Origin of the sequence: Paenibacillus pasadenensis DSM 19293, assembly GCF_000422485.1 — a bacterium.
GTDB classification, from domain to species: Bacteria; Bacillota; Bacilli; order Paenibacillales; family Paenibacillaceae; genus Paenibacillus_O; species Paenibacillus_O pasadenensis.
Map to the genome: position 1 here is coordinate 1 of NZ_KE383859.1, position 45,477 is coordinate 45,477.

Genomic DNA, 45,477 nt, shown 5'->3' on the forward strand with positions numbered 1-45,477 from the left:
AGAGCCATTAGCTCAGTTGGTAGAGCACCTGACTTTTAATCAGGGTGTCGAAGGTTCGAGTCCTTCATGGCTCACCAGTTTTGTTTCCCCTCGTTTTACCTAACGTGCGGTAGTGGTGGAATGGCAGACACGCTATCTTGAGGGGGTAGTGGGCGTACGCCCGTGGAGGTTCGAGTCCTCTCTACCGCACCATACTTCGTCAATCCAACCCTTACTTCGTAAGGGTTTTTTGTTTTCCCGCAATACGCGGAAAGAGGCCCCCGTCTCCTAAAGGAAACGAGGGCCTCTTCGGCTTGTCTGGGCGCGCAGCGCGGACCGGCTTCAGCTCGTGATCGTCGAATTGACGATGAGCGAAGGCACCGACGTGCTGGTGGAGGTCGTGCCGTCGTAGGAATGGAATTCCAGAATGACCGGAGTGCCGGGGACGATGTCGGCGGATGCGATCACGACCGTCGTCGGCGACGTCGTCGTGAGCGCTCCTTGCTGCAGCATGCCGTTGACATACACATTGACATAACCGCCGGCAGAGACGACGGGAAGGCTGCCCGTCGGCACAGGGTCTCCTGCATCGTCGAAGAAGCTTTCGGCCGGAATGGTCACCGTGCCGGCTCCGGCGTCGATCATCGGGGCGGTCACCGCCGTGTTGAAGCGGGTTACGGCATCGTCGACAGCCGTGACGGTCGTCGTATCCACGGTGCCGCTCACTGTGCTCGTCACGACGAGGTACGGCTTGATCAGGGAGGGAGGCATGAGAGGATCCTCTCCTTTCCGAGTTGATTCTATAAGATATGAATCCCGCCAGGGGAAAGTGATAGATTCGGGCCCGTTGCGAGCGGATCGGGAAGCTCTGCGGCGCGCTGCGGCCAGCGAGAGCCGGCAGCTCTCCAGCTGGATCGGCGTTCCGGGCGACGGCAGGTCGCGGACGAGCAGCGTGAGGCGGCCCGGCTCGACCGAATAGGCGCGCGGCGGCTGCGGCATGCCGTTGATGTACAGCTGCTGCCAGGTGACCGCGCTCGGAGCGGGGATGTCGCCGATGCCGCCCGCTCCTGGCCCGTATCGCCGGCTGACGCCGTCCGAGCGGGCCAGGAACCCGAAGCGCTCGGCTACGATCGTACGCCGTGCGACCGCCCGGGACCGGCTCGGCTTGCGCCTGACGGCTCGCGGCTCGCTCCGCCTTTTCCCGGCCTCTCGGCAGCGGCAGGCTCTGCGTCCGGGCTGATCCGTTCGAAGGAGCCGGCCTCTAGTTTTGCGCAGCGCCTCGCTTCCGCCTCTGCGGCGCTTCTTCAGCCTGCTGCACGGCGCCGATCGCGGGGCTCGCAGCAAGGGCTCGCTTTTTCGTCGTTTCGTCATATCTGCTCTCCGCCTTTGCCAAAAGTATATGAGGCGCGGAGCCGGATCGAAACGGCGCTGCCTCCGCTTTGGGCGTTTTCGAAGCGGACTCCATTGGAATGGGAGACCGGCATGTGAGGTATGTTGACCTTTTGGCCGGTCTGACGAAAGGCGATGTCAGGTGTAAGCGAAATCAAAATGGTTGGATAACGCATACATTTTTTGTAAGGGTTCACAAATTGCGATCATCCCAATCAAATATGTGATGGAAACTCACATTTCTTTGATTTCTATCATTTTTCGTTGAATGGGCCAGTAGAAGCGCTATCACGCCCATCCTACAATTAGAAGCGGGGGGAGGAACAATCAACATGGCTCAACTACAAACGGAATTGAACCCGGCGCAACGGCCGAAAAAGAAAACGGTCCTGACCCGCTTCTTCGGACAATGGGACCTGCAGCTGATGGTCATTCCCGCGCTGCTGCTCATTTTCGTCTTCAGCTACATCCCGATGTACGGCGTTATCACAGCCTTTCAGGACTACAACATCTTCAAGGGCATCACAGGCAGCCCATTCGTCGGTTGGAAGCATTTCGAGCGCTTCTTCAACGATCCGAACTTCACGCGCGTCATGCGCAACACGCTTGTCATCAGCGGGCTTAAGCTCGCCGTCGGCTTCCCGGCCCCGATCCTGCTCGCGCTGCTCCTCAACGAGGTGCGCAACCGCTTCTTCAAGCGAATCGTGCAGACGGTCAGCTACCTGCCGCATTTCCTTTCCTGGGTCATCGTATCCGGCCTCGCCATCTCCATCCTGTCCACGGAGAACGGCAGCCTCAATATGCTCCTGCAATCGCTCAACCTGATCGACGAGCCGCTCAGCTGGCTGAGCATGCCGGAATACTTCTGGACGATCCTCGTCACGACGGGCGTCTGGAAAGAAATCGGCTTCGGCTCCATCGTCTACCTGGCCGCCATCGCCGGTGTCGATCCAAGCCTGTACGAAGCCGCCTCGATGGACGGGGCCAGCCGCTTCAAGCAGATCTTCCTGGTCACGCTCCCGTCGATCATGCCGGTTGTCGTCATCTTCTTCATCCTGGCGGTCGGCAACCTGCTCAGCGCAGGCTTCGAGGATATTCTCCTGCTCGGCAAGGACCCGATTCTGCGCAATGTGTCCGATGTCTTGGATACGTACGTGTACCGGATGGGCATCGAGTCCCAGCGGTTCTCCTATGCGACTGCCGTCGGCCTGTTCAAGGCGATCATCAGCGTAGGGCTGCTGACGCTGGCCAATCTGTTCGCGAGACGTTCCGGCAACAGCCTCTGGTAATCGACACCAAGAATCAGGCCCTTTAAGGAGGAAGCTGCGTTGAAAATCAGGATGAGCAGCGGCGACCGCGTGTTGACCGCCTTCGTCTATCTCTTTCTGGCCTTGCTGGCCCTATCGACCTTCTATCCGTTCTGGAACGCGCTCGTCGTCTCCTTGAACAAAGGCATGGACACTGCGCTCGGCGGAGTCACCGTCTGGCCGCGGTCCTTCACCTTGGAAAACTACGAAATCGTCTTCCAGGACAAGCGCATCATCCACGCTTTCGGCGTCTCCGTGTTGCGTACGATCATCGGCACCGCCTCCGCGATTCTGTGCACGGCGATCTTCGCCTACGGCATGACCCGAAGCGAGCTGATGGGCCGCAAGTTCTACATGGTCGCTTGCCTGATCACCATGTACTTCAGCGGCGGACTGATCCCATCCTTCCTGCTGATTCGCGAGCTCGGCCTGTTCGACTCCTTCTGGGTGTTCATCATCCCGTCGCTCATCAGCGTTTGGAACATGATCGTCTTCCGCACCTTCTTCCTCGGTCTCCCGGCCGGTCTGGACGAGTCGGCGAAGATCGACGGCTGCGGCTATTGGGGCACTTTCTTCCGGATCGTGCTGCCGCTCTCGGGACCCGTCATCGCGACGCTGTCGCTGTTCACGGCGGTCGCCCATTGGAACGACTGGTTCATGCCAAGCATCTACATCAACAACGAGAACCTGATTCCGATCCAAACGAAGCTGCAGCAGATCCTCAACTCCAACATCATGACCGAGCAAATGCAGCAGCTCGATTCGGCGGCGCAGGCCCGCCTGTCGGCCATGAAGAGCATCACGAGCAAGTCGCTCTCGATGGCGACGATGATGGTGGCGACGCTGCCGATCATCATGGTCTATCCGTTCGTACAGCGCTACTTCGTCAAGGGCGTTCTGGTCGGCTCCGTCAAGGGCTGATTCGGAGACTTCAGCCCACTTCGGCCGCAAGCAAGTACTCTTGGTTTTTAGGCGCGGCAGTCCGCCGAGCGGGTGGCCGCGCGTTCAAACATAGCAATCCTTCTATCATTAGAGCTGAGAAAAGGGGATGAACGAGTTGGGCAAATGGAACAAAAACGCGTTCAAAGGCATGGCTCTGGCATTGGCGGCAGCGACTGCGCTGGCCGGCTGTTCGGGCGGAAATAACGGCAACAACGGTGCGGGCAACAGCGGCGCAGCCGAAAATGCAGGCACGCCGAGCGCCTCTCCGGCAGCCTCCGCCGCGCCTGAGGCCGGCGCGGCCTGGACGGTCGGGAGCGAGCCGCTCGAGTACAGCATGTACGGCCATTATGATTGGTACACGATGCCGACATGGGGCGCCGACGAGTCATCCAAGTGGATCAAGGACAACATGAAGGTCAACGTGACAGCGGTCCAGTCGGGCGGCAATGCGGCCCAGAAGCTCAACACGATGATCGCCTCCGGCACGCTCCCCGACGTCATCTGGATGGACCGCGGCGCGGATGTCGAGAAGCTGCGCGCGGCCGACATGCTCGTACCGTTCGACGACTACCTCGACAAATATCCGAACTTCAAAAAATGGGTCGGCGAAGAAGCGATCAACATGCTCCGCTCGAGCGACGGCAAAATCTATCAGTTCCCGAACTGGTACACGTCGCAGCCGATCGGCAACGCCGGCTACGTCGTCAACAAAAAATACTACGAGGCGCTCGGCTCGCCGAAGCTGGAGACGACGGACGACTTCTACAACTATCTGAAAGCCGTCAAGGAGAAATTCCCGAACGTGACGCCGTTCAACCCGGACCTGGCGGTCGACGGCCAAGGGCTTGACGTTCTGTACAGCGCCTTCAAAGAAGATGCGAACCTCGCCTCCATCTCCAACCGGGCGGCGATCAGCGGCGACAAGCTGACATCGATCTTCAAGGACGACGTCTTCCGCGAGTCGATGCTGTATGCCTCCAAGCTGTTCCGTGAGAAGCTGATGAGCGCGGATTCCATGACCCAGACGAAGGATCAGGTCAAGGAAAAGGCCTACACGGGAGGAGCGGCCGTCTTCGCCGGCGCAAGCCCGACGGAGTATGGGTCCGTTGGCGATGCCGAACTGAAGAAGAAGGACCCGAACGACGGCTACTTCATGGTCTGGCCGATCCACAAAGAAGGTCTCGACAAGAACAAGATCTTCCCGGGCACGTTCACGCGCCTCGGCTGGAACGTCAGCGTCATCACGAAATCCGCCAAGGATCCGGAAAAGATCTTCGCGTTCCTCGACTGGCTGACCGGTCCGGAAGGTACCCGTACGCTGATCTGGGGACCAGAGGGCAAATACTGGGACGGCTATGACGAAGCGGACGGCGCTCCTAAGTTCACGGAAGCTTACCTGAGCGACGTAGAAGGCCGCACCAAAACGATGGACGCTACCGTCAACCTGCAATGGGTCGGCAATTCCGTCTTCATCGACAAGTCCAAGATGAAATTCGAGTCGACGCTGCCGGCAGCCGAGCAGACTTGGGAGTCGAAGTACCAAAGCACGATTACGTGGCCGACGCAGAAGGACGCGACGGAGTTCATCAACCTCGCGCCTGCGGCCGACTCCGAGGAGGGCATCATCCAGACGAGCGTAGAAGAGATCTGGGATGAGGCTCGCGCCAAGGCGCTGTATGCGAAGAGCGACGAAGAAGTGCTGTCGATCCTCGATAAAGCCGACAAGGACGCCATGGCGATCGGTTATCAGCAGCTGCTTGACTTCAAGACGCAAAAATGGCAAGAAAACAAAACGAAAATGGCGGGCAACTAAGAAGCGACTGTATTCGGGATCCGCTCGCGCTATACTAGAGGAAAGTCCGCCGTCCCGGCCGGGACGGCGGTTTTTCTTTCATAGAACAGGACCGAAACGCGAAGGAGGGGGCTCCGTGAAGTATAAGGTTCTTCTCGTCGACGACGAGGAGCTGGACTTGAAGGGGATGCTCGCATTCATTCCGTGGGAGCAGCTCGGGCTGGAGGTCGTAGGCGCCGTGCACAACGGTTATGACGCTTATGCGATTCTGGAGCGGGAGCGGATCGACATCTTGGTGACCGATGTCCATATGCCGAGAATGAATGGGCTGGAGCTGGCGGAGAAGGCGCTTTCTTTATATGCCTCCCTGCGGGTCGTCTTCGTGAGCGGCTACCAGGATTTCCATTATGTGAAGCAGGCGCTGCAGCTCCGCGCCTGGGGGTATGTGCTCAAGCCGATGGACGACTCGGAGCTCGAAGCGGCGCTGCTGAGACTCGTGCAGCAGCTCGACGGGGAGAAGGAGGCGCTGCCAGCCGCTTCTGCGGCGGCGCACGACGTCAAGGAAGAGGCTCGTCCTTCCGGAGCGGCCGGCAAGGGAAGCTCCAAAAACGCCAAGCTCATCATCGAGATGACGGCGTTCATCGAGAAGCATCTGCATGAGAATCTGACGCTGAAGCTACTGGCGGACGAATTTTCCTTTTCGCCCAATTATCTCGGCGCGCTGTTCAAGGAAGAGACCGGAGTGAACTTCAGCGAGCATCTCATCGATCGGCGCATGCGCAAGGCCGGGGAGCTGCTGCGCGAGACGAGGCTGCGCATCTACGAGATTGCCGACAAGGTCGGCTATCGGTACATGCCGTATTTCAGCCGCCAGTTCAAGGAAACGTTCGGGGTCACGCCCAACGAATATCGAAGAATGGGATGAGCGGCGCTATGGATCGGAAAAAGAACTACATCCCGTTCGGCATCAAGCTCTTCGCATCCTATATGCTGCTGACGATCGTGCCGCTGGCGATTCTCGGCTATGTCGCCAACATGGTCCTGTCGGAATCGGTTCGCTCCCAGACGGAGAGCAGCCTGCGCGGCACGCTGCGGCAGATGGAGGACAACATTCAGTACAAGGTCGGAGATACGAAGCGGCTGAGCGACGCGCTGTATTACGACACGACGCTCGCCCGGTCGATCCGTCATGCGGAAGCCGGCTGGGTCAGCTATGAAGCGACCAAAAAAGTGCTGATGCCCAAGTTTTGGGCGACGCTCGACTCGACGAACCGCAAAATGCGGCTCAGCGTCTATTTGAAGAACGAATCGATCTCGGAGGTGTATTATACCGCCGATCCGGGGACGGATATCGTCGCGGTCAAGAACCGCTTTTTCGAGATGCTGCATCTGAGCCGCATCGAGAACGAATCCTGGTATCGCATGTTCCCGGAGGAGAAGTACGGCTCCACGCTCGTCTGGATGCAGGTCGGCGACGACGCCGAGCATGGCCGTATCTCGCTGCTTCGACGGCTCGTCGATACGAGCCAGGCGACCGGCTTGCGGGATGTCGGCATGATTCGCATCAGCGTCTTTCTGAGCGATCTGTTCGAAAGCGTGGATGCGAGCAAGCTGATCCGCGGCAGCGCCTTGCAGATCGAGACGAAGGACAAGCAGATTATGTTCGCCTCTGGGCCGCGAGAAGAAGCTCCAGCCAACTGGAAGGGCATGCCGGTGGATCGTCATCTGATCATTCAGGATCATCTGCCGGATCTGGGCTACAATCTCGTGGCGGCGATCCCGATCGACGTGCTGGAATCGGGCTCCCGAAAAATCACCTGGATTACGATGCTTGTCTGCGTGCTGAGCGCGATCGTCATCGCTGCGGTCGCGCTGACTGTGACGCGAGCGTTCATGAAGCGGATCAACAAGATCATCCATATTCTGCAAGCGTTCAGCCAAGGCAGCTACAGCAAGCGCATCCGCTACCGCGGCCAGGACGAGTTCGCGCAGATCGCGGACTCGCTCAATGCGCTCGGGGCGCGGACCGACAATTTGATCCAGGAGGTCTATCTGACCAACCTGCGCAAGAAGGAGGCGGAGCTCGAGTCGCTGCAGGCGCAGATCAATCCGCATTTTCTATATAATACGCTGTCCTCGATCAGCCGGCTGGCCAAGTTCGGCGAGGTGGAGAAGCAGCATCGGATGATCATGAACCTGGCGAAGTTCTACCGCATGTCGCTCAACGAAGGCAAGACGATCATCCCCGCGGGCAACGAGCTTGAGCAGATCCAGGCGTACCTGGCCATTCAGCAGGTCAAGTACGGCGACCGGGTAAGCGTGGCGTACGAGTGGGACGCGGAGGTGAACCGCTTCATGATGACGAAGCTGCTGCTGCAGCCGTTCGTCGAGAACGCGCTGGAGCATGCGTGGAAGGGCGACCGGATCGAGCTGGCGATCGGCGCCATGCTGCTCCGCGAGGATAGCGGCTTATGTCTCGAATTCTGGGTACGCGACGACGGGATCGGCATGCCTCGGGAGCGGGTGGAGGAGCTGTTCTCCGACCGCCAGCCCGTGCGGCGCGGCTACGGCATCCGCAACGTCCACGAGCGCATCCAGCTGTATTATGGAGCTCCTTACGGCGTGCGCATCGAGAGCGATCCGGCTTGCGGCGGCACTCTCGTCCGCATCCGCATCCCGGCGCGCCGAGGCATGGAAGGGGCGTCCGCCTCGGTGGACGAGCTGCTTGAGGGACAGGCGGGCGGCTGAGCGGACCCACTCGAACGGTTTTGGCATCCATCCTGGCATGCGCTATACTGGAATCATTCGGGTAGCAGGAGGTCAAGCAGGATGAATCAGGAAACGATGGAGCTATTCCGCACGATTACCGAGATGAGGGCCGTGCCGGGACAGGAGCTGGAGCTGCGCCGGTTCGTGGAGGCTGAGCTCAAGCGGCATACGGACGAGCTCGTCCACGACCGCCTCGGAAGCGTCTTCGGCGTCTTTCGCGGCGACGAGCAGGGGCCGCGCATCATGGTGGCCGGCCATATGGACGAGGTCGGCCTGATGGTGACGGCGATCACCGAGAGCGGCATGCTGAAGTTCGTGACGCTCGGCGGCTGGAACGCCCAGACGATGCTGGCGCAGCGCATGGAGGTCGTCACGGACGACGGGCCGGTCATCGGCGTCATCGGCTCGACGCCGCCGCATCTGCTCGACGATGCCGCGCGCAGCAAGGTCGTCGACATCAAGTCGATGTACCTCGATGTCGGTGCGGACAACCGCGAGGACGCGATGTCCATGGGCATCCGTCCCGGCCAGGCGATCGTGCCGGTATGTCCGTTCACGCCGATGGCCAATCCGAAGAAGATCATGGCCAAGGCCTGGGACAACCGCTATGGCGTCGGGCTGGCGCTGGAGCTGGCTCAGGAGCTCAAGGGCGCCGAGCATCCCAATGTAATCTATACGGGCGCCACCGTCCAGGAGGAGGTCGGCCTGCGCGGAGCGCGGACCGCGGCCAATCTCGTGCAGCCGGACCTGTTCCTGGCGCTTGACGCGAGCCCGGCGGCCGACTCCACCGGCGACCGCACGGCTATGGGGCAGCTCGGCAAAGGCGCGCTGCTGCGCGTCCAGGATCCGGGCATGATCACCCACCGCGGCTTGGTCGAGCTCATCCGGGATACGGCGGAGACGGAGGGCATCCGGTACCAGTACTACTTCTCGCAGGGCGGCACGGATGCCGGGCAGGTGCATCTGTCGGGCATCGGCGTTCCGTCCGCGGTCATAGGCTTGCCGGCCCGCTATATCCATACCGCCGCCGCCATCATGCATGTCGACGACTACGACGCGGCCAAGCAGCTGCTGTTCCGGCTGGTCCGCAAGCTCGACCGAAGCACGTTCGAGACGATTCTGTCCCGGTAAGGGAGAGGCGTCGGGCTAGCGCGAAAGACCCCTGAAGAGGGGTCTTTTTTCATGGAACGGGTCCGCTTTTTGTCCTAAAAGGAGAAGCCCGGCGAGGGACGGACTTCACCTTAATGGGATATGGTGGCAATTATAGAGGGATAATTACAACATCAAGTTAACGTATTGCTTTTATATTGCGTTAAAGCGTTGCATTAAAAAACAACAAAATTATACGAAAAATAATGGCTTTTTGCTTCAATTTGTACTGTGTCCAGCATTCGTTTCAAATCGAAATAAAAGCGTCAGATTTCCTGACATTTTGTTTGAATATCCCGAAAATCGAATACTTATCTCACATTCTCACTCCATTGATAATGGCCTCTAAACCTAACAGCGGTCTAACTGAAAGCGCTGCCCGATGAAAAAAGATTCTATGCATATTTATGCGATTAATAAAATTTTAATTATTTTCAGACATATCTATATTCTAACGTTAAAAAAGGTGCTACAATGAGACCGGAAAAACACAGTTTTGGCTAGAGCCAAGGAGGAATGTGGAGTGGCAGCTTCATCGTTTAAGTGGAAAGCCATGATTGCCAGCTTGTCCGTTATGGGGGTCATCGCCGCAGGCTGCGGCAACAATGACAACGGCACGAACACCGCCGGAAACACAAATACACCGGCGACGAACACCGCGAACGAGGGAGCGGCGTCCCCGGCTCCGACGGCTGAGCCTTCCGGCCCGGTCAAGGGCGGCACGCTGACAATCGGTACCTTCTCCGACATCGTCAACACGAACCCGATTTACATCGCAGACACGTCTTCCGGCGATGCGGCGTACTTCATGTTCTCCAACCTGCTCGACTATGATGCGGGCGGCAACGTTGTCGCCGAGCCTTGGTCCCTGCTCGAGGCGCTTCCGGAAATTTCGGCAGACGGCCTGACGTACACGCTGAAGCTGAAGGCGAACGCCAAGTGGAGCGACGGCCAGCCGGTGACGGCGGACGACATCGCGTTCACGTTCAACACGATCAAGGATCCGGCCGCGGCATCCCCAGGCATCAGCACGTTCGACAAAGTGGACAAGATTAAAGTGATCGATCCGCAAACGGCGAAAATCACGATGAAGACCGTTTACGCTCCATTCCTGAACTCGCTTGTCACTTCCGTCGTTCCTGCCCATGTTATGAAGGACGTGCCGCTGGCCGAGCTGCAGAAGAGCCCGTACGGTATCGATCCGGCCAAGACCGTGACGAACGGACCTTGGAAATGGACGGAATGGAACCAAAAGCAATACCTGTCGTTTGAAAAGGATGCCAACTACTGGGCGAAGGACGTCAACGACGTCAACATCGACAAGATCATCTACAAGATCTATGCCGATCAAAACACGAACGTACAGGCTATTATCAAAGGCGATGTCGACATGGTCGGCGCCGTGCCGGTCACCCAGGTCGAAGCCGTCAAGACGAAAGAGAACCTCAACGTCATTCTCGAGCCGGGTCCTCTGTATGAGTACATGAGCTTCAACTTCAACAAAATGAACTGGGGCGGCAAAGAGTCTCCGTTCACCGGCGAAAAGACGCGTCAAGCGATCGCTTACGCGATCAACCGTCAAGGCGTGCTCGACAACATCCTCAAAGGCACCGGCAAGGCGCTCAACGCTCCGTTCCTGCCAGGCACATGGGCGGATCCGGGCAGCGATGCCGTGACCTACGACTATAATGTAGAAAAAGCGAAGCAGCTGCTGGCCGAAGACGGCTGGAAAGACAGCAACAACGATGGCACGGTCGACAAGGACGGCTTCGAATTCAAGTTCGAGCTGCAGTACAACTCCGGCAACAGCCGCCGCGAAGCGGTATCCGCCGTCATCCAGCAAAACCTGGGCGATATCGGCATCGGCGTGACGACAAAAGGCATCGACTTCTCGTCCTGGATCGAGCAGAACATCACGCCGGGCAAATACCAAGCCGCACTTCAGGCCTGGTCGCTCAACAGCCCGGATCCGGACAGCGAATCAATCTTCTCGTCTAAGTACTTCCCGCCGAACGGCCAAAACTCCGGCTGGTACAAAAACGAGACGCTGGACAAGCTGTGGGTCGATGGCTACTCCACGACGGATCAAGAGAAGCGCAAAGAGATCTACAAGCAGGTCGCACAGCAGATCTCCACGAACCTGCCGTACGTCTTCCTGTACCAATACGGCACGCCAGCCGTATACAACACCCGCGTGAAGTATGAGGATGCTTGGAAGCCGGTACCGGCACTTGCATACGGAAGCTTCTTCGGCGTCAACAAATGGTGGCTGGAAGAAAAGAAATAAGACCCTGTTAGCCTGAGAATCAACCGATAGAGGGGGAAGGGCATTGTCCTTCCTCCTTTGTCCTTTCTCAGTCGCCGATCCAGCCTTCTCCAGCGATGGAAAACGGTTTTGCTCCGCGCATAACCGGTTCACACGCAGAATGTCCGGTTATGCCCGGCGCAAAGCCGGCAATCCGTATTCGAGCAAACAGCATACAAGGAGGATAACCTTATGGGCGAGTATTTGATCCGGCGGACGCTGCAATCCGTCGTCGTGCTCTTTCTCATCTCCGTTTTTACCTTCGGCCTGATCCACGCAGCGCCGGGCGGCCCGACCCAAATCTTCCTTTCCCCCGGTCTATCGGTCGAAGCGGGCCAGATCAAGGCTGAGCAGCTCGGTCTCAACGACCCGCTGCCGCAGCAGTATTTCCGCTGGCTCGGCAACATTCTGACCGGCGATCTCGGCGCGACGTTCAAGAACAACATCCCGGTCGGAGACATTCTGTGGCCGACCGTCAAAAATTCGGTCATCTTGATGAGCGTGACCTGGATCTTGACGCTGCTGATTGCCATCCCTTGGGGCGTTTATAATAGTACGAAAGAGTATGGTCTGTCCGACCAAACCGCTTCCTTCATTTCGTATGTCGGCTTCGCGATGCCGACATTCTGGTTCGGCATCATCCTTCAAAGTACGATTTCAATTAAGCTGGATTGGCTTCCTTTATCCGACATGTATACCATTGGCAAGCAAGGCGACATTCCTGACCTACTGATGCACATGGTGCTGCCGGTATCGGTGTTGACGCTGATCTCGCTTGCCGGATATCAAAAATACATGCGCTCCAGCATGCTGGAAGTGCTGCAGCAGGACTATATCCGGACGGCTCGCGCCAAAGGTGTCAAGGAAAACAAAGTCGTGTTCCGTCATGCATGGCGCAATGCCCTGATTCCGCTTATCACGCTCATCGGCCTCGACCTGCCGATGCTGGTGGGAGGCGCGGCTTTGACCGAAAAGGTATTCAACTGGCCCGGCATGGGCAGCTTGTTCGTCGATATGGCGATGGCTCGCGAGTACTCCGTCCTGATGGCGATCACGTTGCTTAGCGCCGTGTTCGTCGTCATCGGCAACTTGATCGCAGACATCCTGTACGCGGCCGTCGATCCGCGCGTGCAGCTTGGCAAAGGAGGAAAATAGGCATGAGCGCGCAATTGCAGCCTGCTTCCAATACGGAAGCTCCCGCAGACATCGTCCCGCAATCGGAAAAGCCGCTCGGGCCTTGGCGTTTGACGTGGAACAAGTTCAAGCGGAATCCGTTCGCGATGAGCGGACTCGTCGTCCTGTTCCTATTCATTGTAGCTGCTGTCGCAGCTCCATGGCTCTCGCCCTACGATCCGGCTCGTCAGGATCTGCTTAGCGCCAATCTTCGTCCGTTTACCGGCGACCATGTGCTCGGCACCGACGAGCTGGGGCGCGATATTTTCTCGCGGATCGTCTATAGCGGCCGCATCTCGCTGACGATCGGCTTCGCCGTCGCAGCCGTCGCCGTCATCATTGGTTCCATCATCGGCGCCATCTCCGGCTATTTCGGCGGCTGGGCCGACATCATCTTCATGCGTATTGTCGACGTGATGAACTCCGTTCCGACGCTGTTCCTGAACATCCTGATCGGCGCCATCTTCGGCACGAACTTCTTGCTGATGATCATGATTCTATCGCTTACGAGCTGGATGGGCGTGGCGCGGCTCGTCCGCGGCAACTTCCTGCAGCTGCGCGAGATGCAATACGTCGAGGCCGCCAAGTCGATCGGCGTCAGCAGCTGGGGCATCATCTTCCGCCATCTGCTGCGCAACGCGAGCTTCCCGATCATCGTCAACGCGACACTCATGGTCGGCGGTGCGATTTTGGCGGAGTCCGGTCTTTCTTATCTTGGACTCGGCATCCAGCCTCCCGATACGAGCTGGGGCATGATGCTCAGCAACGCGCAGGAATTCATGCTGATCGATCCGATGCAAGCCGTCTATCCAGGCGTATGCATCTTCCTGGTCGTCCTGTCCGTTAACTTCATCGGCGACGGCATTCGCGACGCGATGGACCCGCGTCAAAAAGCACAACTTTCTCCAAGGAGGCTGGACCAATGGCGCGCAAAATTCTCGAAGTCAACGAAATGAGTGCCGGCTTCCTCGTGAACAAGGAGATCGTGAAAGCGACCGACCGCATCTCCTTCAACGTGGAAGAAGGAAAGACGCTGTGCATCGTCGGCGAGAGCGGCAGCGGCAAAAGCGTCACTTCCCTCGCCATCATGCGCTTGATCGATTACGCAGGAGGAGCGATCCTCGAAGGCGACATCACGTTCAACGGAGCTTCGCTGCCGGCGAAGGATCAGGATGAGATGCGCCGCATTCGCGGCAACCAGATCGCGATGATCTTCCAGGATCCGATGAGCGCGCTCAATCCGGTGTTCACGGTCGGCGATCAGATCGCCGAGAGCCTGCGCCTCCATCAGAACAAATCCGACAAGGATGCGATGAAGGAAGCGGTGGAGCTGCTGCGCCAGGTCGGCATCCCGTCTCCGGAGGTCCGCGCCAAGCAGTACCCGCATGAGCTGTCCGGCGGCATGTGCCAGCGTGTCGTCATCGCGATCGCGCTCGCTTGCCGGCCGCAGCTGCTCATCGCCGATGAGCCGACGACCGCGCTCGACGTGACGGTGCAGGCGCAGATCCTGGATCTGCTCCAAAGCCTTCAAAAAGAAACCGGCATGGCGATCATCCTCATCACGCATGACATGGGCGTCGCGGCGGAAGTCGCCGACCGCATCGTCGTCATGTACGCCGGCGGCATCATGGAGGAGGGCTCGGTCGAGGAGATCTTCGCCAAGCCGAGCCATCCTTATACCGTGGGCCTGCTGAAGTCGATTCCCGGCTTCGAGGCGAATGACGGCAACGAGCTCTACACGATCAAAGGCACGATTCCGCGCATCAACCAGCTGCCGACCGGCTGCCGCTTCCATCCCCGCTGCGAGCATGCGATGGACATCTGCCGCAACCAAGAACCGGGCTTCTTCCAGCTCGGACAGGACCATAAGGCCGCTTGCTGGCTGTTCGAGGAGCATGCCGCCGAGTCGAAGGTTTCGCCGGCGAGAGCGGCGATCGAGCACGGGGAGGTAAGGGTATGAGCAAGCAGCTGTCGAACGAGACGCTCATCGAGATCAAGCACATCAAGAAATACTTCCCGATCAAAAAAGGGCTGCTCAGCCGCGTCGTCGGCCAAGTAAAGGCGGTCGACGATATTTCCCTGGAAATCAAGAAGGGAGAGACGTTCGGCCTCGTCGGCGAGTCCGGCTGCGGCAAATCGACGCTCGGCCGCGTCATCCTGCGCCTGCAGAGCGCGACAGACGGCGAAGTCATCTACAACGGCCAGAACATCCACGCCCTCGGCAGCTCGAAGCTGCGCGACCTTCGCCAGGATCTGCAGATCATCTTCCAGGATCCGTTCGGCTCCTTGAACCCGCGCTTCCTCGTCAGCGACATCATCGGCGAGCCGCTCAAGGTGCATACGAACATGACGGCCGCGCAGATCGACGCCCGCGTCGTCGAGCTGATGGAGCTGGTCGGTCTTGACGCCTCCCGCCGCAATCGCTATCCGCATGAGTTTTCGGGCGGCCAGCGCCAGCGCGTCGGCATCGCGCGCTCAATCGCGCTCAATCCGAAGTTCATCGTCGCGGACGAGGCGGTGAGCGCCCTGGACGTATCCGTCCAGTCCCAAGTGCTCAATCTGCTGGCCCGACTGCAAAAGGAGCTGGGCCTGACGTTCCTGTTCATCGCCCACGGCCTGAACGTCGTCCGCCACATTTCCGACCGGGTCGGCGTCATGTATTTGGGCAAGCTGGCGGAGGTCGGACCGACGGAGGAGCTGTACAACAAGCCGCTGCATCCGTATACGGCGGCGCTGCTTTCCTCGATTCCGCGTCCAAATCCGGCGCTCAAGCGCGAGCGCATCATCCTTAAGGGCGACGTGCCTTCTCCGGCCAATCCCCCGAGCGGCTGCCGCTTCCATCCACGCTGCCCGATGGCGCAGGATCGCTGCAAGGCGGAGGAGCCGCTGCTCGCCGAAGCGCTGCCGGGCCGTCAGGTCGCCTGCCACTTCCCGCTCGTCGAGGACGGAGCGCTGGAGCGGCTGGCCGCGAGAACTCTCGGCTGATCCATCGAATCGACAAGCTGTTCCTCCAAACCGGCCTGGCCGGCTTGGAGGAACGGCTTTTTTTGACGACAGCGGCTCGGAAAGAGTTCGGATGAGGACGAGTCCGGCCAATCCCTTCGAATAAGCGTCCCGCTCCGACATAAAATGGGACTAAGGAGCCTAAGGTCAGTCATCGGGGAGGGAACGCGAGTGGGAACCGATTCGGGCATCGATTCGATCTTTATGACGGCGGGAACGAGCTTGACGATTCTGATCGCGGTCATCGCGGTCATCATCGGAGCGGGGCTGATCCGCTCGTACGCCAGCTGGAGCCGCAACAGCGCGCAGCCGCTGCTCTCGGTCAAGGCGGCGGTCGTCAGCAAGCGCTCGCGCGTGCGAAGCCAGCAGCCGTACGAGGAAGGGCAGCCGCAGCAGACGAAGACCGATTATTACGCGACGTTCGAGGTGGAAAGCGGAGACCGGATGGAATTCGCGATCAGCGGACGCGATTACGGCCAGCTGGCCGAAGGCGATATCGGCAAGCTGTCGTTTCGCGGCAGCCGCTTCCAGGGCTTCGAACGCGACAACAACCGCGTCATTCAGTTCGGCTGAAGGCAAGCGGAGCTTGCGCGGCGATTCCGCCGAATATCGTCTTGACCCGGAGGCCGAGCACGGCGCCCGCACCGGATAGAGCCGGATTTCCTCTTGAGGAAATCCGGCATTTTGGCGTGGTTTTCTTTTTCAGGCGAATCCGGAGTTGACTCTCCTGCAAAAGGAGGGTGTACAGCAAGGCAAGGAAAGGAGGAGGGCGCATGCTTGGGGGGGAGCGAAATGGCGGAGGAGAGCGGCGTGACGGTCGACGTATTGAAGATCAGTCGACATGGGAGCTTGCTGGCGTATGGACAAGCTTCTGTCAGAACAGCAGCTGCAGGAATTCGTCCAGCTCGACCGGGCCAAGATAAGGGACGAGATCGACGCCGGCGAGCGCTTCGCGTACCGCTTCGGGCTCATAGCGGATGCCGGACAGCAGCTCCTCCAGCTCGGCGACCTCGGCGATGCCGAAAAAGTCGCCGTAGATCGAGGCTTGCTCGATGCGGCCCGAGGCTACGTTGACCCGGACGTCGTACGTGCCGGCGGACAGGCGCTTGACTTGCCGCATGTTGAACGCCGGCGAGCGGCCGTAATTCCAGTCCCAGCTGCGATACCGCTCGTCCGCGAGCTTGCGGACGCCTTCCCAGTCGGCTGCGGAGAGCTCGTACGTCTCCGGCGTACGGCCCTCGTACAGCGCCGAGAGCAGGCGGGAGCGGAATTGCTCGACCGACATCGGTTCCTGCAGGAACTCGGAGATGTTGGCGACGCGGCTGCGGACCGATTTGGTCGACTTGGACTTGAACTTCTCCGGATTGACCTTGAGCGCGGAGGCGACATGGGAAATGTCGGATTGGAACAGCAGCGTGCCGTGCGTATACATGCGGCCGCGCGTTGCGAACTGCGCGTTGCCGGATATTTTGCGCTCGCCGACCTGGATGTCGTTGCGTCCGCTCAGCTCGGCCTCGACGCCCATCGAGCGCAGCGCCTCGATGACTGGAGCGGTAAACTTGCGGTAGTTGCGGAACGACTCGCCGTCGTCCTTGGTGATGAAGCTGTAGTTGAGATTGCCGTGATCGTGGTAGACGGCGCCTCCGCCGGAAAGACGGCGCACGACATGGATGCCCTGCTCCTTGACGTACTCCTCGTTGATTTCCTCGAGCGTGTTCTGGTTTTTGCCGATGATGATGGACGGCTCGTTGATGTAGAACAGGAGGTAGTCGTTGTCGGCGGGAAGATGGCGCAGGATGTATTCCTCCAAGGCGAGGTTGAGGGACGGATCGTGCATGTCCCGATTCGAGACGAACAGCATGGCGGCTTCTCCTCCATTGGATAGGATGCTTGCGATGAGAACAATGTACCATATCGGGCAAGCGATTCCCAATTCGGGCAGCAGCAGAAAAAGCCCCGCTCCACGTCATGCGGAGCGGGGCAGGCCGGAGCCATCCGATCAATAAAGCGAGATCGTCAGCGTATCCTTTTCGTTGTACGTATGAAGCGTCGCTTCGCTGCCGGTAATTTCCACGCTGATCAGCGAACGGAGGCTGTTCTTCAGCGAGTTCTTGCCGGTGAACAGCTTGCGGTTCATGACCTCGCCCAGTTTATCCAGCGCTTTTTTATTGTTTTGTTCCGTTACATAAACGGGGATTTTTTTGTTTTGAAAGGAAATGAGCGTTCTCATCGCTTTTCACTCCAATTCTTTTCGAGTTGGTCCTGCTTTTATCGGTCTTTCCTCGTCGTTCTTGGTTGTTCTTATTGTAACCAAGCAAGATTAAGAGATTCTTAAAAAAGCGTTATGAAATGGTTACAAAGGCATTGACATGGACGTTTGCAAGCATAAATAGCATGCAATTCGTCTCTTTCATAAAGTAAGTATAATCAAACTTGACAACAGTTGCAACCTCTGATACAAATTTCTTCCCTACAAGGTTTTCTGGATCGAATCCGTCATTCCTGCTTGCGTACGCAAGAGATCAGGAATTTCTTTTGGGCAGCTGGATTCGGGACTGCTCCAGGCGCCCGTACGTCATCGAATCGCTGTAAATGCCATGCACGCCGATCGCCGCCAGATCGCGGATGATCGTCTCGTCGTTGACGGTATGCGCATAGACCGGCACGCGCATGGAAGCGAGCTTGGCGATGAACGGAGCGGACTTCAGGGCGCGGTCCTGCGCCATCGTGATGGCGTCCACCTTCGGTTCCGCGAGGACGAAGTCGAGCACCTGACGCTCGCTGTCCTGCGATTGGTACAACGTATATATATAGGAAGGAAAAGCATGGATGCTTTCCACCCAGCGAAGCATGTCCCGGCTGTAAAGCTGCGGAATGACGCGCTCCAGCACGCCCTCCTTGCCGCTTGCGGCGCGCATCATCGCCTCGAACTGCTGCCGCACTTCTTCCTCGCTCGTTCCTTTCGTATCGGTGACGATCCATAGATCGGGATGGTTTTGCAGCAGCTCGACGATCTGCTCGAAGCTCATCGCGTGGTATCGGCCGTAGATCGGCAAGGAGAGCAAGGGCTCCAGCGGAGCCGGGCGGTCCATCTGCTCGCGGGGGATGACCTGCTTGAACCGGTCGTACAAATAGTTGCCCCAATCGTGGCGGCTGAGCAAAAAGCCGTCTGTCGTCAGCTGCAGATCGACCTCGAAAACGCGATAGCCGCGTGCATAATTCTGCTCGAAGGCTTCGCGCGAATTTGTAAAGAACAGCTGATCCACCGACCCCATCGCATGAGCGACCAAGGACTGGCTCGTCCAGGCCGGCGGCGGCTCCCGCCAATCCAGCAGGGCGGGCCGGCTGCCGGACAGCAGGGGCAGAGCGGCTGCGGCGAGCGCGATTCCAATCGCAGCCCGCTTTAATCGTTCGAACATGATTTCTCTTTCCTCGCTCTCTCGGAATGCAATCCTATCTATTATATAATCCGAAGCCTTGATTTTCGATCTTTTTCCAGCATTCGGAAGGCGCTTGACGCAAGCCCTTGCGTTGGCTTACGGTTAAAGGCGGAACGTCACTCGGAGTCGGGAAGGAAAGAATGATGGGAACTCTAGTCAAATACGGGCTGACCGGCGTCATGAACACGCTGGTCGATTACGGCGTATTCGCTTTGCTGCATGCGCTGCTCGGCGTCAATTACCTGATCGCCCAGACGGCAAGCTTCGCATGCGGGACAATCAACAGTTATGTGGTGAACCGCAGCTGGACCTTTGGTCGCAGAGGCCGGGCCCCAAAAGCCGAAATGCTTAAATTCCTTGCCGTAAACGGCCTAATGTTCGGATTATCGACCTCCATTTTAGTGCTTTGCGAGGAATGGCTTGGCTGGAATGCGCTGATCGGCAAAGCGATTTCGATCATTGCCGCTACTGGAATCGGATTCATCCTGAATCGGCTGTGGGTATTTCGAGAATCGGGGCCAGCGGACGAGGCGACCAAAGTCGCGAGCCTTGTCGAATCGGAGCCGGGAAAGAGCTGATCCGGGAAAATCGACGGGGAAGCTGATTCGCAAGTCCTTGTCCTGCCGCCGGCCCGGCAAGGCCATGTCAGCTGATCCGTCACCGTCAAAGACCGAAAAAGCCGCTCTGCGAGCGAGATTTTCGGTCTTTTTCACGTTGACCGGATCATGAGTCCGAAGTCATTGGCGCTGGCGAAGCGAGCCTTTTCTAGGAATAGGAAAGGGAGCGCATACATGGCAGTGGAAGCGGAAACAAATCTGAATATTCATGCGGGGCTTCCAGCCGGAAGTAGGAGAGGAGGCGTGAAAACCGGGCATGAAAATGAACAGGAAAGACTAATCCGAAACATGCCTTTCTTCCCTCAACCAGTTGCTACTATCTGTGTCATAATCGTTACGAACAAGCTATCCCCTGTCGGATGCTTGTCCGTAAAGCGAAGCGGTTTCTGACGGCTGTTGTCTGATCCATGCGAAGTCTGATGATTCGGGGAGGAACCGATATGGCGCTTCAAAAGCAGGCGGAAGAGGGATCGCTGACTGCGAAGCGGGAGAGGCTGCGCGCTTTTTTCGATCGCCTGGCGCTGGACGAGACGCTGGGGGCGAACGGACCGAGAGCCTCCGTCCGGGCGGACCGTGCGCTCGCTTCGGCCGGCGCGGGCTCGCCTGCGGATGCGGCCGGGCTGCTGACCGGACTGTTGCGGGAACGCGGCATCGCCGATTGCGTCGAGCAGCTGGTGGAGCATGTGCTGCGCGGAGGCAGCGTCGAGGCGTTCCTTCAGAAAGCGGACGATAAGCGAAGATAGAGCAGACAAAGGAGAAGGATCCGATGGATGCTATTTTTTTTCCTTGAAAGTTCTCGTTTCGAATAATTAAAACTATTTAATAACTCGTTTAGAATTCTCATTTGGAGGGGACATCTTGGAACTCAACCACTACCTGTTCATTATCCGCAAGCGCCTCTGGATGATCGCGGCCATCGTCGTCATCAGCGGCTCGCTCGCGGCGACCTACTCTTACTGGTATGCGAAGCCGCAGTACGAAGCCTCGGCCAAGCTGCTCGTCGGCCAGGTAAAGGATGGCGGAGGGCTGATGTCCAGTCTGGATCTGAATCTCATCAACAGCAATATCCAGCTCATCAAAACCTACAAGGAAATCATCAAGACGCCGCGCATCATGCAAATCGTCGCCGAGGAATATCCTCAGCTGCATCAGACGGCCGGCGAGCTCGCCGGCAAGGTGACCGTCAGCTCGGTCAACGACACGCAGGTCATGTCGGTCACGGCCAGGGACGGCAGCTATGAGAGCGCGGCGCGGATCGTGAACGCCGTCTCCGTCGTGTTCTCCAACGAGATTCCGAAGCTGCTGCAGGTCGACAACGTCTCGATCCTCAATCAGGCGGATCCGCAGGCGGTGGCCGCCCCGGTCGCCCCGAACGCGAAGCTCAACATCGCGATGGCGCTGGCGCTCTCGCTGCTCGCGGCGCTGGGCCTGGCGTTTCTGCTGGAGTATCTGGACGATACGATCAAGACCGAGGAGGATGTCGCGGAGGTGCTCGGGCTTCCGGTGCTGACGGTCATTCCGAAATTCAAGGACAGCGAGGCGCTGCCGCCAGCCGGCACGCATCGGGACAAGAAACCGTTGCCGGCCGCGGGCCGGGTAGGGAGGAAAAGCAATGTCACGCTCGACGCGTAGCTGGAGCCTGATCGCCCAGAACAATCCGAAATCGCCGATCTCCGAGTCGTACCGCATGCTGCGGACGGGGGTCGAATATGCCGGCGTCGACGAGCCGGTCGACCTGCTCATGGTCACGTCCTGCCGAGCCGGAGAAGGAAAAAGCACGACATCGGCCAATGTGGCGGTGACGTTCGCGCAGACCGGACAGAAGGTGCTGCTCATCGACGCGGACATGCGCAAGCCGTCGCAGCATCATATCTTCGGACTGTCGAACCGCGCGGGACTGACCTCCGTGCTGCAGGGAAGATGCAGCCTCGCCCAGGGCATCCAGGAGACGTCGGTGGAAGGACTCGACGTGCTGACCGCCGGCCAGACGCCGCCCAATCCGTCGGAGATGCTCGGCTCCAAGGCGATGACGTCGCTGCTGGAGCTGGCCAAGGGCAGCTACGACCGGGTCGTCATCGATACGCCGCCGATCATGGCGGTGACCGACGCGCAGATCGTCGCCGGCAAATGCGACGGCGTGCTGCTCGTCATCGACTCCGGCAAGGTGAAGAGCGATATCGCCCGCAAGGCGAAGGCGGTGCTGGAGCAGGCCGGCTCGCGGCTGCTCGGCGTCGTGCTCAACAACGTGGACCGCTCGAGCGGTAGCGGCTATTACTATTACTACTACGGCGGGGAAGAGCAGCAGGGCTGAAGCCGAGGCTGTCCGCGGACAGACCGGCCCGGACCGGAGCAGGGCGGGCCGAGCGTCAACCACCAATTCGATCCAAAGAAGGGATGAGGGGCATGCAAAAAGTAAGGAAAGCGATTATCCCTGCCGCAGGGCTCGGAACGAGGTTCCTGCCCGCGACGAAGGCGATGCCGAAGGAAATGCTGCCGATCGTCGACAAGCCGACCATCCAGTACATCGTGGAGGAAGCGATCGAATCCGGCATCGAGGACATCATCGTCGTCACCGGCAAGGGCAAGCGGGCGATCGAGGATCATTTCGACATCGCCTTCGAGCTCGAGCATACGCTGGCGGAGAAGGGCAAGCTCGACATCCTCGAAAAGGTGCGCCGCTCCTCCAACGTCGAGATCCACTACATCCGCCAGAAGGAAGCGAAGGGGCTCGGCCATGCCGTCTGGTGCGCCCGCAACTTCATCGGCGACGAGCCGTTCGCGGTGCTGCTCGGCGACGACATCGTGCAGTCGGACATCCCGTGCACGAAGCAGCTCATCGAGCAGTACGAGCGCTCCGGCAAGTCGGTCATCGGCGTGCAGACGGTCGGCGTCGACCAGACGCATCGCTACGGCATCGTCGATCCGATCGGCCATATCGAAGTGCCGCAGAGCCGGCTGCACGGCGTCAGCCGCTTCGTCGAGAAGCCCGCTCCGGGCGAGGCGCCGTCGAATCTGGCGATCATGGGCCGCTACGTGCTGACGCCGGAGATCTTCGACTTTCTCGGGAGGCAGGAGGTCGGCGCAGGCGGAGAAATCCAGCTGACCGACGCGATCCAGCGGCTCAACGAGAGCCAGGGCGTATTCGCCTACGACTTCGAAGGCATCCGCTATGACGTGGGGGAAAAGCTCGGCTTCATCCTGACGTCGCTGGAGTTCGCGATACGCAACCCTGAGCTGCGCCATCCGCTGCTGTCGGAGATGAGCGAGATGCTCGAGCGCGAGCTCGGCCGGGGCCTGATGGCGGCGCGGGGCGAGTAGCATGAAGGTGACTGTTGCGATCTGCACGCACAACCGTGCAAAAGACACGCGAGAGGCGGTGGAAAGCGTGCTCGCCCAGCAGGTCGACGAGTCGCAGTACGAGGTGCTCGTCATCGACAACCGCTCGACCGACGGCACGGCGGATGCGATCCGCGGCATCCAGGAACGACCCGGCGTCGGCCCGGAGCGGGTGCGCTGCATCCGCGAGGACAAGCTCGGCCTGTCGGCCGCGCGCAATCGGGCGATCCGCGAGGCGAGGGGCGAGTACATCCTGTTCCTCGACGACGACGCGGTGGCGAGGCCGGGCTGGATGGGCGCGATCGTCGACGTGTTCGAGCGGGACCCGGCGATCGGCTGCGTCGGCGGACGCATCGACCCGGTGTGGGAGGGCGGCGAGCCGGACTGGCTGCCGGAGGCGTTCAAGACGCTCTACACGGTGCTGGACTTCGCGCCGCGCGTCGTCGAAATGGAGGCGCCGCGCATCCCGTTCGGTGCGAACGTCGCGTTTCGGGCCGCGCTGTTCCGGGAGCATGAGCCGTTCCGCGAGGATCTCGGCCGCGTCGGCAGCAGCCTGCTGTCCAACGAGGAAAGCGAGCTGATCGGCCGCATCCGCCGGAGCAGCACCGTCTACTACACGCCGCATGCGGCCGTCGACCATAAAATCGACCGCAGCCGCATCAGCCGCAAGTGGTTCCTGCGCCGGGTGTACTGGCAAGGCATCAGCGACGCCGCGCGCGGAGGCCGGGGAGCGGCCTACATGCTAAAGCAGGCGCTCAAGATCGGCCCGTCGGCGCTGCTGCTGCTGCTCTCGCTGCCGAATCCGCAGAAGCAGATGGTGCAGCTGCGGCGCATCCAGTACAGCAACGGCTATATTGCCGGGAGGCTCGGCTGGTTCAAGTAAGGAGCGGACGGCTGCTGCGGCGCGCGGCCGGGCGAGCTGACGCTCTTATGGTCGCATAATGAATAATTTTTAGTGAAAAAGGAGAATCGCTCATGAGTCTGGACCCGATCCGGCCGGAAATCGCGCTCCCGGCGCAGCCGCCATCCCGGCGGCGGGGCCGGATCGGCCGCCTGGCCGGCGCGCTCCGCGGCAAGGGCGCGCTGGCGACGATCGCCCGCACGAGCGGCGTCAACCTGCTCATCCTGCTGCTCGGCACGCTGAGCTCCATCCTGACGGCCCGCCTGCTCGGAGCGGAGGGCAAGGGCGAGCTGGCGGCGATCCTGTTCTGGCCGGCCTTCCTCGCCGGGCTGACCGGCTTCGGGCTGCCGACGTCGCTGATCTACCAGGTGAAGCGCGGCGCGGCGCTGCGGGAGGCGGCGGCGCTCGCCTTCTCGCTGCTGCTTCCGGTCAGCCTGCTGACCGGCACGCTCGCCTGGTTCCTGCTGCCGCAGTGGATGGACGGCTACAGCGCCGAGGCGATCGCGGCGGCCCGCTTTTACGCCGCGCTCGCCGTGCCGATGGCGCTGGCGGCGAACCTGATCGCCGCCGCCGCCCAGAGCCGCGCGAGGTTCGGCGTCTACAACGGCATCCGGCTGTACGTGCCGCTGCTCAACCTCGCCGGACTGGCGGCGCTGTGGGCGGCGGGAGCGCTGACGCTGACCGCCGCCGCCTCGGTCTATCTGGCGACGACCGGCGCGGTCATCGCGGCGGCGCTGTACGCGCTGCGCGACGAGCTCGGCTGGGCGCCGCTGCGGCAAGCGTGGAGCCGGCGCGTCGCCGGTCCGCTGCTCGGCTACGGCAGCCGCGTGTACGGCACCGACCTGCTCGGCACGCTGTACGGCCAGTTCGACAAGCTGATCATCCTGGCGCTGCTGGCGCCGCGCGACTTTGGCGTCTACTCCGTCATCTACGCGCTGTCCCGCATGTTCAACGTCGTGCAGACGGCGATCACGAGCGTCGTATTCCCGAAGGTGACGGGCGAGAGCAAGGAGGTCGTCATCGCCTCGGTCAGCCGGGCGTTCCGGCTGTCGATGGCGCTCATGACGCTCGCGGTCGTGCCGGCGATGTGGATCGGCGGCCGCCTGATCGGCCTCGTGTTCGGCCCGGACTTCGCCGGCTCGAGCGCCGCGTTCTACCTGCTGTCGATCGAGTGCATCGTCGGCGGCGGCTCCTGGCTCCTCGCCTCGGCGTTCAACGCGATGGGACGGCCGGGCATGGTGCTCGTGCGGCAGCTGGTCGCGCTCGCCGCGACGATCGGGCTGTTCTTCGCCTTCGTCCCGATCTGGGGACTGGAAGGACTGGCGCTCGCGCTGCTCGGCGGCGCGTTCATCCGGATGGCGTTCTCGATCGCCTCGATGAAGCTGCTGTTCGGCGTCCCGATCCGCCGCATCCTGTCCGGCAGCGAGGACCTGAAGTTTCTGAAGGCTCGAATCCAAGCAAGAAAAAAGGCGGCATCCGCCGCCGAAGGGGGAGCATGAGACGCATGGGCAAGACCGAGATCGAATCGCCGCTCGCGGCGGGCCGCCTGGGCCTGCATCCGATGGAGCAGCTCAAGGAGAGGCTGTCGCTCATTACGAAGAGCATCCCGAAGGGCTCGGAAATCATCTACATCGACTACCCGGTCTACAGCAACATCGGCGACATCCTCATCATGAAAGGGACCGAGGCCTTCTTTCAGGCGCATGGCATCCGCGTGAAGGCCCGCTACAGCGTCGCCGACTTCCCGGACGAGCTGCGCGTGCCGCCCGGCGTCATCCTCGTGCTGCAGGGCGGCGGCAACTTCGGCGACCTGTACGCCAAGCATCAGCTGCTGCGCGAGAGCGTCGTGGAGCGCTATCCGGGCAACCGGATCGTCGTGCTGCCGCAGACGATCTTTTACAAGAGCGAGCTGAACTTCGGCCGCACGGCCAGCATCCTGAACCGCCATCCCGACCTGCATCTGTACGTCCGGGACTCGCTCTCGTACGAGATGGCGAGCAAGAAGTTCAAAAACGTGCAGGTCTACCTGTCGCCCGACATGGCCCATCAGCTGTATCCGATCGCCGCGCCGGAGCATCCGACGAAGGACACGCTGTTCTTCCTGCGGACGGACGTCGAGAAGACGCCCGAGCAGGAGAAGCTGGAGCGGAAGGCCGGCGGCTCGGAGAGCAAGGACTGGCAGCATCTCTACCATCCTGCGGAGCGGAAAGGCATCGTGCTGATCATGAAGCTGTACCGCTTCACGGCAGCCCGGGGGCTGCTGCAGCGCGTCTGGTACCGCTACTCGCAGCATCTGGTGGACAAGGCGGTCAGGCAGTTCGGCTCCTACCGCATGATCGTCACCTCCCGGCTGCACGGCCACATCCTCGCCAGCCTGATGGATTTGCCCCATGTCGTCCTCGACAACTCCTACGGCAAGAACATGAGCTATTACCAGGCTTGGACGAGGGATGTGCCGGGAGCGGAGCTGTCGACGGCCGAGCAGGCGAACTGATCGGGGAACGACGGGCGAACGGACCGGCGGGCGGCCGCCGGTCGAACGAATCCAAGGAAAGGGGAGCGGTTCACTTGGCATATCCAGACCGAAGCGAGGAAATGATGGCGGCGGGAGGCGGATGTCCGGCCCAGGCGCGGCAGATCGCTTTGTACGAAGGCATGAAGCGGGCGGTCGACGTCGGCTGCTCGCTGATCGGCCTCGTGCTGCTCAGTCCGGTGTTCGTGCTGATCGGCTTGCTGATCAAGCTCGAGGATCCGAAGGGAAGCGTCTTTTTCTACCAGACGCGCGTCGGCAAGGACGGCAAGCCGTTCCGCATGTTCAAGTTCCGCTCGATGGTCTCGAACGCGGAGGAGCGGCTGAAGGAGCTGCTTGCGCAGAACGAGGTCCAGGGCGCGATGTTCAAGATGAAGAACGATCCCCGCATCACGCGGGTCGGCCGCTTCATCCGCAAGACGAGCATCGACGAGCTGCCGCAGCTGGTCAACGTGCTGCAGGGCAGCATGTCGCTCGTCGGCCCGCGGCCGCCGCTGCCGCGCGAGGTCGCGGAGTATACGCCTTACGACCGCCAGCGGCTCGACGTCACGCCCGGCTGCACCGGGCTGTGGCAGGTGAGCGGACGCAGCAGCCTGACGTTCGAGCAGATGGTCGAGCTCGACCTGCAGTACGTGCGCGAGCGCTCGCTCGGCATGGACGCGCGCATCCTGCTGCGGACCGTGCGGGTGCTGCTCGGCAGCAAGGACGCGTTTTAATCCCATCAGCAAAAAGGAGCGGAAGGACATGGACAAGCAATCGGCCATCTACGTCGCCGGCCATCGCGGACTGGCGGGCTCGGCCATCTGGCGGGCGCTCGAGTCCAGAGGCTTCGCCAACCGGATCGGCCGCACGAGCCGCGAGCTCGACCTGCGCGACGCGGGGGCGGTCGAGGCGTTTTTCGCCTCGGCGGGAATCGAGTACGTCTTCCTCGCCGCCGCCAAGGTCGGCGGCATCGTCGCCAACAACGACTACTGCGGCGATTTCATCCGCGACAACCTGCTCATCCAGACGAACGTCATCGACGCGGCGCGTCGGCATGGCGTGAAGAAGCTGCTGTTCCTCGGCTCGACCTGCATCTATCCGAAGCTGGCGCCGCAGCCGCTGCAGGAGGACAGCCTGCTGCGCGGCGACCTCGAGCCGACGAACGAGGCGTACGCGATCGCCAAGATCGCCGGCATCAAGATGTGCCAGGCGTACAACCGCCAGTACGGCACGACGTTCATCTCGGCGATGCCGACGAATCTATACGGTCCGAACGACAACTTCGACCTGGAGACGAGCCATGTGCTGCCGGCGCTGCTGCGCAAGATCCACGAGGCGAAGGAATCCGGAGCGCCGGAGGTGCAGATCTGGGGCACCGGCACGCCGCGCCGCGAGTTCCTGCACGCGGACGATCTGGCGGACGCCTGCCTGCATCTGATGGAGCATTATGACGGCAGCGACATCGTCAACATCGGCGTCGGCGAGGACATCGCGATCCGCGAGCTGGCCGAGCTGATCGCCGGCGTCGTCGGCTACGAGGGCCGGCTGGCGTTCGACGCCTCCCGCCCCGACGGCACGCCGCGCAAGCTCGTCGATACGAGCCGCATCAACGGCCTCGGCTGGCGCGCCTCCACCCCGCTTGCGGACGGCATCCGCCAGGTGTACTCCGGCTATCGGCAAGCGGCGCTGGCTTAGCTTTTCAACCAAAAATCTATCATCCAATAGGGGGATGCGGCATATGAAAAAAGCGCTCATCACAGGGGTAACCGGTCAAGACGGATCGTATCTGGCGGAGTTCCTGCTCGGCCAAGGGTATCAGGTGTACGGCATGCGCCGGCGCACGAGCACGCCGAACTACGAGAACGTCGAGCACATCAAGAACCGCATCAACTGGGTGTCCGGCGACCTGACCGACCTCGCCTCGCTGATCGAGGCGGTGCGCGTCTCCGATCCGGACGAGGTGTACAACCTGGCCGCGCAATCGTTCGTAGCCGCATCCTGGCCGCAGCCGCTGGCGACCGGCCATCTGACGGCGATCAGCGTGACGAACATGCTCGAGGCGGTGCGCATCGTCAAGCCGAGCGCGCGCTTCTACCAGGCGTCGAGCAGCGAGATGTTCGGCAAGGTCGTCGAGACGCCGCAGAAGGAGACGACGCCGTTTTATCCGCGCAGCCCGTACGGCGTAGCCAAGGTGTACGGCCACTGGATCACGGTCAACTACCGCGAGAGCTTCGGCATGTTCGCCTGCTCCGGCATCCTGTTCAACCACGAATCGCCGCGCCGCGGCATCGAGTTCGTGACGCGCAAGGTGAGCGACGGCGTCGCCCGCATCAAGCTCGGCCTGCAGAAGGAGCTGCGCATGGGCAACCTCGACGCGCTGCGCGACTGGGGCTTCGCCGGCGACTACATCAAGGCGATGTGGCTCATGCTGCAGCAGGACGAGCCGGACGACTTCGTCATCTCGACCGGCGAGATGCACACGGTGCGCGAGCTGCTGGACGTCGCATTCTCCCATGTCGGCCTCGACTACCGCGACTACGTCGTCATCGATCCCGAGTTCCAGCGGCCGGCGGAGGTCGACCTGCTGCTCGGAGACTGCGCCAAGGCGAAGGAGAAGCTCGGCTGGACGCTCGAGGTCGGCTTCGAGCAGCTCGTCAAGATGATGGTCGACGAGGACCTGAAGCGCGTCCAGCACGAGGCGTCCTACCTGCACGCGATGAGCGTGAACGCCTAGCGCCATGGCCATGGCAAGCTCGCAGCCGCTGCAGCCCGCTTTCCGCCGGAGCGGCCGCTTGGGAGGGGCGTCGCTGGAGGACTGGGCGCGCCGGGGGCTGATCGCCTACTTCATCTTCGCCTCGATGGCCTATTTGCCGGAGGCGCTCAACGATATCGCGAGCATGCGCGTCTCCTACGCCAAGTTCGCGATCGGCGAGCCGCTGTTCGGACCGAGCCTCCGGTACGTCAAGGACATCCTGATGGTCGCGCTGCTCGGGCTGTTCTTCTGGATCGACATGCGCAGGCAAGAGCGCTACCGGCTGGCCGCGCACTACCTGCCTGTGATCCTGCTCCTCCTGTATGGCACCGCCGTGCTCGCCTATCGGGAGTCGACGGTCAACCTCTATCAGGTCGCGGCCGGGGGCCGCTCGCTGCTGCTGATCCTGTTCTGCGTCAAAGCGATCGGGCTGATGCGCGGCCGACCGGAGTTCATCCGCGCGCTCGCCCGCTGCATCGGCTGGCTGCTGCTGGTCGAGTTCATCGTGCTGGCGATCCAGTACGCGCTGTTCACCAGCCGGTTCGGTGTCGTGAATCCGTTCTCGCTGCGGCTGATCGGCACGTTCGGCGGCATCTCGATCGCCGGCTACCTGGCGCTCGGCAGCGCGATGATCCTGTACGCCGCCCGGCCGCGGCTCGGCCGGGTCCAGCGCAGGCTGGGGCCGCTTCTGCAGCTGCTCGCGCTCGGCGTCGCCGGCATGTCCGGCACGCGCTCGGCGATCATCGGCTGCTTCCTGATCGTGTTTTTCCTGCTCGTCGAAAAGGTGCTTCTCGGAAGGAAGCGCCCCGGATCGGCGTACTTGACGCCGGCGATCATCTGCTTCTCGCTGCTCGCCCTCACGGGCGGCGTGCAGGCGGCGACGCTGATGGCCGACCGCGGCAGCATTGTCGAGGCGCAGGTGGAGGGCGGACGGATCGACATGCTGACCGGCTTCTTCACTTCGAATCCGCTGAGCGTCGTGCTGTTCGGCGACGGCATCGGCTACGGCACGAATGCCGGCGTCAACCTGAACAAGCAGCTCGAGGTCGAGCTCGATCACCAGATCATGGACGGCACGTTCAACTCGATCCTGACCCAGTACGGCCTGCTGTCGCTGTCGCTGCTGCTGGCGGCGGCGATCGCGGCCGCGCCTGGACTGCTGCGCAAGCTGCGGAGCCGCAGCCTGCAGCTGTACGTGTTCGTCGTCGTCAACTTCGTCCTCTGCATCTCGACGAACATCCTGGAGCAGTTCGTCTATCTGTTCCTGCTGGCGGCCTGCTGGGCCGTGCTGACGGACGGCGAGCCGAGCCGCTCCGCCACCGGAGCGCTCGGCCGGACAGCCGCTCCGATGCCAACCTGAAGGGAGAAATGACGCCATGAAGCCGCTTGTACTGCTCACCGACGCCTATGGCGGACACGGCGGCATCGCCAAGTTCAACCGCGACCTGCTCGGCGCCGTCTGCTCCAGTCCGCAGGTCGAGCGGGCGACGGCGATCCCCCGCATCATGCCTTATCCGCCGGGAGAGCTCCCGCCGAAGCTCGACTACGTGACGGCCGGCCTGAACAGCAAGCCCCGCTATCTGAAAACGGTGCTCGGCTCGCTGCTGGGACGGGCGAGAGGCAGCGACGTCATCCTCTGCGGGCATATCAATCTGCTGCCGTTCGCGGCGCTCGCCAAAAAAATGACCGGCGCCAAGCTGGCGCTCATCATCCACGGCATCGACGCCTGGGACCCGGTGACGCGCGGCGGCACCGGCTGGGCGCTGAGCCAGCTGGACGCCGTCATCTCGGTCAGCCGGCTGACGCTGGACCGCTTCTGCGGCTGGACGGGCCTGGCCGGCATTCCGTCCTACGTGCTGCCGAACTCGTTCGAGCCGGGACAGTTCACGCCGGGTCCGCGGCCGGCTTATCTCATGGAGCGCTACGGGCTGCAGCCGCAGGACCGGATCGTCATGACGCTGGGACGGCTCGCGGGCCAGGATCGGCGCAAGGGCTTCGACGAGGTGCTCGAGGCGCTGCCGACGCTGAGGCGGCAGGTGCCTCGCCTGCGCTATCTGATCGTGGGCGACGGCAGCGACCGCGCGCGGCTGGAGGCGAAGGCCGCCGCCCTCGGCGTGGACGATGCCGTCGTGTTCACGGGCTTGATCGCAGAGGAGGAAAAAGCCGACCACTACCGGCTTGCCGACGGCTTCGCGATGCCGAGCCACGGCGAAGGCTTCGGCATCGTGCTGCTGGAGGCGATGGCCTGCGGCGTGCCGGCGCTGGCCTCGAGCAAGGACGGCAGCAGCGAGGCGCTGATGCACGGCAAGCTCGGCGAGCTGATCGATCCGGCCGATCCGGAGCAGGTGCAGGGGGGCATCCTGCGCCTGCTGTCCAAGCCGCGCGGGGAAGTGCCCGAAGGACTCGGCCATTTCAGCTACGCGAACTATACGGCAAGACTGCATGACATCCTGCAGCGGATCGGCGGCGATGCGGCCGTTCCCGCAGGGGGCTCCTTGCGCAGCACGGGCAAGCTGTCCGGCTGACCATTTTGAGAACAGGGAAGTGAAGGCATGAACATCCTGCATGTGATCGCCAATCTGGCGCCCCGCTACGGCGGCCCGGCAAAGGCCGGAATGGAGATGGCGGCGGCCCTCGCGGCGCGCGGCCACGACGTGACGATCTTCACGACCAACCAGGACGGAAGCGGCGTGCTGGAGGTGCCGACCGACCGGACGATCCGCAAGAACGGCGTGGACATCCGGTACTTCCCGGTCATCCAGCCGAAGTTCTGGCGCACCTCGCCGGCGATGGCGGCCGCGCTGAAAAAGGAGATGCCGCGCTTCGACATCGTGCATATCCACTCGCTCTATCTGTTCCACGGGATGGCTGCCGGCCATTACGCCCGCAAGCACGGGGTGCCGTACATCGTCCGTCCGCACGGGACGCTCGATCCGGTCATGCATGCCCGCCATCGCTATCGCAAGAAAATCATGGAGACGCTGTTCGAGGACCGCAACATCCGCCGCGCCGACGCGCTGCACTACACGACCGAGGAAGAGCTGCTGCTCGCCGAGCCGTACGTGCACGGAAGCTCCGGCTTCGTCGTCCCGAACGGCATCAACTCCTCCGACTACCGCGAGCTGCCGCCCAAAGGAACGTTCCGCTCCCGCTACAAGCTGCTGGAAGGCAAGAGGATGCTGCTGTTTTTCAGCCGCATCAACTTCAAGAAGGGGCTCGACGTGCTGGTCGAGGCGTTCCGCGACATCCATCGGCGCCATCCCGATACGGTGCTCGTGCTGACCGGACCGGATGACGAGAATTACGGCCAGAGGGTGCGCGACTGGCTGAAGGCGGCGTCCTTGAGCGAGTTCGCGATCTTCACCGGCATGCTGACCGGGACGGACAAGCTCGCCGTGCTGCGCGACGCCGACCTGTTCCTGCTGCCTTCGTACTCGGAGAACTTCGGCATCGCCGTCGTCGAGGCGATGGCCTGCGGCGTGCCGGTCGTCATCTCCGACAAGGTCAACATCTGGCGCGAGGTCGTCGCCGAAGGGGCGGGGCTGGCGACGCCGGTCGACCCGATCCGGGTCGCGGACGCGGCCTGCCAGCTGCTGGACGATCCTGAGCTGCGGGAGCGGATGGGCGAGCGCGGCCGCGCGATGGCCTCGCAGTATTACGAGTGGTCGCAGGTCGCCGCGCAGCTGGAGCAGGAATATCGCAGGCTCGCCGGAGAGGCCGGCCGGGCCGGAAGCGGGCGCGGCGCTCAAGCCGGCCTGACCTGGGGCTCATGAGCGCGAACCGCATCCGGCTCGACCGGTACGACCAGAGCGGGTACTCGCGCGGACGGAGCGGGGCGGTCGTGCTGCTCTGGTGGCTCGTGCAGGGCAGCCTGTTCCGCTACTCGCTGCATCCGATGTACGGCTGGCGGCGCTTCCTGCTGCGGCTGTTCGGCGCCCGGATCGGACGCGGCGTGCAGGTGCGGGCGACGGCGCGCTTCACCTATCCGTGGAAAGTGTCGATCGGCGACTGGTCGTGGATCGGCGACGAAGCGGAGTTCTACAGCCTCGACCGGATCGAGGTCGGCGCCCACTGCGTCGTCTCGCAGCGCAGCTATCTGTGCACCGGCTCCCATGACATCGAGGATCCTCGCTTCGGCCTGGTGACGCGGCCGATCGTCCTCCGCGACGGCGCCTGGGTCGCGAGCGACGCGTTCGTCTATCCCGGCGTGACGGTCGGCGTCATGGGCGTCGTCGCCGCCCGCAGCACGGTCACCCGTCCGGTGCCGGACGGCGAGGTGCATGCCGGCACGCCGGCGGCGTTCGTGAAGCGCCGGATCGTCAAGGACGGCGCGGAGGAAGGCGCGGGAGGCGCGGGAGTCGCGGAAGGCGAGGCCATGACGGACGGCGGACTCCAGAAGGACCGCCGCGCAGGACGGAACGCCGGTTGACAAGCGGCATCAAGCGAGGGAGACCGGCCGCAGCGCCGGCGAGCCCGCACGAAAGGAGGCCAAAGGGCGATGAGCAAGCCGCGCATCGTGTTCGTCATCAATTATTTTTATCCCGACTATGCCTCGACCGGGCAGATCCTCACCGAGCTGTGCCTGCATCTGCAGCATGACTTCGACATTACGGTCATCGCGCAGCAGCCGGGCTACGCCGGGGAGAAAAAGGACGCCAAGGCGCCGCGCTACGCCGAGGACCGGCTGGAGAACATCTCGATCCTGCGCATCCGCCTGCCGGAGGTGGACAAGCGCAGCAAGGCGAGCCGCCTGCGCTACATCTCGGCCTACTTCCTGCATGCGGTGCGGCTGCTGCTGCGGCAGCGCAAGGCGGACTTCGTCTACACGATCTCGCAGCCGCCGGTGCTCGGCGGCCTGATCGGCACGATCGGCAAGCTGGCGCTGCGCTCCAGGCACATCTACAACATCCAGGACTTCAACCCCGAGCAGGCGCAGGCGGTCGGATTCATGAACCATCCGCTCCTGCAGCGGACGGCGCTCCTGCTCGACAAGCTGAACTGCCGCCTGGCGGACCACGTCATCCTCGTCGGCCAGGATATGAAGGAGACGCTCGTCCGCCGCTTCGGCGGCAAGAACGTGCCGCCGCACTCGGTCATCAACAACTGGACCGACGAGCAGGACATCGTGCCGCTGAGGCGCGACGATCCCGGCGTGGCGGCGTTCCTGAAGCGGCACGGGCTGGAGGACAAGTTCGTCGTCATGTACTCCGGCAACCTCGGGCTCTACTACGATCTCGAGAACCTGATCCGCATCGCGCCGCAGTTCCGCGAGCTGTCCGACCTGATGTTCGTGTTCATCGGCGAAGGCGCGGTCAAGCCGCTCATGGAGCAGTTCGCGCGCGAGCAGGGGCTGACGAACGTCCTGTTCCTCCCCTACCAGCCGAAGGACCAGCTCCGCTACTCGCTCGGCGCGGCCGACGTGCATCTGGTCGTCAACCAGAAGGGCATCAAGGGCGTGTCGGTGCCGAGCAAGATCTACGGCGTCATGGCGGCGGGCAAGGCGGTCATGGGCGTGCTGGAGGAAGGCAGCGAGGCGCATCGCCTCATCCGGGACAGCAGCTGCGGCACGTCGACCGAGCCCCAGCGCTACGGCGACGCCGCGCGCCAGCTGATGGCGCTGTACAGCCTCGGCCGCGCCGGCCTCGCCGAGCGGGGACTGCAGGGGCGCGACTATCTGGAGCGCCATCTGCGCCGCAGCCTGTCGCTCGAGAAGTACCGCGAGCTGCTGCTGTCGCTGCATGCCGGCGGCGGCCGCGGCCGCAAAATTCCGGCTGGCCGCGCGGCGGCGGCCGGCCGGCCGCAAGCAGAGGCGGGAGCCGGCGCGCGCGTCCTTACCCATTCCAATCTGAAAGGCGGAGATCGATGATGAAGCTCGTCCTGTTGTCCGGAGGCTCCGGCAAGCGGCTGTGGCCGCTTTCCAACGACCTGAGGTCGAAGCAGTTCCTGAAGGTGCTCGAAGACGGCGAAGGCTCCCGCGTCTCCATGGTCCAGCGCGTCTGGGGCCAGATCGAGGAGGCGGGCTTCGCCGGCTCCGGCTACATCGCGACCGGCGCCACGCAGACGGAGCTGATCCGCGGCCAGCTCGGCCCGGACGTGCCGCTCATCGTAGAGCCCGCGCGGCGGGATACGTTCCCGGCGATCGCGCTGGCGGCGGCGTACCTGTTCTCCGTGGAGAAAGTCGATCCCGGCGAGACGGTGGCGGTGCTGCCCGTCGACCCGTACGTCGAGGACCGCTTCTTCCAGACGGTGGCGAGCCTGGACGGCGTGCTGCGGGACAGCGGCGCCGACCTCGCGCTGATCGGCGTCAAGCCGACCTACCCTTCGGAAAAGTACGGCTACATCGTGCCGGAGGCGGGAGGGGACGCTCCGGGCGCAGGCGGGACGCTGCGCGTCGGCGGCTTCCGCGAGAAGCCGTCCGAGGCGGCGGCGCAGGAGCTGATCGCGAGCGGCGCGCTGTGGAACTGCGGCGTGTTCGCCTTCAAGCTCGACTACATGCTGAACATCATGGCGGCCAAGGGCATCCCGCTGTCCTACGACCGGCTCGCCGCCGACTACGAGAGCCTGGAGAGCATCAGCTTCGACTACGAGGTCGTGGAGCGGGCGCAGAGCATCGCGGCGGTGTCCTATGACGGCTATTGGAAGGACCTCGGCACATGGAACACGCTCACGGAGGAGATGAAGGACGCGCGCATGGGGCGCGGCATCGTCAGCGGCGACTGCACGAACACGCATCTCGTCAACGAGACGGACATCCCGGTCACGGTGATCGGCCTCTCCAACGTCGTCGTGGCGGCCAGCCCGGACGGCATCCTCGTCGCCGAGAAAGGCGCCAGCACGCGGCTGAAGGAATTCATCGGCCACGACCAGCGCCCGATGTACGAGGAGCGGCGCTGGGGCTGGGTGCGCGTGCTCGACGACCGCAGCTACGACGACGGCACCGCCGTGCTGACCAAGCGCGTCGGCATCGACAGCGGCGCCAGCATCGGCTACCGGCTGCATCAGCACCGCGAGGAGGTGTGGACGGTCGTGAAGGGCTCGGGCGAGTTCATCTGCAACGGCACTTATATGAAGATTCGCGCGGGCAACGTCGTCCACATCCCGATGAAGACGCTGCACGGCGTCCGGGCGGCGGACGATCTGGAGTTCATCTCCGTGCAGACCGGCCCGAAGCATCTCGAGAACTCGATCATGGAGCTGTACGGCAGCTGGGAAGAGATCGAGCAGAACTGCCTGCGGGCGTAGAGCGTCCGCGGATGCCGCGGTCATCCGCAGATTTCAGCTAGGGCAAAGGAGGCCGCGAGGCATGGCTTTATCGATCGCCTATTACGTTTCGGACTACGGCTACGGCCATGCCTCGCGCTCCATCGCGGTCATCCGCGAGCTGCTCCGCCAGGCGGACGAGGCCGGGCTGCCGCTGCAGCTGCATCTGGCCAGCGGCCGCACGCTGCCGCTGCTGGAGCGCTCGCTGGCAGGCGGCTTCGCCGCAGCGGCCCGGTCCGGCGGCCTCGATCATCGGCTGCTGGCGCGGCGCATCGATTCGGACCCGGGCTACTCGCTGCGCCCCGGCAGCCTGCAGGCCGATCCGCCGCGGCTGCGCGCGGAGGTCCTCGCCTACCTGGAGGGGCTGCCGCTGCGCATCCGCCGGGAGGCGGCCTGGCTCGGCTCGACCGGAGCAAGCCTGACCGTCTCGGACATCGTCGCGGAAGCGTTCCCTGCCGCTCGGCGGGCGGGCATCCGCAGCGTCGGCCTGTCCAACTTCACCTGGTACACCGCCTATCAGGAGCTGCTGCCCGAGGAGCTGCTCGCGCCGCTGGCCCGGCCTTATCTGGACATGGACGCCTTTGTGGCGCTGGCCGGAGCGAGCGAGCCGCAGTGGGGGAGCGAGCCGATCGAGCGGACCGGATATTTTTGCCGGGCTGCCGATCCGGAGCGCGCGGCCGAGCTGCGGCGCCGGCTTGATCCGAGCGGAGAGAGGCGGCTGCTCGCGCTGTTTCCCGGCATGGGCTCGGGACCGGGCAGCCCGCTCGAGCGGCTCGGCCTGCTGCGCGATCCGCGCTGGCTGGCGGTCGTCTCCTCCGGCATGGAGCTGCCGGACGGGGCGGAGGCGGTCCGCATCCCGGAGAGCTGCACGGAATCGCAGCTGTACGTCGCGGCCTGCGACGCGGTGCTGACGAAGCCCGGCTGGGGCACCGTCTCCGAGGCGGTCTGCCTCGGCAAGCCGCTCGCGCTGCTGGAGCGGCCCGGCTTCCGCGAGGACCGCTGCATCGCGGAGACGCTCCGCGGCCGGCATCCGCTGCTGATGCTCGGCGAGCCGGAGCTCGCGTCGCCGGAGCTCGGCGGCCGGCTGCTGAAGCTGCTTGCCGGCGGGCCCGGCTCGGCGGCGGCGGCGGCCGGCAGCCTGCTGGAGGAGGCGCCGCTCGCGCCGCCGGGAGAAGCGGCGCGGATCGCCGCCCGGCTGCTGGAGCGGGCCGCCGCAGGCGGACAGGCGCCCGGACTGAGCATGTAGAGAGTGTCCAATAAACGATCGGGAGTGGAAGCGATGAAGATTACGGTAGTAGGGACAGGATATGTCGGCCTCGTATCGGGCGTTTGCTACGCGGAGCTGGGGCACAGCGTCATCTGCGTGGACAAGGATCCGCTGAAGGTCGCGACGCTCCAGAACGGGGAGATCCCGATCTACGAGCCGGGCCTCCAGGAGCTGTCCGTGCGAAACGCGGAGCTCGGGCGGCTGCGCTTCACGTCGAGCCTCGGCGATTCGGTCAAGGGCGCGGATCTGATCGTCATCGCCGTCGGCACGCCGCCGCTTCCGGGCGGCCAGGCGAATCTGGCGTACATCGAGCTGGCGGCGCAGGAGATCGCGGACGCGATGGAAGGCCGTCCCGTCGTCGCCATCAAGAGCACGGTGCCGGTCGGCACGAACGAAAAGGTGCGCGAGCTGATCCGGGAGCGGACCGACTGCCCGTTCGACAGCGTCTCGCTGCCGGAGTTCCTGCGGGAAGGCTCCGCCGTCTCCGACACGATGCATCCCGACCGGATCGTCATCGGCACCGACTCGCCGCGCGCCGAGGCGCTGCTGCGCGAGCTGCACGCCGGCCTCGGCTGCGCCTTCGTCGTCACTGACATCCGCAGCGCCGAGATGATCAAGTACGCCTCCAACGCCTTCCTCGCGACGAAGATCTCGTTCATCAACGAGATCGCCAACATCTGCGAGAAGGTCGGGGCCGACGTCACCCGCGTCGCCGAGGGCATGGGCCGCGACAAGCGGATCGGCGCCTCGTTCCTCAAGGCGGGCATCGGCTACGGCGGCTCCTGCTTCCCGAAGGACACGCAGGCGCTCATCCAGATCGCCGGCCACGTCGACTACGAGTTCAAGCTGCTGCGCTCGGTCGTCGAGGTGAACCAGGACCAGCGGTTCAACGTCATCCGCAAGCTCGAGACGATTTTCGGCGGCGAGCTGTCCGGCCGCACGGTCGCCGTCTGGGGCCTCGCGTTCAAGCCGGACACCGACGACGTGCGCGAGGCGCCCGCCCAGGAGATCATCGGCGAGCTGCTGGCGCGCGGCGTCGAGGTGCGGGCGTACGATCCGATCGCGATGGACAACTTCCGCAGCCAGTTCGGCAGCGGAGACGGCTCCGTCGTCTGGTGCGGCAGCGCGCTGGAGGCGGCGGCGGGCTCCGACGCGGTCTGCCTGCTTACCGAGTGGAGCGAGTTCGGCGAGACGGACCTGCAGCGGCTGCGCGCCGTCGTCCGCGAGCCGGTGCTGATCGACGGGCGCAACGCGTTCGACGAGGCCGCGCTCCAGGGAACCGACTTCATCTATTATTCCGTCGGCAGGCCGAGCCTCGCCCGCGGCGTCAAGGCTCCCGTGCCGGAGCTGAGCTACTAGAACCAAGCCGCACGCCGCTTCGGCGGCGGCTTTGCGCGTCAAGCCGAGCGCCGGGCCGAGCGGCAGGCAGAGCGTCAAGCTGCACGCCGGGCCGTCCGCTCGGGCAGCGCGCCGGGCAGCGCACTGGGGCTGCGCGCTCGGGCAGCGCTCAAGCCGCGCCTTAAGCCGGGCGCGGTACGGCGCCTTGCTCGGCGGCCGGCCTGCTATCTCCCGCAACGCCTATCCGAACAATCGAGGTGAGGAAACCTATGACGAATCATCGCAAGCTGTCTCTGGCCATGCTCGCCGCTGTCATGGCGGCCGGCCCGTTGTCCGCGCTGCCTTCGGCCGCGCTTTCTTCCCTGTCCGGCGGCGGCATCGCCAGCGCGGCCGGCTCGCTGCCGCAGCCGCCGAACATCGACGGCGCGCTGGCGCAGCTGTACGCGCTGCATGAAGCGCTGCTGGCCGGAGATCCGGCCGACCTGCAGGACGTGCTTCGCTTCCGCGAGGAGCTCGAGGCGCTCGATCCGGCCGCCGAGTTCCAGCTCGCCGCGCCGGTATGGGACAAGATCGACGCCAAGCTGCCGGCTTCGGCGGACCGCGAGTTCATCCGGAACAACCTGTTCGCGCTGTACCGCGACACGCTCGCGCTGACGTACCGTCCTACCTACGACGACCTGCGCAAGCTGCGCTCCAACGCCGACTACCGCGCGGCGCTGGCCGCGATCGTGCGCGCGGGCGGCGACAGCGATCTGACGATGGACGAGGTCGTCGCGTTCTTCTACGGCGACGGCGGCTCGCGCCTCGGCGTCGAGGGCACCGTGCGCAAGCGTATCGCCGAGCTCAGCCAGGCGCAGCTGTTCCAGCTGCTCTACGAGCCGCAGAAGCGCAACGAGCTCATGCTGCGCGTGCTGAACGACCTGCTCGCCCGCACGGACGAATATACGTTCGCCGCGATGCTGCAGGAGTACGGCATTACGAGCATGGACCTGCAGCAGACGATGGTGGGCTTCCAGGAGCGGCTCGCGTACGAGAAGCCGGCCGCGTCGGCGCTGCTCGTCGCGCTCATGCGGCTGACGAGCGCCGAGCAGGTGCAGGTGTCCCAGCAGGGACGGCAGCATCAATACTCGCTGACCGTCAGCGGCATCGCCATTCCTTCGGTAGCGCTCACCTGGGCCAAGCTGTCCGGCAGCGACGACGTGGCCGTCACGGGCAGCGGCATCGTTACGATCCCCGGCAGCGCCTCCTCGGGGAGCGCGGTCATCCAGGCCCGGCTGCTCAACCCGTACGGCGGCCCGGACAAGGTCATCTTCCAAAAGGAGATTACGCTGACGGCCGAAGGCGCGACGCCGACGCCAAGCGCGTCTCCGACGCCGACGCCGAGCGAGTCCCCGACGCCGACGCCAAGCGCGTCTCCGACGCCGACGCCGAGCGAGTCTCCGACACCGACGCCAAGCGCGTCTCCGACGCCGACACCGAGCGAGTCTCCAACGCCGACGCCGAGCGCGTCTCCGACGCCAAGTCCGACGCCGGACCCTGGCGGAGGCGGCTTCCCGGGCTTTCCCGGGTTCCCCGGGTTCCCCGGCTTCCCGACGCCGACCCCGGGCAGCGGAGGCGGGTCCGGCGAGGAGCCGGGCAACACCGGTCCGGGCAGCGTAGCGGAGCAGATCGCGGCGATCCTGCAGCAGTATTTCGCCAAGCTCGAGTCGATCAAGCAACGCTACAACGCCACGAGCTCGATCAGCGAGAAGCTGAAGCTGATCCGCGAGGCGTTCAAGGCGGCGCAGGAAGCGCTCGATGCGATCGGCAAGATCAAGGTGCCGGCGCCGACGCCGCGCTCGGCCGGAGCCTTCAGCGCCGAGTGGAACGCCGAGGAGGCGGGCAGCCAGTTTTCGGCCATCTCGGACGCGGCGGCCCAGATCAAAGGCGCGCTCGCCGATTTCGAGGGAGCCGGACAGGCCGGCACGAGCTCGCTGCGGGTGAGCGCGGAGCTTGACTTCGAGACCGAGCAGGCCGACAGCTGGTCGCTCGACATCCCGGCCGAGGTGCTGGAGTCGGCCAAGAGCAGCGGCATCGACTTCATCGGGCTCCAAGCGGAGGGCGCGCGCGTCTCCGTACCGGTGGCGGCGCGGACCGGCAAGCTGTCGATCACCTTGAGCCGCCTGCAGGACAGCGCCGTCACCTCCGCCTCCAGCCTGCCGCTGGCGTCGAGAGCGTACACGTACGAGATCGAGCAGTCCGGCCGCAAGATTACGAGCTTCGGCAGGCCGGTGCGGCTCGAGCTGCCGCTCTCGCGTTCCGGATCGGTCGACGCCGACCGGCTGAGCCTCGTCAAGATCCGGGCGGGCCGGGCAGCCGACTTCCAGTCGGGCGTCGCGGGCTCGGTCTACTCGGCGGACGTGCAGGATGCCGGCTCGGTGTACGCGGTCGTCGAGAACCGGGTGGCGTTCAAGGACATTCCGGCCTCGCACTGGGCGCGGACGACGATCGAGACGATGGCGGCCAAAGGCATCATGAACGGCGTTTCGGCCGGCGCCTTCGAGCCGTCGCGCAGCGTGACGCGCGCCGAGTTCGCCAAGATGCTCGTGCGCACGTTCAACCTTGGCGCCGACGCGGTGCCGCTGACGTTCAAGGATGTCCGCGAGTCCGACTGGTTCGCTCCGTATGTGGGCACGGCGGCAGCGAGCGGCATCACGAGCGGCCGCAGCGCCGACAGCTTCGCTCCGCATGCGGCGATCAGCCGCCAGGAGATGGCCGCGATGATCGCGCGCGCGCTCCAGCAGGCGGGCGGCTATCCGACGTCGCTGCTCACCGAGCAGGCGCTCGCGAGCTTCAAGGACCGGGCTTCCGTCAGCGCTTCGCTGAAGCCGGCCGTAGCGATCGCCGCGCAGCTCGGCATCATCGGCGGCGGCGGCGAGCTGAAGCCGCAGCAGCAGGCTTCGCGCGCCGAGGCGTCGGCGATGCTGTACCGCGCCGCCAAGCAGCTGTAGCCGAATCGAATCGCGGGGGCGGAGCCTTCGCCGGACGGAGGGACATCCGTTCGGCGTCCGCCCTTGCTTTCGTTGCGGGGAAGGAGGATGGATCATGCGCAAGCGCGTGAAAAGGCTGCTGATCGGCCTCGCGGCCGCGCTGCTGCTCGGAGGCGGAGGCTGGATCGCCGCCGAGCGCGCCGCCGACAAGGCGCTGGCCGCCTTCATGGAGCAGCTCGCTCCCCAGCTGGCGGCGGAGGCGGGAGCTTCGGCAGCGGCCGCAGGCGATCCGCTCCTGGCGGGAGCGGTCCCGCCCGCTGCGGGCGCTGCCGCCCCGCCGCTGGAGGCGGAAGGGGCTCCGGCAGCGGCCGGCTCCGAGGCGAGCGGCGGCCCGTCCGGCGCGGCAGCCGCGCCGGCAGTGCCGGCGGCCTATGCCGACGCTGCCGCCCGGCTGTCCGCAGCCGAGAAGCGGGAAGCGCTCTCCATCGTCGCCGGCGCGATGGACCGGCAGGAGGCGCTCGGCCTGCTGCGGCTCGCCGCAGGCGGGGTGACGGCGGAGGAGAAGGAGCAGATCAAGCGCAAGCTGCGGGCCGGACTGGACGAGGCCGATTACGGCCGGCTGCGCGAGCTCGCGCGCAAGGCGCTGGACAAGAAGGATGAAGGAGGCTGATCGGATATGAATCGGAATGGGGCAAGCAAAGGGGCGCTGCTGGCGGCCGCGCTGCTGCTGTTCTCGCCCGCAGCGGCGGGATCCTCGGCGGCCGCTCCGGCCGCCAAGGCCGCGGCAGCGGCGAAGACGGTGTCGGCGCTGTCGCTGCCGGCGACGATCGCGGTCGGGGGCCAGGTGCTCGTGCTGGACAAGGGGAGCTCGGTCTTTTTGCATGAAGGAAGGACGTACCTGCCGCTGCGGGCGGCGTCGGAGGCGCTCGGACTGGAGGCGGCGTGGGACAACGCCGCCAAGAAGCTGTCGCTGCAGCAGCCGTCCGATGCCGGGCGCCAGGCGCTGGCGGCGAAGCTGGCCGCTCGGCTCAAGGCGGAAGGCCGCTCGGCGGACGGAGGCGTCAAGCTTGCCCTGACGCCGGTCCCGGTCCGCTTCCACGCCTTCGGGCAGGAGGCCGCGCTTCCGTCCGGGCAGCAAGTATTCATCGCCAAAGGCACGCTTTACGTCCCGCTGCGCTTCGCCGCGGAGCTGACGGGAGCGTCCGTCGCCTGGGACGGCAAGCGGCTGCGCGTCGACATCACGCCGGAAGCGCAAGCCGGCAGCGGCGGCGGGGCCGAGGACGGACTGAGCGGCGGGGAGGACGTCGCCGCTCCGCCGGCCGGCGGAGCCTCGTCGCCGGCCCCGACCGCTTCGCCGTCTCCGGCCGTCCCGCCTGCAGGCGGAGGCGGAGGAGGCTGGGCTCCGCCTCCGGCAACGCCTGCGCCGAGCGCCTCTCCGGCTCCATCGGCGCCTCCGGGCTCTCCGGCTCCGTCGCCGACGGCATCGCCGTCTCCAGGCGCGACGCCGACGCCATCTCCAGGCGCAACGCCGACGCCGTCTCCAGGCGCAACGCCGACGCCGTCTCCTTCGGCATCGGAGGAGGAGATCCATCGCCAGGCAAGGAGCGAAGCTGACGCGCTGCGCGGCAAATGCCGCAGCGATCTCGTCGCGCTCGCGCTGCGCTACTCGTCCGCCTCCACGGGCGCGGAGAAGGCGAAGGCGCGGCAGGAAGGAGAAGCCGTATTCGCGGCTTGCGACGCTGCGTTCGAGCGCATCATGAGCGGGACGAGAGCGAAGCTGGAGGCCGGGGGCTATTCGACCGAGCGTCTGCAGGAATACCGCAAGGAATATGAACGGGAACTGGCGGAAGGGCGCGCGCTGCTGGAGGGACTGCTCGGCTGATTCAAGGACGCGCGCAGCATAAGCGAAAGAGGGGACGGTCATCATGGGCCATCGAAACAAGCGCAAGAAACGTTCCGTCGTCGGCCGCGGAGGGCCCCGGGCCGGGCGCCTGCTGCTCGCGCTGGCGATGGCGGCGGCCGTCGTGCCGGCCGTGCTCGGGTATCTGAATCATCGCGAGCTGGAACGGGGAACGACGGAGACGGCGATGGCGCTGCTGCCGCAGCGCTCCGCGGCTCCCGCGCCCTCGCCGGCAGGCGCAGCAGCGGACCCTGGCGAGGGCACGGGGGCGAGCGGCGCGGCGGCGAGCGGAGACGGAGCGGCCGAAGCTGCGCCTCCGCTCGCCGCTGGTGCCGGCGACGCTGCGAAGGAAGCTTCCGGCGAAGCTCCCCAGTCGGCCGCCGCCGGTGCCGAAGGCGACGCGGAGGAAGCATCCCAGTCGGCCGGCGCGGGAGCGGGCGGCATCGCGAAGGAGGCTTCTCGGCCAGGCGGCGCGGGAGCGGGCGGGCCTTCGCCTGCGGGAGGGCAGTCGGCCGGACAGCCGGCGGGAGCTGCTCCATCGGCGGCGCCGTCTGCGGCGAAGCCGCCGGCCGCGAGTGCCGAGCCGGACACTGCCGTCTACGAGCGGAGGCTGGAAACGATCCGCGAGCAATGCGTCTCGGCGGGAGCCTCGGTGCTCCAGGAAGGCGAGGCACGGCTCCGCGAGGCGAGGAGCGGAGAGCTGACGGAGCAGCAGCGGCAGCAGGCCGGCGCGGAGCTTGCCGGCGAGATGGAGGCTGCCGAATCTGGCTGCCGCAGCCGCTTCGACCGGCTGATCGCGGAGGCGGAGCAGGCGAATGTCCCTGAGAGCGAGCGCAGCAAGTGGAAGCAGAGCTACGAGCAGTCCCGCGAGCTGCTGCGCGCCGGGCTGAGCAAGCAGCTCGACGCCTTGGCGTCGGCTGCAGACCCGCTTAGTTAGTTAGGGGCATCTATCCCCGCCTTTTTGCCCTCTGCTTCGTCACGCAGGCTCGACGTACCCCTGGGTACGCCTATGCCTGCATTCCTGCAGGGATCAAAAATCCGGCCCTATCTGCCTCCTTCGGAGTATGCAAACACGCCCTAGAGCGTGCCCTAGAGCGTGCCCTAGAGCGTGCCCTAGGGCGTGTTCCGCGACGGCCGGCGCCTGATCCGCGACGGGCCGTGGGCGTTGGCTGGCAAGCGAAAGGGGCCGCAACTTCAAGAGGGCTGTCCCGCAGGTCGATATCTGACCTCGGCCAGCCTGTTCGTTGCTTCCGCATGCGCGGTTTTTCCGCGCATAGGCGGCGCGCCCAGGCCGCAGCGGCAAGCTGCGCGCGGTTTTTCCGCGCATAGGCGGCGCGCCCAGACCGCAGCGGCAAGCTACGCGCGGTTTTTCCGCGC

General features: G+C 63.8%; 40 protein-coding genes and 2 tRNA genes. 38 read left to right on the forward strand and 4 right to left on the reverse strand.

Annotation, left to right across the window (positions count from 1 at the left end; all coding sequences use genetic code 11):
- Nucleotide 1 precedes the first annotated feature (1 nt).
- Both H582_RS0123315 and H582_RS0123320 read left to right on the forward strand, forming a co-directional pair.
- Nucleotides 2-77, forward strand: a tRNA-Lys gene (locus H582_RS0123315).
- A gap of 29 nt (nucleotides 78-106) precedes the next feature.
- A tRNA-Leu gene (locus H582_RS0123320) sits at nucleotides 107-192 on the forward strand.
- A gap of 129 nt (nucleotides 193-321) precedes the next feature.
- Here H582_RS0123320 and H582_RS33045 read toward each other — a convergent pair.
- Nucleotides 322-750 carry a DUF4183 domain-containing protein gene (locus H582_RS33045; protein WP_028600464.1) on the reverse strand — a complete coding sequence of 143 codons (429 nt, stop codon included), beginning with the start codon at nucleotides 748-750 and terminating at the stop codon, nucleotides 322-324.
- 226 nt (nucleotides 751-976) lie between these two features.
- Between H582_RS33045 and H582_RS33050 the strand changes: the two genes are divergently transcribed.
- From H582_RS33050 to H582_RS0123390, 13 genes are all read left to right on the forward strand, one after another.
- Complete coding sequence (locus H582_RS33050; RefSeq protein ID WP_028600465.1) at nucleotides 977-1,219, forward strand: hypothetical protein; 243 nt, start codon at nucleotides 977-979, stop codon at nucleotides 1,217-1,219.
- 481 nt (nucleotides 1,220-1,700) lie between these two features.
- On the forward strand, nucleotides 1,701-2,657 hold the full coding sequence (locus H582_RS0123335) for an ABC transporter permease (RefSeq protein ID WP_028600466.1): 957 nt from the start codon (nucleotides 1,701-1,703) through the stop codon (nucleotides 2,655-2,657).
- A 51-nt stretch (nucleotides 2,658-2,708) separates the two neighbouring features.
- Nucleotides 2,709-3,596, forward strand: coding sequence for a carbohydrate ABC transporter permease (locus tag H582_RS0123340; RefSeq protein WP_043111943.1), 888 nt, complete (start codon nucleotides 2,709-2,711; stop codon nucleotides 3,594-3,596).
- A 169-nt stretch (nucleotides 3,597-3,765) separates the two neighbouring features.
- Entirely contained in the window at nucleotides 3,766-5,430 is a 1,665-nt protein-coding gene (locus H582_RS0123345; RefSeq protein WP_028600468.1) for an extracellular solute-binding protein, read from the forward strand.
- Between the two features lie 115 nt (nucleotides 5,431-5,545).
- Nucleotides 5,546-6,334, forward strand: coding sequence for a response regulator transcription factor (locus H582_RS0123350; protein ID WP_028600469.1), 789 nt, complete (start codon nucleotides 5,546-5,548; stop codon nucleotides 6,332-6,334).
- Nucleotides 6,335-6,342: 8 nt separating this feature from the next.
- On the forward strand, nucleotides 6,343-8,157 hold the full coding sequence (locus H582_RS29290; RefSeq protein ID WP_240479070.1) for a sensor histidine kinase: 1,815 nt from the start codon (nucleotides 6,343-6,345) through the stop codon (nucleotides 8,155-8,157).
- 81 nt (nucleotides 8,158-8,238) lie between these two features.
- Nucleotides 8,239-9,309, forward strand: a complete 1,071-nt coding sequence (locus H582_RS0123360) for a M42 family metallopeptidase (protein ID WP_028600470.1) — start codon at nucleotides 8,239-8,241, stop codon at nucleotides 9,307-9,309.
- A 541-nt stretch (nucleotides 9,310-9,850) separates the two neighbouring features.
- On the forward strand, nucleotides 9,851-11,614 hold the full coding sequence (locus H582_RS0123365; RefSeq protein WP_028600471.1) for an ABC transporter substrate-binding protein: 1,764 nt from the start codon (nucleotides 9,851-9,853) through the stop codon (nucleotides 11,612-11,614).
- A 210-nt stretch (nucleotides 11,615-11,824) separates the two neighbouring features.
- A complete protein-coding gene (locus H582_RS0123370) occupies nucleotides 11,825-12,787 on the forward strand; it encodes an ABC transporter permease (RefSeq protein ID WP_028600472.1) in 963 nt (320 codons plus the stop codon).
- Nucleotides 12,788-12,789: 2 nt separating this feature from the next.
- Complete coding sequence (locus H582_RS0123375; RefSeq protein WP_028600473.1) at nucleotides 12,790-13,761, forward strand: ABC transporter permease; 972 nt, start codon at nucleotides 12,790-12,792, stop codon at nucleotides 13,759-13,761.
- Nucleotides 13,728-14,765, forward strand: coding sequence for an ABC transporter ATP-binding protein (locus H582_RS29295; protein WP_052333600.1), 1,038 nt, complete (start codon nucleotides 13,728-13,730; stop codon nucleotides 14,763-14,765). Before H582_RS0123375 ends, H582_RS29295 begins: the two co-directional genes overlap by 34 nt.
- Nucleotides 14,762-15,790 (forward strand): ABC transporter ATP-binding protein, encoded by a 1,029-nt coding sequence (locus H582_RS29300; protein WP_043111923.1) that lies wholly within the window; start codon nucleotides 14,762-14,764, stop codon nucleotides 15,788-15,790. The genes H582_RS29295 and H582_RS29300 overlap by 4 nt, the downstream gene beginning before the upstream one ends.
- Before the next feature lie 189 nt (nucleotides 15,791-15,979).
- On the forward strand, nucleotides 15,980-16,381 hold the full coding sequence (locus tag H582_RS0123390) for a DUF2500 domain-containing protein (protein WP_028600474.1): 402 nt from the start codon (nucleotides 15,980-15,982) through the stop codon (nucleotides 16,379-16,381).
- A 301-nt stretch (nucleotides 16,382-16,682) separates the two neighbouring features.
- Here the strand turns inward: H582_RS0123390 and H582_RS0123395 are convergent, their stop codons facing one another.
- The 3 genes from H582_RS0123395 to H582_RS29305 form a co-directional block, all read right to left on the reverse strand.
- Nucleotides 16,683-17,669: a lipoate--protein ligase gene (locus tag H582_RS0123395; RefSeq protein WP_028600475.1), complete on the reverse strand. Its 987-nt coding sequence runs from the start codon at nucleotides 17,667-17,669 to the stop codon at nucleotides 16,683-16,685.
- 138 nt (nucleotides 17,670-17,807) lie between these two features.
- A complete protein-coding gene (locus H582_RS0123400; protein ID WP_028600476.1) occupies nucleotides 17,808-18,038 on the reverse strand; it encodes a hypothetical protein in 231 nt (76 codons plus the stop codon).
- 292 nt (nucleotides 18,039-18,330) lie between these two features.
- Entirely contained in the window at nucleotides 18,331-19,227 is an 897-nt protein-coding gene (locus tag H582_RS29305) for a phosphatidylinositol-specific phospholipase C/glycerophosphodiester phosphodiesterase family protein (RefSeq protein WP_052333601.1), read from the reverse strand.
- Nucleotides 19,228-19,388: 161 nt separating this feature from the next.
- Here H582_RS29305 and H582_RS29310 point away from each other — a divergent pair, with 161 nt between their 5' ends.
- From H582_RS29310 to H582_RS0123520, 23 genes are all read left to right on the forward strand, one after another.
- Complete coding sequence (locus H582_RS29310; RefSeq protein ID WP_084137571.1) at nucleotides 19,389-19,826, forward strand: GtrA family protein; 438 nt, start codon at nucleotides 19,389-19,391, stop codon at nucleotides 19,824-19,826.
- Nucleotides 19,827-20,305: 479 nt separating this feature from the next.
- Nucleotides 20,306-20,608 carry a hypothetical protein gene (locus tag H582_RS0123415; protein WP_028600477.1) on the forward strand — a complete coding sequence of 101 codons (303 nt, stop codon included), beginning with the start codon at nucleotides 20,306-20,308 and terminating at the stop codon, nucleotides 20,606-20,608.
- 115 nt (nucleotides 20,609-20,723) lie between these two features.
- Nucleotides 20,724-21,497, forward strand: coding sequence for a YveK family protein (locus H582_RS0123420; protein WP_043111925.1), 774 nt, complete (start codon nucleotides 20,724-20,726; stop codon nucleotides 21,495-21,497).
- On the forward strand, nucleotides 21,478-22,176 hold the full coding sequence (locus H582_RS0123425) for a CpsD/CapB family tyrosine-protein kinase (RefSeq protein ID WP_028600479.1): 699 nt from the start codon (nucleotides 21,478-21,480) through the stop codon (nucleotides 22,174-22,176). Before H582_RS0123420 ends, H582_RS0123425 begins: the two co-directional genes overlap by 20 nt.
- Nucleotides 22,177-22,268: 92 nt before the next feature.
- A complete protein-coding gene (galU, locus tag H582_RS29315) occupies nucleotides 22,269-23,183 on the forward strand; it encodes a UTP--glucose-1-phosphate uridylyltransferase GalU (RefSeq protein WP_043111928.1) in 915 nt (304 codons plus the stop codon).
- A gap of 1 nt (nucleotide 23,184) precedes the next feature.
- The gene (locus H582_RS0123435; protein ID WP_028600480.1) at nucleotides 23,185-24,084 is read left to right on the forward strand and encodes a glycosyltransferase; all 900 of its coding nucleotides are present in this window, start codon (nucleotides 23,185-23,187) and stop codon (nucleotides 24,082-24,084) included.
- A gap of 92 nt (nucleotides 24,085-24,176) precedes the next feature.
- Nucleotides 24,177-25,601 (forward strand): lipopolysaccharide biosynthesis protein, encoded by a 1,425-nt coding sequence (locus H582_RS0123440; protein ID WP_084137572.1) that lies wholly within the window; start codon nucleotides 24,177-24,179, stop codon nucleotides 25,599-25,601.
- A gap of 5 nt (nucleotides 25,602-25,606) precedes the next feature.
- Nucleotides 25,607-26,596, forward strand: coding sequence for a polysaccharide pyruvyl transferase family protein (locus H582_RS0123445; protein WP_052333603.1), 990 nt, complete (start codon nucleotides 25,607-25,609; stop codon nucleotides 26,594-26,596).
- A gap of 104 nt (nucleotides 26,597-26,700) precedes the next feature.
- Nucleotides 26,701-27,348, forward strand: a complete 648-nt coding sequence (locus H582_RS29320; RefSeq protein WP_052333616.1) for a sugar transferase — start codon at nucleotides 26,701-26,703, stop codon at nucleotides 27,346-27,348.
- A gap of 28 nt (nucleotides 27,349-27,376) precedes the next feature.
- Nucleotides 27,377-28,309 (forward strand): GDP-L-fucose synthase family protein, encoded by a 933-nt coding sequence (locus tag H582_RS0123455; protein ID WP_028600483.1) that lies wholly within the window; start codon nucleotides 27,377-27,379, stop codon nucleotides 28,307-28,309.
- Between the two features lie 43 nt (nucleotides 28,310-28,352).
- Complete coding sequence (gene gmd, locus H582_RS0123460) at nucleotides 28,353-29,348, forward strand: GDP-mannose 4,6-dehydratase (protein ID WP_028600484.1); 996 nt, start codon at nucleotides 28,353-28,355, stop codon at nucleotides 29,346-29,348.
- Between the two features lie 4 nt (nucleotides 29,349-29,352).
- The gene (locus H582_RS0123465; protein WP_028600485.1) at nucleotides 29,353-30,726 is read left to right on the forward strand and encodes a hypothetical protein; all 1,374 of its coding nucleotides are present in this window, start codon (nucleotides 29,353-29,355) and stop codon (nucleotides 30,724-30,726) included.
- 16 nt (nucleotides 30,727-30,742) lie between these two features.
- On the forward strand, nucleotides 30,743-31,891 hold the full coding sequence (locus tag H582_RS29325) for a glycosyltransferase (protein ID WP_052333604.1): 1,149 nt from the start codon (nucleotides 30,743-30,745) through the stop codon (nucleotides 31,889-31,891).
- 27 nt (nucleotides 31,892-31,918) lie between these two features.
- Nucleotides 31,919-33,139, forward strand: coding sequence for a glycosyltransferase (locus tag H582_RS29330; RefSeq protein ID WP_052333605.1), 1,221 nt, complete (start codon nucleotides 31,919-31,921; stop codon nucleotides 33,137-33,139).
- Complete coding sequence (locus tag H582_RS29335) at nucleotides 33,136-33,795, forward strand: WcaF family extracellular polysaccharide biosynthesis acetyltransferase (RefSeq protein ID WP_084137574.1); 660 nt, start codon at nucleotides 33,136-33,138, stop codon at nucleotides 33,793-33,795. Before H582_RS29330 ends, H582_RS29335 begins: the two co-directional genes overlap by 4 nt.
- Nucleotides 33,796-33,864: 69 nt before the next feature.
- A complete protein-coding gene (locus H582_RS29340) occupies nucleotides 33,865-35,232 on the forward strand; it encodes a glycosyltransferase family 4 protein (RefSeq protein WP_084137575.1) in 1,368 nt (455 codons plus the stop codon).
- On the forward strand, nucleotides 35,232-36,608 hold the full coding sequence (locus tag H582_RS0123490) for a sugar phosphate nucleotidyltransferase (protein WP_028600486.1): 1,377 nt from the start codon (nucleotides 35,232-35,234) through the stop codon (nucleotides 36,606-36,608). Before H582_RS29340 ends, H582_RS0123490 begins: the two co-directional genes overlap by 1 nt.
- Before the next feature lie 61 nt (nucleotides 36,609-36,669).
- Nucleotides 36,670-37,872 (forward strand): glycosyltransferase family protein, encoded by a 1,203-nt coding sequence (locus H582_RS0123495; protein ID WP_028600487.1) that lies wholly within the window; start codon nucleotides 36,670-36,672, stop codon nucleotides 37,870-37,872.
- A 33-nt stretch (nucleotides 37,873-37,905) separates the two neighbouring features.
- Nucleotides 37,906-39,252 carry a UDP-glucose dehydrogenase family protein gene (locus tag H582_RS0123500; protein ID WP_028600488.1) on the forward strand — a complete coding sequence of 449 codons (1,347 nt, stop codon included), beginning with the start codon at nucleotides 37,906-37,908 and terminating at the stop codon, nucleotides 39,250-39,252.
- A 248-nt stretch (nucleotides 39,253-39,500) separates the two neighbouring features.
- Nucleotides 39,501-42,221 (forward strand): S-layer homology domain-containing protein, encoded by a 2,721-nt coding sequence (locus H582_RS0123505; RefSeq protein WP_028600489.1) that lies wholly within the window; start codon nucleotides 39,501-39,503, stop codon nucleotides 42,219-42,221.
- 94 nt (nucleotides 42,222-42,315) lie between these two features.
- Nucleotides 42,316-42,870 carry a hypothetical protein gene (locus H582_RS0123510; protein ID WP_028600490.1) on the forward strand — a complete coding sequence of 185 codons (555 nt, stop codon included), beginning with the start codon at nucleotides 42,316-42,318 and terminating at the stop codon, nucleotides 42,868-42,870.
- A gap of 6 nt (nucleotides 42,871-42,876) precedes the next feature.
- Nucleotides 42,877-44,082, forward strand: a complete 1,206-nt coding sequence (locus H582_RS0123515) for a copper amine oxidase N-terminal domain-containing protein (protein ID WP_028600491.1) — start codon at nucleotides 42,877-42,879, stop codon at nucleotides 44,080-44,082.
- Between the two features lie 43 nt (nucleotides 44,083-44,125).
- Nucleotides 44,126-45,037 (forward strand): hypothetical protein, encoded by a 912-nt coding sequence (locus H582_RS0123520; protein WP_028600492.1) that lies wholly within the window; start codon nucleotides 44,126-44,128, stop codon nucleotides 45,035-45,037.
- Nucleotides 45,038-45,477: the final 440 nt, after the last annotated feature.

Excerpts from the sequence above, each read along its gene's own strand:
- H582_RS33045 (WP_028600464.1), bottom strand. The coding sequence starts at position 750 with ATGCCTCCCTCCCTGATCAAGCCGTACCTCGTCGTGACGAGCACAGTG.
- H582_RS33050 (WP_028600465.1), top strand. The coding sequence starts at position 977 with ATGCCGTTGATGTACAGCTGCTGCCAGGTGACCGCGCTCGGAGCGGGG.
- H582_RS0123335 (WP_028600466.1), top strand. The coding sequence starts at position 1,701 with ATGGCTCAACTACAAACGGAATTGAACCCGGCGCAACGGCCGAAAAAG.
- H582_RS0123340 (WP_043111943.1), top strand. The coding sequence starts at position 2,709 with ATGAGCAGCGGCGACCGCGTGTTGACCGCCTTCGTCTATCTCTTTCTG.
- H582_RS0123345 (WP_028600468.1), top strand. The coding sequence starts at position 3,766 with ATGGCTCTGGCATTGGCGGCAGCGACTGCGCTGGCCGGCTGTTCGGGC.
- H582_RS29290 (WP_240479070.1), top strand. The coding sequence starts at position 6,343 with ATGGATCGGAAAAAGAACTACATCCCGTTCGGCATCAAGCTCTTCGCA.
- H582_RS0123360 (WP_028600470.1), top strand. The coding sequence starts at position 8,239 with ATGAATCAGGAAACGATGGAGCTATTCCGCACGATTACCGAGATGAGG.
- H582_RS0123370 (WP_028600472.1), top strand. The coding sequence starts at position 11,825 with ATGGGCGAGTATTTGATCCGGCGGACGCTGCAATCCGTCGTCGTGCTC.
- H582_RS0123375 (WP_028600473.1), top strand. The coding sequence starts at position 12,790 with ATGAGCGCGCAATTGCAGCCTGCTTCCAATACGGAAGCTCCCGCAGAC.
- H582_RS29295 (WP_052333600.1), top strand. The coding sequence starts at position 13,728 with ATGGCGCGCAAAATTCTCGAAGTCAACGAAATGAGTGCCGGCTTCCTC.
- H582_RS29300 (WP_043111923.1), top strand. The coding sequence starts at position 14,762 with ATGAGCAAGCAGCTGTCGAACGAGACGCTCATCGAGATCAAGCACATC.
- H582_RS0123395 (WP_028600475.1), bottom strand. The coding sequence starts at position 17,669 with ATGCTGTTCGTCTCGAATCGGGACATGCACGATCCGTCCCTCAACCTC.
- H582_RS0123400 (WP_028600476.1), bottom strand. The coding sequence starts at position 18,038 with ATGAGAACGCTCATTTCCTTTCAAAACAAAAAAATCCCCGTTTATGTA.
- H582_RS29305 (WP_052333601.1), bottom strand. The coding sequence starts at position 19,227 with ATGTTCGAACGATTAAAGCGGGCTGCGATTGGAATCGCGCTCGCCGCA.
- H582_RS29310 (WP_084137571.1), top strand. The coding sequence starts at position 19,389 with ATGATGGGAACTCTAGTCAAATACGGGCTGACCGGCGTCATGAACACG.
- H582_RS0123415 (WP_028600477.1), top strand. The coding sequence starts at position 20,306 with ATGGCGCTTCAAAAGCAGGCGGAAGAGGGATCGCTGACTGCGAAGCGG.
- H582_RS0123425 (WP_028600479.1), top strand. The coding sequence starts at position 21,478 with ATGTCACGCTCGACGCGTAGCTGGAGCCTGATCGCCCAGAACAATCCG.
- galU (WP_043111928.1), top strand. The coding sequence starts at position 22,269 with ATGCAAAAAGTAAGGAAAGCGATTATCCCTGCCGCAGGGCTCGGAACG.
- H582_RS0123435 (WP_028600480.1), top strand. The coding sequence starts at position 23,185 with ATGAAGGTGACTGTTGCGATCTGCACGCACAACCGTGCAAAAGACACG.
- H582_RS0123440 (WP_084137572.1), top strand. The coding sequence starts at position 24,177 with ATGAGTCTGGACCCGATCCGGCCGGAAATCGCGCTCCCGGCGCAGCCG.
- H582_RS0123445 (WP_052333603.1), top strand. The coding sequence starts at position 25,607 with ATGGGCAAGACCGAGATCGAATCGCCGCTCGCGGCGGGCCGCCTGGGC.
- H582_RS29320 (WP_052333616.1), top strand. The coding sequence starts at position 26,701 with ATGGCGGCGGGAGGCGGATGTCCGGCCCAGGCGCGGCAGATCGCTTTG.
- H582_RS0123455 (WP_028600483.1), top strand. The coding sequence starts at position 27,377 with ATGGACAAGCAATCGGCCATCTACGTCGCCGGCCATCGCGGACTGGCG.
- gmd (WP_028600484.1), top strand. The coding sequence starts at position 28,353 with ATGAAAAAAGCGCTCATCACAGGGGTAACCGGTCAAGACGGATCGTAT.
- H582_RS0123465 (WP_028600485.1), top strand. The coding sequence starts at position 29,353 with ATGGCCATGGCAAGCTCGCAGCCGCTGCAGCCCGCTTTCCGCCGGAGC.
- H582_RS29325 (WP_052333604.1), top strand. The coding sequence starts at position 30,743 with ATGAAGCCGCTTGTACTGCTCACCGACGCCTATGGCGGACACGGCGGC.
- H582_RS29330 (WP_052333605.1), top strand. The coding sequence starts at position 31,919 with ATGAACATCCTGCATGTGATCGCCAATCTGGCGCCCCGCTACGGCGGC.
- H582_RS29335 (WP_084137574.1), top strand. The coding sequence starts at position 33,136 with ATGAGCGCGAACCGCATCCGGCTCGACCGGTACGACCAGAGCGGGTAC.
- H582_RS29340 (WP_084137575.1), top strand. The coding sequence starts at position 33,865 with ATGAGCAAGCCGCGCATCGTGTTCGTCATCAATTATTTTTATCCCGAC.
- H582_RS0123490 (WP_028600486.1), top strand. The coding sequence starts at position 35,232 with ATGAAGCTCGTCCTGTTGTCCGGAGGCTCCGGCAAGCGGCTGTGGCCG.
- H582_RS0123495 (WP_028600487.1), top strand. The coding sequence starts at position 36,670 with ATGGCTTTATCGATCGCCTATTACGTTTCGGACTACGGCTACGGCCAT.
- H582_RS0123500 (WP_028600488.1), top strand. The coding sequence starts at position 37,906 with ATGAAGATTACGGTAGTAGGGACAGGATATGTCGGCCTCGTATCGGGC.
- H582_RS0123505 (WP_028600489.1), top strand. The coding sequence starts at position 39,501 with ATGACGAATCATCGCAAGCTGTCTCTGGCCATGCTCGCCGCTGTCATG.
- H582_RS0123510 (WP_028600490.1), top strand. The coding sequence starts at position 42,316 with ATGCGCAAGCGCGTGAAAAGGCTGCTGATCGGCCTCGCGGCCGCGCTG.
- H582_RS0123515 (WP_028600491.1), top strand. The coding sequence starts at position 42,877 with ATGAATCGGAATGGGGCAAGCAAAGGGGCGCTGCTGGCGGCCGCGCTG.
- H582_RS0123520 (WP_028600492.1), top strand. The coding sequence starts at position 44,126 with ATGGGCCATCGAAACAAGCGCAAGAAACGTTCCGTCGTCGGCCGCGGA.